Source organism: Streptomyces sp. NPDC031497 (assembly GCF_055580905.1).
Genome location: NZ_JBVIKO010000025.1, coordinates 66,506 through 124,176 on the forward strand (window position 1 = coordinate 66,506; position 57,671 = coordinate 124,176).

Here is a 57,671-nt window from a genome sequence, read left to right on the forward strand (position 1 = left end):
CGTACCCCCCCCCCCCCCCCCCCCCCCCCCCCCCCCCCCCCCCCCCCCCCCCCCCCCCCCCCCCCCCCCCCCCCCCCCCCCCCCCCCCCCCCCCCCGCTACTCCCCATATCCGAGCACCCTGAGGAACCGCGCGTGTCCATGTCCCGCATCGCCTACGAGCAGCTTCCCGCCGACGTCCGCCACGCCGTCGCCGACAAGATCGGTGCCGTGCACAGGTCGCTGACTACGCAGGGCGGCATGAACTCCGGCATCGCATCCGTCCTGGAGACGAACAGCGGCAGGGTCTTCGTGAAGGGCATCCCGTCCGACCATCCCCAGGTCGCTGCCCAACGCCGCGAGGCAGCCGTCGCCCCGTACCTGCCGGCATCTTGTCCGCGTCTGTACTGGCACCTGGAGTTCGGCGGCTGGAGCCTGCTCGGCTACGAGGTGATCGACGGCCGCCACGCCGACTACGCCCCAGGCTCACCCGACCTGCCGCTCGTGGAAGCCGCGCTTGTCGAGCTGCAGGACGTCACAGCGCCCCCAGCCATCGGTCTCAAGGACGCCGTCGACCGGTGGGCGGACTACGCACCGCCGGGCTCCCTGCACTACTTCGAGGGCAACGCTCTCCTGCACACCGATTTCGCCCCGGACAACGTTCTGATCACCGGTGACCGTGCGCGACTCATCGACTGGGCCTGGCCGACCCGAGGGGCGGCCTGGATCGACCCCTGCGCCCTTCTCCTCCAGCTTATGGACGCCGGGCACTCCGTGGACGAGGCACTTGCCTTCGCTAGTCGGTTTCCGTCCTGGCGGGACGCAAAGGCCGAGGCACTCGCGGCGTTCAGCTCGGCCACGGCGGCACTGTGGCGGGAGATCGCCGAAGTGGACCCGACTCCATGGAAGTCGGGGATGGCGGAGCGGGCGGCGACGCTCGCGAGCATCCAAAACGGGAACCTGTAGGCGCTAGGTGTATTGACCCGTCTTATCCTCCACCAGCGCCTCACCGGGCACGATGCCGAAGGGCCCACCGTTCGCGGTGTGGCCCCTCGGCGTACGTAATTGCGCCGCCTCAGCTGGCGGCAGCCGGTGCACGGTCCGAGCTACACGGCGGGCAGCCCAGCGCCGCAGAGGCGGTTACTCGGCCGTGCCGGTCGGGACGGCGAATCGAACGTGAAGCGGGGCCGCAGAGCAGCACTACCTCTGCGCATAGCGCAGGAACTGGCAGCCCAGTACAGCCAGGGCAAGTGTCTGCGCGAGGGAGACGATCACGAGTGAAGGCCGGACGGCGGGAGAGCACCAGAATGCGGCCACGGAGATCATCGGCAAGGCCAAGTACGTGAACAGATCCACAGCGATCTGTAATCGCTTGCGGGTGCTGCGGCTCGCATCGTCGCGGTGGTAGACCTCCCAGCCGACCGCTGAGATCTTCTCGTCGTTGACCAGGGAGGTCCAGCCCAGGACCAGGCAGATCACCGGGACGACGAGCAGCAGTTGAGCCTGCCTGCTCTGGACGGTGATCGCCAGGACCGCCGTGACCGCGGCGAGCGTGAAGTAGAGCAGGTTGTCACGGAAGCCTATCCGGGTTTTCTGCTCCTCCTTGATGCGGTCGTACTCGGCCAGCAGCAGTCTGCTCTCGGTGACGTGTTCTGTGGCGGCCACGGCCATTCCTGAGCTCGGGTCCCGGCTGGGCTGATGAGTGGGCGGGCAGGGATCCGGCGCTTCGGACCCTGCCCGCTCCGGAGGCCCGGAAGACTCAGCCGACAGCATGGAAGGACGGCACGTTTTTGGGGTTGTTTCGTTCGATCCAAACCTTTCCGTCCGCCGCGATTCCCTCCAGGAGGCGGAAGGTGTGGATGAAACCGGCCGCATCGAGGTTGATTTCGGCGATTTCCTCGGCGTTCTCGTCCGGCGCAAGTTGATGGGAGTCCGCGTCTTTGACGCGAATGTTCCTGGCCGGCCCGTTGGTGAGGAAGAGCTCCAGGTCATAGCCGACCTCGCTGCGTTCCGTGACCTGCACGGAGGACAACGCGTCGAACCGGTAATTGCTTCGCTGCCGGTTCCCGCGTTTTGCGTCGGTGAAATCGAATTCCGAGCTGACTTCACGAACGCCATCCTGTGTGACCAGGAAAAGACGGAAGCTGTAGCGCGAGTACCGCCAAGGACCGCCCTTCACACGCCCACGCTTGTAGGGGCGCGCGGGTGTCACCAGGATGGTGTGGGTGATCACATCGCGCCAGGTGAGCTGGTAGTGGCGGAGTGCTTCGTCGACGAACAGCGTCTTGTCGCAGGCGAGCCAGGTCTCCATTTGCAGCTCGCTGGGTCGCGTGACGTCCAGGAACGACTTCCAGTTCTGGTACGCGGCTTGCCGCGCGGCCAGCTGCTCCTGGTATTCCTTGGTTTCCTCGGCCACTCGGTGGTTCTCACCCCGGGCCTCCAGCCACGAGGACCCAGCCGCGCGTCCGGACCAGACCGCGCCGCCTACGGCCAGGACGGCCAGCAGCAGCTGCGACGCGCCGGCACCTGAGGCCACTGTTCCGAGCAGGGCCAGAGTCGTGAGGCCGAGAGCGCCGAGGGCGACCACACACAGCGCCTTCGCCCCCGCCGGCGTCTGGTTCTGGTGGTGATGATCGAACAGAGTGCCTTTGCTGTGGCGGTCCCGGGCATCCTCGGCGAGATAGCGGATCAGCCAGTTGACCCGGTCCACGCTGATTCGGCTTTCGCGGTAGAGAACCGCGATCTCGGCGGCGAGGCTGTTGCGGATGTGGACGGTATGACCGAGCCATTCGTGCGGGGCTAGTCCGTGGGGCACGCGGGTGCTGAAGTAGTGGTCGAACGAATGACGGACTTGGTTGGTGAACCCGTCCCCGGCAGAGGCGGGATCGCGCGGGTGCGGGATCTGGAACACCCGATTCTTGGTCTTCAGCCGATGTTCTTGGAACCACCATCGGCGGCCGAAGTGAGCCGCCGTCAGGCCCGCACCGAGCGCCACCAGTAACTCGATGGCTGCCGCAGCCGGGTCTGCGACCAGGGCCAAGACGCAGAGGAATGCGGTGGCGACGACGAACAGGCCAGCTCGGACCGGGAGGGCCGTCTGGGCGGCAGCAGCGGTGCTCGGACGGGGCGGCAGGGCCCGTGGCCCGATGGGGTCGGGTTCGAAATAGGCCCAGACCCGTTGGACCCGGTCGTTGCCGAAGCGAGCCGTCTCGGCGCGCTCGCGGCGCTCGGCCCACAGGCTGTCCTTCAGTCCTCCGGTGAGCACCAGGTCGAAGTGGTGGAGGATCGTGTCACGCAGGCCGGGTGACAGGGCTCGCAACCGCTCCAGTACGCGTCCTGTTTCGCCGTCCGGGGTGCTGAGCATCTCCAGCAGTTCGAAAGCGACGCGCAGAGTGTCTTTCCACTCTCCCTCGGCATAGGTCCGTACGAGCACGGAGGCGCGGTGCAGCCGCTGGAGCTCTTCGGTGCTGAGGTCGTCGTAGGCGCGTCCACTGAGCATGGCAAGCACCCAGTGGAAACGGACCTCCGCGTTGTCGTGTCCGTTGGCGATCGCGTCACTGATCAAGTCGCGAGCACGGCTGGGGACGCCATCCTCCAGGAACCGCACACCGACCTTGTACTTTTCCTGAGGCGACGCATCCTGGTGGCCGATGGAGACGTGGGCGTTGTGTACGACCCCGGCTTGCATTCCGACGGTGGAGCCGTAAGCGGCCGAATTGTGCGTGACACTGCTGCCGTCGTTCATGACAAGTCACCCGCCGCAAGAACCAGTGGTGCCAGCCTGGCCACCAGCTCGGGAAACTCCGCGATCAGACCGCGTAACCGCTTGAGTGCCATGGTCGCCCTCTTGGACGATTCGGGAGTGTTCTCCCTTGCCGCCCGGCGGGCAAAGCCCAGCTCGGCCAGTGCCTCTCGGTAGGTGTCGTCGTCGAGGGCGCCCTCGGCGCGGTGACGCTTCAAGGGCTCACGGAAACCGTCCAGTTCCGCGACCAGGTCCGCCGGACCGGTCACCTTCGGGTCCGCGTTCACGTAGACGCTGCTCTCCTTGACCGAGCCGGCCATGATGCCAACAGTGCTGTTATGGGCGGTGTTGCTGACGTGCTCTTTGAGTCTGCCGGCTGTATGGGCCCTGTCTGCCTGGGACATTGCGATCTGCTCCTGTTCTCCCACCAGTTCCACGGCAAGCCGTGTGGCGAATGCCGCCGCGTTCGCCGCGGCCCGTGGTTGCCAGTTACGGTCCTTCGCGCTGCTCTTCGTACCGTCCGCCCGGTCGCTGATTCCCCGGATGATGGCCACCGGTGCCCCGTTGAGATGGCCGGCCTGCGCCACACCGGCGGCCTCCATCTCGATCGCGAGCGCGTCGTTGTAGTGCTGCCGGATCCACTGCGCCTCGGCCGAGATCGTCGAGTTCTGTACGATTTCGCCGGCGGCGATCGCGCCGAAGCGCACCTGTGGCACGCGCCCATGACCGGGCGTGTCGTCGGCCCAGTCGTTCACGCGAGCCAGATGCGAGCCGAGCTGGCTGATACCGTGCGCCGTCTCCCATACCCGGGGACGGCTCTTGAGTCCGTCGTCCTCGCTGGTCCCGCCGTGGTAGGCGTACACGTGTGTCGCCATCACCACGTCGCCCAGCCTGGCGGTGTCCCACAGGGCGCCGGCGACGCCGACGAACAACACGGCCACCGGCGAAAACTCCTGGATCGCGCGCTCAGCGATCACCGCGGCGGAATGATTCCCCTTGTTCGTCAGACCGAGCGCGACACAGCATGAAGTGCCCTGCACGGTTCCCACCTCGAACCGCGTCCCACGCTCATGACGGTGTACCTGTGGATCGGCCAGTTTCCGGCGAACGGCCTCGTACTCGAGATTGAGGGCGGTGAGAATCACCACCACGTCTTTCGACATCTATTCCCCTTCCTCTCTCGTTTCCTCTTCCGTCCTGGACGGCACAGGTCGGATCAGTGGTGGGAACAACACCGTCTTCGGCCCGGCCCGATACAGCCGCGCGGGCCGTCCTCCCGTGGTCCTGCGTCCCGAGCCGGCGGGGATGATGAATCCCTTTACGGCCTGGACTTTCCGGTAGAAATTACGGGTGTCGAGCTCGGTGCCCCAAACCGCCTCGTACACCTGCTGCAACTCGACTATGGTGAAGCTTTCTCCGCAGAATGCCGTGGCCAGCGCCGTGAATTCGAGCTTGGTACGCGCGCGTTCGATTCCGTCGGTCGCGATCCGGCGGTGATCGAAGGCCAGTTCCACCTCACCGGACAGGACGGCTTCCGCGGGAATCCACGCAGCATCCATGGCGTCCGTTCCCGCGACCGGTTCGGGGAGTCCCGGCGCGATCGCCAAGTGGGCCACGGAAACGACTCGTCCCCGTGGATCACGGTCTGCGGCCCCGTAGATGGCCAACTGTTCAAGATGCACCGTCCCGGCAACCAGAGCGGTTTCCTCACTCAACTCACGGTGGGCGGCGTCCAGGATCTCCTCACCAGCGTGATTGAGGAATCCGCCGGGCAGAGCCGGCATTCCCTGAAAAGGATCTTCGCCCCGCTCCACGAGCAGGACACACAGTCGCCCCTCACGCAGCGTCAGGATCACGAGATCGACCGTCAGCAGCACGGGCGGGGGTGACCACACGTCAGCTTGCATGCCACTTAAGGTACTTCGGTTCCTGTCACTTTGACAAGAATGGCGACACGGAGGTCGCTGGTGCTGTATGGCGAAGACGCACCGAGCGGTCGACTCGTCGTCCGCTCCGCAGCCAGGCGTGGGCCCTCCCAGCGGCGCGGGAACGGGTACTTGCGTTCCAGGAAGGCGTGGAGGGCTGCCTGAGCTGACGGTCGGGCGGACGGGGGTGTGTCCACGTCGGTGAGGCAGAAGAAGGCGATGTCCTCGCCCGCCGCCTGGCGGGACAGGCGACGGTTGGACGTAGCTGAAGAGGAAGGCCAGCACAGGAGGCTTCGGCGCCTCCGCCAGGTCATGTCAGCCGCTCCAGCTCCCGAGCCCAGCCCAGCCCACGAGCGACAGTCCCAGGGCACATGAGCCTGGGAAACGGCGTTGACCCGTGAGAACTACCGAGAGGAGTTTTCCCAGGTCAACGCACATTCCCCTGCGAAACCCCAGGTCAGCACCCTCCCACCCCCAATCGCTGCACGAGTGGCAGGACTTCAGCCATCGGTTGCATGAGGCGGGGCATCAGCCTTATTGCCTTGTGTGGCCCTGAGCTGGGGTTTCGGGGGGTGGGCGGGGTTTTCGAACCCCGCCTTTGTCATGTGCCGGGAGGGGCCGTCAGGCGGCCAGGGCACATTGCGGCCCCGGGCGCCAAGACGCGCGTACCCCTTGCTGGAAGCGCTTCACGGCCTCGGCCGGATGGCAGCGCACGACAGCCGCGGATCCGCCCCGGCGACACCGACTCCTGGCCCTTTCCGGCTCGTCCACGAACAGTGCCGCGTGTCCCTTCCTGAGTGGCGCAGGCCGCAACGGCACCCGGCTGCCCGGCGGCGCCGCAGCCGACGGGCGGACGGGCGGACGGGCCCGGGATCCGGCAACGCGCACGGTCAGTGGACGCGAACCCCCGCACGGAAGACCGCGCGCACGTCGTGCAGCCGGTCGAGGTCCGCCAGCGGGTTGCCGCCGACCGCCAGCAGATCGGCGTCGGAGCCGACGGCGATCCTGCCCTTGCGTCCGCCGACCCCGCAGACGTCGGCGGGGGCGGACGTCATCGCCCGCAAGGCGTCGAGCGGCGAGACCCCCAGCGCGGCGACCGCCTGCGCGGCGGTGTAGGGGAAGACGCCGTGCGGCTTGTTCGGCGCGACCCCGCTGTCGCTGCCATAGACGATCCGTACCCCGGCTTCGACCATCGCCCGGAAGTGCTTGATGATGGCCTCCATCCGGGAGGCGATCGCCGGCAGGGGCAAGTCGGTCGCCGGAAGCTGGGACAGCGTCGGGTCGACCACCACGCCGCGGCGCGCGATCTCGGCCAGCAGGGCGGGGGCGTCGGCGATGCCGTCGGCGGTCATGAAGGTCGCGTGGGCCAGTTCGTCCACGCCCGCGTCGACCGCGGCGGCCACCGCCTCGGTGCCGTGCGCATGGGCCACCACGGGGAGGCCGAGGCCGTGCGCCTCGTCGACGATCGCCCGCAGCTCGGCCGGACTGAACTGCGACAGGTGGGGTGCGCTGTTGGGGGTGATGTTGCCGCCGCTGGCCATGACCTTGACGACGTCGCAGCCCCGGGCGGCGCGATCCCGTACGGCCGCCCGCAGCGCGGGAATGCCCTCGGTCACGCCACCGAGGAAGAAGCAGTGGCCGCCCGCGGTGGTCAGCGGCGGCCCGGCTACGAGGATCTCCGGCGCGCTCGTGGGCGCGGCCGCGAGCTCCTCGCGGTACCGCAGGGACAGGAAGTCCCGGTCGCCGAGATCCCGAACGGTGGTGACACCGCTGCGCAGCATCGCGGCGGACGCCTCGCGCATCACCGCCAGGAGTTCATCGTCGGTGCTGTCGACCAGCGCGGGTACCGGATCGAGGCTGCCGTCGAAGCAGAGGTGGGTGTGAAAGTCCACCAGGCCCGGCAGCAGGAAGGTGTCCGGGCCGAGATCGAGGTGGGTGACGCGGCCGCCCGCGTCGTGCCGGACAGCCGGCCCGGCGGCTCCCGCGACAGCGTCACCGGCAATGTGCTCGGCACCCGGGCCGGGCTCCGGCCGTATCTCGCGGATCACTCCGCCCCGGACCACGATGGTGGACGGTCCGTGTACCGTCTCGCCGTCAAAGAGGCTCCCGGCACCAATGGTTAGTTGGTCGGCCATCTGATCGGACATGGATTCCCCTTGAGGGTCAAGGCGGTGAGGGCGGCAGGCGAGGGAGGACCGGTTCACACCCAAGATGGTTGACACTTCAATTAACTGGGACTGTACCAGTCCGGCTCTCCGCCCGTCGGTGCGAGAGGCGATCGGCCGACAACGATTCCCTTTTGTACAAGGCGAGTTGCCCGATGCCTCGTGGCAGCGCTGTGCGAGCCTGGTGGTCCATGGGCGGGGCGTAGCCCTGGATGACCGTGCGGACGGTCGCCTCGTAGTCGTTTCCATGTCGCGGAGCCCGGCGATCTCGCGGGCTTCGAGGCCGGGGCCGTCCCGGAGCGGCGGGACGGGTTGGCGCCGATTACCCATGACGCCGTCGCTTCGGCAGGATGAGCGCCATGACCGAGATCCACACACCCCGCCTTCTCCTCCGTCGCTGGCATGACGACGACCTCGCGTCCATGGCGGACATCAACGCGGACCCTCGGGTCATGCGCTGGATCGACGACGGCTCGGTGCGCGACCTGGACCAGACGGCGGAAGCCATCGAGCAGTGGGAGGAGGAGTGGGACGAGGAGGGCTTCGGCCTCTTCGCCGTCGAGCTGCTGGCTTCGGGGGAGCTCGCCGGCTTCACGGGTCTGTCCGTGCCCGAGTTCCTGCCTGAGGTACTGCCCGCCGTGGCGATCAGCTGGCGGCTCGGCTCACAGTTCTGGGGCCAGGGATACGCCTCCGAAGCCGCCCAAGCCACGCTGGAGTTCGCGCTCCAGGACCGCGGCCTCGACCGCGTCATCAGCATCAGCCGGGCGGGGGACGACGCCTCCGAGAACGTCATCCGCAAGCTCGGCATGGTGCCGGAGCGGGAGACGACACACCCCGTGTACGGCTATCCGCTGCACGTCCACACCATCGATCTCACCGAATTCCAGGCGTGAGCCGGCCGAGCCGGCGGTCACCGCGGAAGCAGCCGACCCCTGTCGGCGGGTGAGGGAGCCGCGCGCCGGTTCAGCGGATGCGGGCCACGCCCGCGTAGATGCCGCTGCCCTCCGGTTCCGCGGCCGGGGTGGCGGCGAACCACTCCGTCGCCGTCACCAGGCCGGGCGACACGAGATCCATGCCGTCGAAGAACCGCTCCACTTCCGGGCGGGTGCGGAAGGCGAGCTGGATACCGCCCTTGGCGTACTCGGCGACGACCTGTTCGACCAGGTCCGGGAACAGGTCGGACGCGGCGTGCGACAGGATCAGATGGCTGCCCGACGGCAGCGTGTCGACCAGGGCACGGACTATGCCGTGGGCGTCCTGCTCGTCGCTTATGAAGTGCATCAGCGCGATGAGCGACAGCGCGACCGGGCGGTCGAAATCCAGGACGTGCCGGGCGTGCCGGACGATCGCCTCCGGGTCGCGCACATCCGCCTGGATGTAGTCGGTCGCCCCCTCGGGGCGGCTGATCAGCAGCGCCTCCGCGTGCCGCAGGACGATCGGGTCGTTGTCGGTGTAGACGACCTTGGCCGACGGCACGACGTTCTGCACGATCTGGTGGAGGTTCGGCTCGGTGGGAATTCCGGTGCCGATGTCCAGGAACTGATCGATGCCCTGCGTGGCCAGCCACGCGGCGGCCCGGTGCATGAACTGACGGTTCTGCCGGGCGGCGTCCCTCGCCTCGGGCGGCAGCTTCTCACCGACCGCCTCGTCGACCGGGTAGTTGTCCTTGCCGCCGAGCAGCCAGTCATAGACCCGCGCAGGGTGTGCCCTGCTGGTGTCGACCGTCGGAAACGGCTGAGGGTTGGTCGTCATGGCAACTCCATCGCGCCGAATGAGGGGTACAGAGCGAGTTCGCGGTGATCGTACTCGGACGTCTCATCTGCCGTGTACAGGGGGCGACTTGAGCGGCGCCGGGTGGACCTCGAACTCGTGGAGACCCGCGCCTTCGGTTCGCCAGGGCACGTCGGGGGGGACCGCACCGGCGGCGACTCGGCGATCGCCGGCGGTGACGTGGGCCCCTCAGACCCAGCTGTCGAGCCACATCCTGGCCTGCCAGCCGGAGTACGGGAGGGTCTGCCCGGTGTAGATCGGGAAGAAGTAGACGAAGTTCCAGACGATGAGCAGCACCAGCACGCCCGCGGCCACCGCGCCCGTCTGCCGGCGCCGCTCCGTCGCACCCGGCGGCCCCAGCACGGCTCCGATCATCATCGTCACGGCCAGGCACAGGTACGGCACGAAGACGACCGCGTAGAAGGAGAAGACCGTACGGTCCTGGTACAGGAACCACGGCAGATAGCCGGCGCCCACCGCGCACAGGACAGCGCCGGCCCGCCAGTCGCGGCGCAGTGCCCAGCGGTAGAGCAGATAGACCAGCGCGAAGCACGCGGCCCACCACAGGACCGGGGTGCCCAGGGCGAGGACCGTACGGGAGCAGCCGGATGCCGTGTGGCAGCCGTCCTCACCGGGTCGCGGCGCGTCGTAGGAGAACAGCACGGGGCGGCCGAGGACCAGCCAGCTCCAGGGATTCGACTGGTACTTGTGGGGCGTGTGCAGCCCCACGTTGAACTGGTACACCAGGTACTCGTAGTGCCACAGGCTGCGCAGCGGGGCCGGGATCCACGACCAGGTGCCGCCCCGGCCGTCCGCCCAGTGGCGTCCCCAGCCGTCGTCGGACAGGAACCAGCCGGTCCAGGTCACCAGGTACGTCACGACGGCGACCGGCGTAAGGGAGCACAGCGACGGACCGAGGTCCCTGCGCAGCACCGCCCGGTAGGGGTGCCGGGCTCCGGCCACCCGGCGCGCGCCGACATCCCACAGCAGGGTCAGGACCATGAAGAAGGCCAGGAAGTAGAGGCCGTTCCACTTGGTCGACGCGGCCAGCCCCAGGAAGAGACCCGCCGCGAGCCGCCAGGGCCGCCGTCCCGTCCGGACACGGTCGGCGGTGTCGCCGTCCGGTCGCACCCGGCCGTCCGCTCCGGCCGGCAGCGCCGCCGCGAGCCGGGCCCGCGCCCGGTCCCGGTCGACCAGCAGGCAGCCGAAGGCGGCCAGGGCGAAGACCATCACGACGAGGTCCAGCAGCGCGGTACGGCTCATCACGACATGCAGGCCGTCCACGGCCAGCAGGACGCCGGCCAGGCAGCCCAGGAAGGTGGACCGGAACAGGCGGCGCCCGATCCGGCACAGCAGGAGCACGCTCAGCGTGCCCAGCAGCGCCGTCATGAAGCGCCAGCCGAACGGGGTGAGGCCGAACAGCCCCTCGCCGAGGGCGATCACCCACTTGCCCGTCGGCGGGTGCGCGACGAAGGAACCCGCGTCGGAGAGCGGGATCACCTGCGGGTGCGCGAGGATCCCCGGGTCGGCGATCTTGCGGTCCGGCCAGGTGCCCTCGTAGCCGAGGTGCAGCAGTGACCAGGCGTCCTTGGCGTAGTAGGTCTCGTCGAAGACGACCTCCCGCGGCCGGCCGAGCCGCCAGAACCGGATCGCCCCCGCCAGCACGGCGACCAGCGCCGGCCCCAGCCACTCCATCGCCCTCGCGGCGCGGCCCGCCGACGCGGGCGCGAGCCCGACGAGCGCCCACAGCCGGGGAGACGGCTCCGGAAACGGCGGGACAAGCCGCTCCCGGACATCGGCAGGGGGACGCCCGGGAACCGCCCCCACGATCCGGCGAGCCCGGAGGCGTTTCGTTCCGTCCATTCCATCCAGCAACTGAGCCACGCCTGTTGGACGCGTTTTCCTCGGCGGAGGTTGTGGTTCCGGGGAGTCTCTCGCGTCACTCGCGCATCAGGCGGGGTGGGGCCGCGGCCGGGGGGAGCGTCGGCGCGGGCCGGGCCCGACCGCGGCGAGCACGCAGGACACGGTCACCGAACCGGCCCCGGCGGCGGGTTCGCCGGTCGTGGTGGTGACCAGGTCCACCAGGTGTGGGCGGCGGCCGCGCGGTACCGGAAGATGCCCCGGCGCGCGAAGGCGACCATGGCGCGGCCGTTCGCGGCGGCCGGACGGAAATTCGCGTGGCGACGATGGCAAGGACGGCCGACGGCGCGAAGGACCGTGGCCGGAAATGCTCCGCCGCGGTGACACGCCCCTCGTAGGTGGAGGACGGGAACGGTCAGTCCCGTCGACCATATTCGCTGTTCGCGCGCTCCGGCCGCGGCATCCCCGTGTCGCCGGGCGCCCGCGGGCCCACCGATGATTCACGGGTGCCACATCCGGTAAAGCTCCGGGATACGCACAGCCCGCGTACCGAACGCGTGCGCTTCGTACGCCGCTTCTTTCGTGGAGCTGTCCGGCTATGGCTGCATACGGGGGAAGGGACGGGACAGTGTCCAAGGGGGATGGGGCGGACGCGGCGGTCTTGGGGCAGGTGCGCATCCTGCCGGCGAGTGGGGCCGTACGGGGTGCCGGCCTTCCGGCGACGCGCGGGGCTGTGCAGACCCGCGCGCAGGTCGTGTCGTCGCACACGGAACGAGGGCGGAGCCTCGCGGGAGCGGTGCCGACGCGCACCCCGCCGGTCAGTCTGCCGGGATGTCGGGGCGGCCGGACCGGGGGAACCACCGTCGTGTCGGGCGGCGGGTTTCCGGGGCCGCCGGCCGGTGCGGCCGGCGGTGATCGCGCCGTACCGCGTACGGCGTGGTCGCCTCCCGGCGGGACGGGTGCGCCGCGGGTGGGTCCACACGGTGTTCCGGACGGCAGCGGGGACGCACCGCGCGGCGGGCCGCCCCACGTCATCCGGCGGGACCTGGTCGATGCCGTACGCCTGCTCGACGGCGAGTCCGGGGCCGCCCGGGCCGCTTCGAGACTCCTCGGGGAGTTCCGGCCGACCGTCCCGGGGAGCGAACCGTCGTGACAGAGCCTCAGGAGCCCTGGAGGCCACCCAAGATCCTTCTCGACGCACTGGACGCCATCCCGTGTTTCGAGGAACCCGCGCTGCTGCACGAGTGCGCACGCCAGGCGGGCCGGGCCCTGAGGGTCAGGATCGTGCTGCCCGAGACCAGTCGCCGACGGGTGATGCTGCTGTTTCTGCTCCGCGAGGTGATGGCACACCCGGACGGCCTTCAGGTGCTGGGCAGCGTGGTGTCGCTGCTGGAGGGGGAGACGCGGGACGTCGCCCGGCTGCGCACCGCCATCGCCCTCGCCGAGGTGCCGCTCTTCCCGGCAGGCACGTGGGAACAGCTGATGGGCCTGCTCGGCGGCCTCGAGGTGCTCGACATCGCCGGGGCGTTCCGGGAGGCCCTGGGCGACCGCCCCGATGCCCTTCCGGCGCACTGCGAGGAACCGTGGTCGGCGGTACTGCACGCCGCGACCCTCAACGCACGCCCCGGTCAGCCGCTGCCCTGCGTCCTCCTCGTCGAGCACCTCGCACGGTACGCGAAAGGGCACCGGCAACAGGAACTGCTCGGGTGGGCGGCGGAGCACCGGGGCACGCCCGAGGCCTACCACGACAGTGCGGCGACCGCCGACGCCCTGCCCGCGGCCGTCGGCGGGGAGAGCGGCCCGGTGCCCGGCCGACTCGCCCAGGAGTACGGCCCTTCGGAGATGCCCGTCCTGCCCCTCCCGTTGCCCGGAATCGGCAAGGAGACCGTGTGGGCTCCCGCCACGTGGCTGCTGATCCGGCTCCGCCCGCTGTACTACTCCGAGCACGAGGGCATGCGGCAGCTGACCTACTGGTGTCAGAACGGCAGCAGTCCGAACCCCTACCCCGTGAAGGGCGGGGATCTGACGGTCGATGTCGCCGACCTGCCCGAGCGGGTGAAGGCACTGGTGCAGGAGGCCGAGACCGGATGGGCGTATTCCTGCAAGGAGGATCTCGCCCTGGAGTTCGTCCTGCCGCGTGACCTCCTGGACCTGCCGGTCGAGACCTGGCCCAAGGAGAGGTTCGGGAACGCGGAAGCCACGCTGGGCAAGGACCACCCCGTGGTGCTGCGCAGTCTCGAACGCGTGGAGGGCAGGGCCACGCACGGAAGGTGGGCCAAGCGGTGGGACGCCCTGACGCCCGGCTGCCGGGGCCCCGTCCACTGGTTCCCGGGCGAGCACGCCGACCGTCTGCTGTCGGATCCGCATCCGGTCATGGCAGTCCTGAGCGAGCCCCCCGGTGGCCAGGGAGCCGTCGGCTCGGGAATCGACGAACTGGACGCATCGCTCAGGGCCGGGGTACCGGTCGTGGTGTGGGACCGACGCGGGGGAACCGACCCGGCTTTCCGAAGGGAACTGCAGGAACTGGCCACCGGAAAGGGCATCCACCGGTTACCTGACGAAGTCAGGTCGTTGCGCATAGCGGCCGACGGCGGGGATCCTGCTGGGGGCGACTCGTCCGCGCTCGGTCGTCACGCGGCATTGCTCTGGGACGACCCCTACCGACTTCCGGGCGGGCGGGCAGAGGCAGCGGATACGTCCGCGCAGGGGGGAGGGTAGGAAGTGATGGCTCCAGAGGACAGCGGCTCTCCGCGTCCGGCCGAGGACGCCGAGGCGAAGAGCCCCGAGACCGCTCCGGACCCGGACGGCATCTCGGCACCCGGCGGCGACGGTACGGGCCGTGACGCCCCGGACCCTCGTTGGTGGCTCTATCGCGGCACGGGGCAGCCCTGGCACGACACCGATCTCGGTGAACTGCTGCCCCCGCCGCCGCCCTGGCGCCGTTTCACCGGTGGCCCCGTCGTGCCCCCGCCCCCGTCGGACGACGAGGAGATCGAGCGTCGACTGGGGCGGATCAGCGCGTCATCCACTGGTTCCGACCAGCTCAGGCGTGAAGTGGACCTGGTGAACGCGGCCCTGGTGCTGCGCCGGCCGCTCCTGGTCACGGGACGTCCCGGGACCGGCAAGTCGTCCCTCGCCTACCGGATCAGCAGGGAGCTTCGGCTGGGCCGGGTGCTGCGCTGGCACATCACCAGCCGCACCACGCTGCGCAGCGGTCTGTACGAGTACGACGCGATCGGGCGGGTCCAGGACTCGGCGGCACTGCACACCCTGCACCGGTCGAACGGCGCCGCCGCCGGGGCAGAGCCACAGGCCGCGGACGAGGAACGCCTTCCGGGAATCGGAGACTACCTCCAACTCGGCCCGCTCGGAACGGCGTTGTTACCGCACGAGCTGCCCCGTGTGCTGCTCGTCGACGAGTTGGACAAGAGCGACCAGGATCTGGCGAACGACCTGCTGAGCGTGTTCGAGGAAGGACAGTTCCCGATCACCGAGTTGGCGCGGGCGCGGCGGCTGCACCCCAAGGTGACCGTGATGACCGACGATCCCGGCCGGAGCGCCGAGATCGTCGACGGCATCGTCAAGTGCCGCGCCTTTCCCGTCGTGGTGATCACGTCCAACGGCGAGCGGGAGTTCCCGCCGGCCTTCCTGCGCCGCTGCCTGCGGCTGCGGATGCCGGATCCCGATCGCCCGCAACTCGTCAACATGGTCCTGGCCCATCTACAGCAGGCCGGGGCCGCATCACCGAAAGCCACGGGAGCGGAGGAGCTGATCGACCGGTTCCTGCGCAGCAGCCGGGAGCGTGGGGGCCTCGCGATCGACCAACTGCTCAACGCCGTCTACGTGGCGACCTCGGGGAGCTTCCCAGGCGACGCGGACGCGCTGGAGGACCTCGTGGACGCGCTGTGGCACCGGCTGGACGGAGTGGGGGCGGAGTCGAGGGCCGGATGACGGCCACGCCTCCCCCCTCCCCCTCCCCGCCGGGGCCGCCGGACGGCGTGGAGGGTCCCGCCCCGAGCGCGCCGCTGCCGGACTGGTCGGATCTGGCGGACGCGCTGTATCTGGCGGCGTACCAGGACAGCACCCTGCCCGCGTTCGAGGGGCCGGCTGCCCGGAAGCGCGGTGAAGGGCCCCTGCAGCCCGGGCGGCCTTCCGACGGGCAGACCGGGCCCGAGGGGCAGGACAACAGCCGGACTCCGGCTCCGGCGGGGCCCGGGCAACAGGAACCGGACGCCGTTCCCGCCGCCGACGCCCTCTCTGCGGCGAGGCGGGCCCGGCTGCGTCTGCTGGGCGCCGTCGGTTCCGGGGCGGAGAGCGGCCCCGAGCAGACCGGGTGGCCCGTCTCACCACGGCTGGACGACACCTTCGCGCTCGGCAGGTCACTCCGTCCGCTGCGGCTGACCCGCGACTCGCCCCACGAGGTCGAGCTGGACGAGGAGGCGACGGCGGAGCGCGCGGCCATGGCCGGGGTGTGGACACCGGTCTGCCGTTCGCTGCCGGAGCGCCGGCTCGATCTGCTTCTCCTGGTGGACACGAGCCCCTCGATGAGGCTGTGGTCGGCCACGACCCGACAGATCGCCGAGTTGCTGGAGCAGACCGCCGCGTTCCGTACCGTGCGCTCGGCCCGCTGGAACCTGGACGACGGCGCTCCGGCCGATGCCCCGGCAGCTGTGGTCCACTCCGGCGACCACCGACTGCTGCTGGCGGTCACCGACGGCGGCCATGCCGCCTGGCGCACGGGACACGCGGCATCGCTGTTGCACCGGCTGGGCAGCTTCTCCCCGGTCGCCGTACTGAGTCTGCTGCCACAGCAGTTGTGGGACCTGACCCTGCCCACGGTCACCCGAAGCCGATTACGCGCGCGCTCCGCCGCCGTACCCAACCGCGCCTACGACGCCGACCGGAGGCGGCCGGAACCCCTCGGATCCCCGCAGGCCGATCCCGGGCCGGAGACGACGGACGCGATTCCGGTGCCCGTCGTCGAACTGCGGCCGACCGCGCTGGGCCGCTGGGCACGGCTGGTGGCCGCGGCCGACGGTGGCGAGCGGGACGAACTCGCCGTGCTGTGGACGGCGCCGGACCGGGATCTGCGCGCCACAGCGGTCGGCCCGCTGGCCGAGGAACTGGCCGATCTCGTCGCCGAACCGCAAGGGCTGGAAGCCGAGGGAGCCATGGGGTCCGCCCAGCGGGCCGCCGCTACCGTACGCCGCTTCCGTGCGACGGCTTCACCGGCCGCCTACGCTCTCGCCCAGCGGCTCGCGGCGGCACCGCTCAACCTGCCCGTCATGAGGCTGCTCCAACAGAGCATGCCAGAAGCGGAGTTCTGGAGCCTCTCTGAGATCATGCTGCTGGGCCTGGTGCACCGCATCGACGACACAGCCGACGTCGATGACGCCCATCGCGTCTCTTTCGACTTCCCGGAGGGCGTGCGGGAGGAACTCCTCGCCCTCGGCTCCCGGGCGGAGACGATTCAGGTTCTGCGTCAGATCCAGCGCCATCTCGGGCCAGGGCTCGAGGCCTTGTGGGGTGAGGGCGGCGGTGCGCTCGTGGCGCTGGAGGACGGTGCCGCGGAACCGCCGGTGACGGAGCAGACCCGGCCGTTCGTCGCGCATCTGTACACCGCGCTGTGCGCGGTGTCGGGACCTTATCTGGGCCGCGCGAACCATCTGGGCCGCCTGTTGCAACGCGGTGGGCCGGTGCCGGCCGGGCAGTTCACCGCCCACGAGCCACCCACATCCGACCATACGGGCACGCAAGATTATGAACACTCCGAAATGCGGCCAAAGTTGGATATAGCCGCCACGGACACGTTAGATTTCGGGCAGTCCCCGCCTCGGACGTCGGAAGCGGCGAACACCCCGACATCCAGGCGTACTTCACCGGCGGCGTCGGCCGCCGCCGTTCCGCCCGCACCACTTGCCCCGCGACAAGGAGGCGCCTCCGTGTCATCAGGTTCGACCCTGGCCTCGGGTCCGCGAGTTCCGCACGACCCGCCCCGCATCTTGGGGAACGTACCTCAACGCAACAGGAACTTCACGGGACGGGAGGACCTGCTCGAAAGGCTGCGGGAGCGGCTGCGCGGCGGTGTCGCCGCGGTCCTGCCGGAAGCTCTGCACGGTATGGGAGGCGTCGGCAAGTCCCAGATCGCCATCGAGTACGTCTACCGGCACAGCCGGGAATACCGGCTGGTCTGGTGGATCCCGGCGGAACAGGAAAGCCAGATCGTCCAGTCGCTGGTCGAACTGGGCGAGCAGATGGGCCTGGAAGCCGGCTCCGACATGGGGGCGGTGCCGACCGTACTGAACGCCCTGCGCGCGGGCCACCCGTATACCGAATGGCTACTGGTGTTCGACAACGCGGAAGATCCCCGCACAGTACGCAAATACTTCCCGAACAACGGACCAGGCAGCATCGTCGTGACATCTCGCAACTCCCACTGGTCCACCGACTTCAGCTCCCTGGAAGTCGATGTCTTCACCCGCGAGGAGAGCGTGGCCCTGCTGCGTCGCCGCAGCGAGAACCTGCCCGACGACGCCGTGGACCATCTGGCCGCCGCGCTCGGCGACCTGCCCCTGGCGGTGGAGCAGGCGGCGGTCTGGCTGGCCGAGACGGGCATGCCGGTGCAGCAGTACCTGGAGGCGTACGAGCGCAACTTCACGGAGCTAATGCAGTCGGACCCTCCCAGCGACTACAACCGATCGGTGGCGGCGGCCTGGAACGTGTCCCTGGAGCGGCTGCGCGAGAGCCGGCCGGACGCCCTGCAACTGCTCCAGGTCTGCGCGTTCTTCGCTCCCGAGCCCATCGACTGGGACCTCTTCTCGGCGGTGCGCGGTATCTCGGTTCCCCCGGAGTTGCAGGCCACACTGGACGACCCGGTCAGACTGGGCCGCGCCGTGCGGGAGATCGGGCGGTACGCCCTGGCCCGCATCGACCACCGCCAGAACACGGTCCTCATGCACCGGCTGGTCCAGCGGGTGCTCATCGAGCAGATGAACCCGCAGGAACAGGAGTCGATGCGGCACGCGGCGCATCAGCTACTGGCCCACGCGGATCCGCGGAATCCACAGCGATCCGTCTACTGGCCCCGGTACTCGTCGCTGCTCAGCCACCTGAGGGCGTCCGACGCGGTGCGCTGCAAAGACGGCTGGACCCGTCGGCTGATCCTGAACGAGGTGCGGTTCCTGCGGGCGCGCGGCGACCACGAGGGATCCCTCGCACTGGGTGAGCAGGCAGCGGCCATCTGGCGCGCGGACCTGAGCGAGGATCACGAGGAGATCCTCGCCATCGACCAGCAGATCGCCGAGACGCTGCGCGAGCAGGAGACCGATCTGCCGCGCGCCTTCGCACTGCAGTCCGGCCTCGTGGAACGGTGCCGCAGGGTCCTGGGCGAGGGACATGAGAACACTCTGCGCGCCCTGAGCTACCTGGCCATCAACCACCGGAACCAAGGGAAGTTCGAAGAGGCCCGGACGATGGACCAGCGGGTCTTCGAGACCAGCGCACGAGAATTCGGCAGGGACGACCCGGCCACCCTCCTCGCCGCGCACAACTACGCCGTGAGCCTCCGGCTGGCGGGCAACACCGAAGATGCCCTGGACCTCGATTACGACACGTGGCAGCGCCGGATCGAGGTACTCGGCGAGGACCACATCAACACGCTGGGCACGCGGGAGGCCTATCTCCTCGACCTGCAGGAGGTCGGTCGCTACGAGGAGGCCAACGAGGGGTACGAGGCACTGGCCGCGGAAGTCACCGCAAGTCTCGGCGAGCAGCACCGGTTCGTGGCGCTGGTGAACCGCAACCGGTGCGTCACACTGCGCAAGATGGGCAACTACGATGCCGCCTACGCCTTGTCGAGCCGGTACCTGGAACAGACCGCCGAGAGCCTGGGCACCGCCAGCCGCCAGTACCTGCTGATCGCGGTCAGCCACGCCAACGACCTACGGCAGGTCGGCAGGCTCCAGGAGTCCCGCGCGCTCAACGAACAGGTGCTGGAGATGCATCGCGAAAAGTACGGCCGCCAACATCCGCACAGCCACGCCATCGCCATGAATCTGGCGGTGACGCTGCGGCTGCTGGGTCGGCCCGAAGCCGCGCTCGCCCTGGACCAGGAGGCGGTCGATGCCCTGACCGTCAGCCAGGAACGAGGACATCCCCGCACCCTGCTCGCCCGGATGAGCCTCGCCAGCGACTACTTCTCCCTGGGCCGCTTCGAGGAGGCGCACGCTCTCGACGAAGCTGTGGCGCAGGAGTCGACACGAACGCATGAGAACAACCCGGCCAGCCTGGCCGTCCAGCTCAATCTGAGCTACGACCTGAAGGCCCTGAACAGGTCCCAGGAGAGCGAGCATCTCTACCTCCAGACCTTGCAGGGGTACCGGGACCGCCTCGGGCCCAGCCACCCGGTGACCCGCGATGCCGAGCAGGGCCTCAGGGCCAATGCCGACTTCGACCTGCTGGCGCTCTAGTCAGTACTTGGCCTCGGCGCCGCTGCACCACGCCGCGAGTTCGAGGGGAGCGGGTGAGCCGCCACCGGCGGCCATGACAGCCCTGCGGACGCCGTCCACGACCTCGGGACGGTCGAGCAGCAGGGCGGCACCCGCTCCCCGGGCATGCGCGGGGAGGGCCAGCACGGCGCCGAGCCACGCCTCGGGGTCCTCCGGATCCTCGGCGGCCCACTTCGCGTAGCCGACGGCAGCCTGTTCGGCGTCCCCCGCGACGGCCGCGTACCCGGCCCGCAGCGCCGGGTCTCCGTCCGGCCCCTGGCGGAGGCGGCGGCGGGCGAAGGCGGCGGGCGCCGCCAGCCGGAACCGGGCCAGCGGCCCGAACGTGTCGAGGCGGATCAGATCGGGCCGAGGGCGCAGCTTCGAGGGAGGCAGAGCGGGGGCGGCAGCCCCCGCCAGCCATGCGGCCACCAGCCGATCCACGGCGTGGCCGGCGATCTCCAGGTGCCGGGCCCGCCAGAGGGCACGCCGCAGCGCACAGTACTGACCGGCCAGTGCGCGCGGACCGGCCTCGACCTCCTCCTCCTGCCACGCCTCGACCATGCCGGCGATCTCGGTGACGAACATCCGGCCCGGCTCGGTCAGATCGTCGGTGAGGAGCGAGGCGACCGCATCACGCAACTGCTCCCGGAGTACGGCGAATTCGAAGTCCGCGCGATCCGCTTCCGCTCCCGCGACCTGCCTTCGGTGCGTCCGCCAGAACCGGCCGACTCCCGCGAACGCGAACACCCCGTGGAGCAGTCCGAGCACGGGCCGGGGGTCGCTGCGCCATGGCGCGTAGTGGAGGCGCCGTTCCTTTGAATCCCCCGACCCGTCGAACTCCTTGACCATGGACACGAGTGCGAGCAGCGCGTTGAGCTGCTGATGACTCGCTTCGTGGACGAGCACCGCCGCGGTCTGGGTCGCATCGTGCGGCAAGGACAGGGTGACCGCGCCGAAGGCGTCGAGCGAGGACGCGCTGGCGACCAGACCGCCCTCCGCCGCCCGGAACGACCTCGGCACAAACGCCTGTACGAGCGTTCTCAACGTCGCGGCATCCGCCGGGGCCTCCCGGTCCAACAGCGCGTACGCGTCGGCGAGACGGACCTCCCACGTAGTCAGCCGTCCGTCGCCGGACCGGCCGGGCGACCGCGGGTACCGCTCGAAGTCCCGGTAGGGGCTGACCGTGTCCAGCCACGGGCAGGGCTCCGTGCCGGAGGAGAGGCCGGGCACCGCCTTCAGCGGGCGCCACCCCGGCGCCGCGTCCGGTAAGTGACGGGGCAGGACGAACCGTGCGAGTTCCCCCTGCACGATGGCGCCTTCCCGGTCCACCCGGATCTCCGCCTCGCTCCACGAGCGACGGGACACCGGGCCCACGACGCCGGCGCCGGGCAGCCAGACCGTGCCACGCTGGGCAGGCACTCGCACCGCACAGGGCACCCCCGCCCGCAGGGCGGCCGCCGCGGCCAGCGCCTGGAACTGACCGAGGTCCGCCCACAGCGGGGCGGTGGACACGGTTCCGGCAGGGGAGTTGCCGAGGCGCCTGAGCAGACGCAGCGCCCACGCCATCACGGTCGGGTCGGCGAGTACGGCCTCCACCGCCTCCGGGGCACGCTCCTGCGCCTCGGACAGCAACCGCCAGGCGCCCTGCCCCGACGGGACACCGCCGGGACGCCGCGTACGCCCGGCGGCCTCGTCGACATGGTCCAGGAGAGCACGCAACACCAGCAGAAGCCGACTTCGCTGGGCGGAACGCAGCAGACGGAGGTCCGCCTCGCCCGCGGCGCCCACCGCCATGGCCAGGAGCGACTTCGAAGACACTCGGTGGACACCCCAGGTCCGCTCCGTCTCGGCCGCGGCCAGAGGCGTCATGGCCGACGCCGATCCGTGCGCCGACCGCGCACGAATCTCATCTCCTCGCTCTGGCTGTCACCGGCAAGGGTCCCGAAGGCCTGGGTCGCCTGGACATCCATCCGGCTCAATGCGCTGCGCAGCGCGGGATCGTCACTGGACTGAAGCTCCGTCAAAGAGGCCCCGGACAGATCGAGCAGGTCGGAACAGAAGTCCTTCGCAGGCTCTCCCATACCGTGGGTCCTCCCCCTGACGACGGTGGCTCGGCAGCGCGAGGCGCGCCCCCATGATGCTGCGGTGCGCTCCCAAGTGTAAGGGCGCCTATTGGATCATCAGCGCTACACGAAGTTTTGCGAGAGAACATGAACGCATTCAGGGCAATCCATAATGCGTTTGGTTCAGATTCGGTCAGAGAAGGACAGTCCTCTGGCTCTCAGAGAAGACATCACCCGCCGATCGCGTACAGAACCGGTCACCCGTCGCCGTGCTGGCGGCGGATTCTCGCGGCCACCTCGTTCTTCTCCGTCTCCCACCAGGGGCGGACCCGTTCGGCGGACGGGGTGGTCGTGGTGGGGACACGGGCCGGGGCGGCGGAGGCCTCGGCGGCCTGTTGCCGGTCCAGGTGGCGGTCGAGCGCCGCCGTCTGCACCCGTTCCGCCCGCGCCCACTGGAACAGGATCACCAGCAGGAACGGCAACGCGACCAGCTCGGCGATGCTCAGCATCGCGCCGCCGCCGATCTGCTGGTCGTGCCGGACGTCCGGGGACCAGGACGGGTGGTGGTGCAGATACCAGGCACCGGCGATCAGCGTGCCGTGCGTCATGACGACCACGCCCGGGATCGCGTCGATCACCCCGTCCAGGAAGACCAGGGCCGCCCGGACCGGGTGGGTGCACCAGGCGGGGAGGGTCTCCTCCCGGGTCAGCACCGGTACGACGAACAGGCAGCCCGCCGCCAGCAGGTGCAGGTACATCAGCTCGTGCAGCCAGCCCACCCGCAGCGCGGTGCCGAAGTAGGGGGTGAAGTAGATGGTCAGCTCGGTGGTGAGCACCAGCGCCGTGCTGACCAGGGGGAAGGTCAGGAGGCGGATCAGGCGGCCGGTCATCGTGCGGCGGAGCCGTGCCGCCGCGGGCTCCGGCAGTGCCTCCACCGCGAGACGGAGCGGGTCACCCAGCGCCAGGCCCAGCGGCGCGACGAGGTCGAGCAGGATGTTCTGGACGGCGGCCGGCCAGAACAGCGCGTGGTCGTAGACGGCGAGGGCCGACATCGTCGCCACCACCAGCGCGCCCAGACCCAGGACCGTGAAGGCGGCGGTGCGGGCCGGCGACCAGGGCCCGCCCTTCGCACGTACCCGCAGCACGCCCCAGCCGTACAGCGCGCCCAGGGCCACGACCAGCAGCAGCGCCGGCACATCCAGCTGCCACGACGTCAGCAGCCGGCCCACGGTCAGCTCGGCCATCCGGCTCATCCTCCTTCGGTCCGGGACGAAACGGGTCAGGTCAGGTCCACTGCGCGACGCTATACCCGGGCCGCTCGGCGTCCGCGCACGGGTTCCGTGCAGAATCGGCGGGATCACCGTCCGGTGATCGGCACGGTTCACAGGGGCGGGGATTCATGTTCGGAAAGCGGCTCATCATGAGCGGGGTTATGGCGATTCTGATCGGCACGCTCGGTGCGTGTTCCGGTGGCGGCGACGGCGGAGACGACGACGGCATCGCCTGGGAGCAGAGCGACACCGTCTCGGGCGGGGACGACAGCACCTCGGGCGGAAACGACACGACTTCCGGGTACGACAGCGCCACCTCCGGGTACGACAGCACCGCTTCCGCTCAGGACAGCACCGTCCACGGGCTGAAGGACTCCGTCCGGCACGTCCCCGTGCAGACCGCCAAAGCAACCCGGCCCCACATGGTCAGCAAGTGCTCCACCACCACCCGCCGGGTCCGGCACACCTCCAGCAGCGGGACCGGCAGCAGACGCACGACCCGTACCTGGTACACCACCGAGCGGCACCGGTCCTGCACCAAGGTCCGCAGCGGCACCGAGACCTACCGGAGGACCGTGCGCACCGAGAAGTGGTGCGTGGAGCTGGACGACGTGAACGGCGACACGACGCGGGACGACGTCTGGTACCGGGTCAGCGGTTCGGTGTACGTCGACGCCCGGACCGCGGGCGAGCACGCCCGGCTGGAGTTCGTCCCGGCCGGCGAGGGCTGCTGAGCCGCACTCCCGCCGCCGCGTCACAGTTCTGTGCCGGGCCGTGGTGATCCTTGTCCACTTCCGTCGGACCCTGCTTAAGGTGATCACCGCGGTTATGGATCTTGACCGGATCCGGCTCCGCAGGGACTGGTTTCACGCACGGGGGGACGCTTCATCATGGGGGAACGATCTGTCATGCCTCGGCGTGTGCCGGCGCGGCCCGTCGCCGCGGTTCTGGCCGCCGTCGGCATCGTCGCCGGCGTGCTGGTCGGCGGACCGGGGCTGGAGTCGGTGCCGGGGTGCGGGACAGCGGGGGACCTCTATCCGTCGCAGACCGCGCGGGACTGGGTGTCGTACGCCGATCACGTCGTCGTCGCCAGCCCTACCCGGGAGCAGGAGACCAACCGGCGGAACTACCGCAAGGGATCGGTCGCGTACGCGACGGACCGGCTGGTGAGCTTCCGGACCGGCAGCAGGGTGTGGTCCCGCAGCTCACCCCGGCACGCCCTCGGGTCGGACTTCGACCTGGTCGCCCCGGGCTGGCAGGTCTACCGGTCCAGTGGCACCCGCGTGGCGCAGCCGGCCACCGACGCGCCCCGGCTCGAGGTCGGCCACACCTACCTGCTCGCCCTGCGCTGGCGCGAAGGCGGCTGGGTGGTCCTCGGCGAGGGCGGATCCGTGCCCTTCGACGACGGCACCGGCGACCAGGGCGAGTGGTGCGGACGTGTGCTGAGCAAGGAGGACGTCGCCGAGGGGGAACGATTCTCCCGGCACGACGACCACAGCCTGGAGAAGGCGGTACTCGGCCGGAACGAGCAGGCCGTCAAGCGCATCCTCGACAACGCCGCGCACGTCGGCGCCGGCCGCGACTGAGCCGGGCCGCCGCCACCCCACGCCCGAACCGGCTCCGCCCGGCCAGCGAGTCAACCGTCCGACCAGGCCCTCCCTCGGCCGGACCGGCTTCGCCCGGCCAGCGCGTCAACCCGCTCCGCCCGGCCAGCGATCCAACCCGCTCCGCCCGGCCAGCGAGTCAACCGTCCGACCAGGCCCTCCCTCGGCCGGACCGGCTTCGCCCGGACATGGCCGAACCAGCGTGCCCGGCTCTTGGCTCATCTCCCTCCCCCGCCTCCGCCCGGGCGCCCCCACCCGGACCGCGGATCAACTCCGCTACGTGGCAAGGGACTTAACTCCCCCGTCACCCGACCGCAGCCTCGGCGCCCCGCCCCCGGCCGCGTTCGGGCCGCCGGCACGCCCCGCGCACCCCTTCACCGGCACCTTCACACCCGCCCACGCCCGCCTCCGCTCCCGCACGCCGCCCCGTCGACCCGGCCCCGCCTGACCCTCCAGTACACAGGCACCCACATCTCCCCCACCGAAATGGCATGAACGGTTCACCTGTTCTCCACATTCGACGTGCTGGTGCGCAAGGAACCGGCCATTGACTCTCCCCGCGCGGCACCCCATTTCGGGGCCGTGTGGGGAGAATCGTTTTCGTATAGGGGGGACACAGTGGTGTCCACGCTTGAGGGTTCCGCCGGGGCGGAATCCGAAAGACCCGTGCCCAGGCGGCTGTCCGCTGCCCGGGGGCTCGGGGACCGGATGTTCCGGTACCAGTTGACGGCCACGGGCGGCATCGTCCTCGCCATCATGGCCGCCGTAGGGCTGTTCCTGCTGCTCCGGGCCGGGCAGGCGCTGCGGGCGAGAGGCGTCTGGGCCTTCCTCACGACCGCCGAATGGCAGCCGGACGTGCACAGGTTCGGCATCGCGGCCGTACTCACCGGCACACTGCTCATCGCCGCCGTCGCCGTCACCATCAGCGTGCCGCTGGCCCTCGGCACCGCGCTGTTCATCTCGGACGTGGCGCCCCGGCCCCTGCGCCGCACGCTCGTCACGATGGTGGACCTGATGGCTGCCGTGCCGTCCGTGGTCTACGGCCTGTGGGGGCTGTTCTTCCTCCAGGAGCATGTGATCGGGCTGTCCCGCTGGCTGTCGGACTGGTTCGGGTGGATCCCGTTCCTGCACGTCGACGGCGTCCAGCCGGGCGAACCCCTCTCCTCCCAGAGCGTCTACACCGCCTCCACCTTCGTCGCCGGAATCGTCGTCGCCCTGATGGTCGCGCCGATCCAGTGCTCGGTGATGCGCGAGGTGTTCGCCCAGGCACCGGCCGGTGAACGCGAGGGCGCCTACGCGCTCGGCGCCACCCGCTGGGGCATGATCCGCGCGGTCGTCCTGCCGTACGGCATGGGCGGGATCATCGGCGGCACCATGCTGGGCCTTGGCCGGGCGCTCGGCGAGACCATCGCGGTCTACCTGATCATCTCCCCGGTCTTCGCGATCCAGCCGCACATCCTGCAGACCGGCTCGAACTCGGTCTCCTCCCTCATCGCCCTGCACTACGGCGATGCCTCCACCTTCGGCATGTCGGCGCTGATGGCCGCGGGCCTGGCGCTGTTCCTGCTCACCCTGGCGGTCAACTTCACCGCCTCCTCGATCGTGGCGCGGTCACGGTCCGGCGCGCAGAGCGAGGGGTGACGATGACCGTCGTAGACCTTGAGAAGAACGTTCCGCAGGACGCCCCCCGGGAGGTCCTCGCGGACGGCACCGCGGACGGCACCGCGAACGACCCGGTCGCCGGGCTCCCCGACGTGCCGCGCCGGATCGGCGGGCTCACCCGCTCCGGGGTGCTGTCGCTGTTCGGCGCCGCCGCCTCCGGGCTGTGCACCGCCATCCTCCTCTTCGGCGAACTCGCCCCGTTCTCGGGGGGACTGGGCTTCTTCGTCACCGCATACCTTTCATTCCTGGGTATCTACGCGGTGTTGACAGGCCTTGAGGAGGACGGGCAGGCGGTACGGGACCGGGTGATGACGGTCGTCCTGTGGACCGCGGGCGGGCTGATGTTCCTCGCGCTCGCGATGGTCGTCGGCTTCACCGCGTGGCGCGGCCGGGAGGCCCTGCCGCACGGCAACTTCTTCACCCAGGACATGCAGGCGGCGGGCCCGCTCGACCCGCTGACCCACGGCGGCATCGCGCACGCCATGCTCGGCACGCTCATCATGATCACCATCGCGCTGGCGATCACGGTCCCGCTGGGCCTGGCCTGCGCGGTGTACCTCAACCAGATCCGCGGCCGCTTCTCGCGGTTCGTCCGGACGATCGTCGAGGCGATGACCGCGCTGCCGTCGATCGTGGCCGGCCTGATGGTGTACGCGGTCTGGATCCTCGGTCTCGGCATGCAGAAGTCGGGTCTGGCGGCGGGCTTCGCGATCAGCGTGATGATGCTGCCGATCGTGATCCGCGCGGCGGACGTGGTGCTGCGCCTGGTGCCGGGCAACCTGACGGAGGCGTCCGAGGCCCTCGGCGCCCCGCGCTGGCGGACGGTCTGGCACGTGGTCCTGCCGACGGCCCGCTCCGGTCTCGCCACCGCCGTCATCCTCGGCACGGCCCGCGGCATCGGCGAGACCTCCCCGGTCCTGCTGACGGCGGGCTTCACGGCGGCGCTCAACGCCGACCCGACGAGCGGCCCGATGGTCTCCCTCCCCCTAGCCGTCTTCAACTTCGTCAAGTCCCCCGAGCCGACGATGATCGCCCGCGGTTTCGGCTCGGCGGCGGTCCTGATGGCACTGGTCCTGGTCCTCTTCGCGATCGCCCGGGTGATCGGCGGCCGCGGCCCCGGCCACCAGAACAAGCGCCAGGCGAGAAGAGCGGCGAGGGCGTCCCGCCGGGACACGACGAGGTTCGCCGAACTCCACACGCCGGGACTGGAGTTGTTCGAGCCCGGTGCTTCTGAGACCGACGAGCACGGCGAGCGCCCCGAAAGGGGCGCGGGGAACGGCGCCCCCAGCCCCCACACACCCGCACCCGCACCCGCCAACGGCGAGCAGGCCCCCAAAGCCGACGTGCCCGCACCCGCCAACGGCGAGCAGGCCCCCAAAGCCGACGCACCCGAGCCCGCCGACGACGAGCAGGCCCCACAGGGGCCACCCGCACCCGACGACGAAATCCGCACGGGTGGTGCGGGTGGGAACGAAGACCTCGCAACAGGAGACAGCCACTGATGTCCAGCCCTGTCATCAACGCCCTCCGACGGCTGGGCATCCTCGCCGCACTGCTCGGCATCATCGGCACCCTCGCCGGTACCCCCGCCGTCGCCGACTCGTACACCCCCATCGCCGGCGCCGGCTCCACCTGGGCCGAGAACGCCGTCGACGAATGGCGTCGCGCCGTCAACCAGTACGGCATGCGCATCAGCTACGCCGGCACCGGCTCCTCCGACGGCCGCCGCCAGTTCCTCTCCGGCACCGTCGACTTCGCCGTCTCCGACATCCCGTTCCAGACGAACCCCACCGACGGCAGCGCGGCCGAGCGCCCGGCCTCCGGGTCGTACGCCTACATGCCGATCGTGGCCGGCGGCACCGTCTTCATGTACCACCTCACCGTCAACGGCAAGCGGGTCACCAACCTCCGCCTCTCCGGAGACGTGGTCACCAAGATCTTCACCGGGGCCATCAAGACCTGGGACGACCCGGTGATCAAGGCCGACAACCCCGGCCTCCAGCTGCCGCACCGCACCATCGTCCCGGTGGTCCGCTCGGACGGCTCCGGCTCCACCGCCCAGTTCACGATGTGGATGGCGAACCAGCACAAGTCGCTGTGGAACGCGTACTGCGCGAAGGTCGGCCGGTCCGGAGCCTGCGGCCAGACCTCGTACTACCCCACCGTCTCCGGCATGATCGCCCAGTCCGGTGACCTCGGCGTCGCCGGTTACGTCGCCCAGAACTACGGCGAGGGCGCGATCGGGTACGTCAACTACTCGTACGCCATCAACGCGCGGTATCCCGTCGCGAAGGTCCTGAACCACGCGGGCTACTACACCGAGCCGACCCCCTCGAACGTGGCGGTCTCGCTCCTCAAGGCGAAGATCAACACCAACAAGAGTTCGGCGGACTACCTCACCCAGCAGCTCAACGGTGTCTACAACGACACCGACCGGCGCAACTACCCGCTGTCCAGCTACTCGTACATGATCCTGCCGCTGAAGGTCCAGGGCACCTTCACCAAGGACAAGGGCAAGACGCTCGGCGCCTTCTCCTACTACTTCATGTGCCAGGGACAGCAACAGGCGCCGAAGCTCGGCTACTCGCCGCTGCCGATCAACCTCGTCCAGGCCGGCTTCGACCAGATCCGCCGGATCCCGGGCGTGAAGACGCAGAACATCAACATCAAGAACTGCAACAACCCGACCTTCACCACCAGCGGCCAGAACAGACTGGCCCAGACCGCGCCCTACCCCGCGGCCTGTGACAAGAAGGGCGCCGCGCCCTGCAGCACGGGCACCGGCGGCACCAAGAGCAACTCCAGCAACAACGGCGGCGGCACCTCCGGCGGCTCCGGCGGCAGCACCTCCGGCGGCGCGACCGGCACCGGCGGCGACACCGGCGGCTCCGCCGGCGGAAGCAGCGCCACGCCCTCCGTCGACCCAGACACCGGCCAGACCATCTCCCCGGACGGCACCGGCTCCGACGGCACCGGATCCAGCGCCGGTACGACCGCCGGTGGCACCGTCGCCCTCGCCCAGCCGGTCGCCGTGGCCACCGCGCACGGCTGGACCGCCACCCAGACGCTGATGCTGCTGGCCGCCGTCCTGGTCTTCGGCCTGCTCCTGCTGCCCTCGCTGGTCTCCCGGCTGGTGGGCAACAAGGGCGACGGCAAGGGCAACGGCCCCTCGGGCGACGGGAGTACCCGATGAGACGACGGATCAGAAACGCGCTCGTCCGGCTGCTGGCCGGGGCCACCGTCGGCGCCCTCGCCGGTCTCGCCGTGGCCCAGGCCGCCCCGTCCGCCACCGCGGCGAGCGGCGCGGGATCCGCCGTGACAGTGTCCGGACGCGGTGAGTTCCAGGACATGAAGTTCACGGTCAGCCAGACCACGCACCTCACCAGCCAGGCCATCTCGGTGAGCTGGACCGGCGGCACGCCGACCGCCTTCGCCGGCTCGCAGTTCAACACCGACTTCGTACAGATCATGCAGTGCTGGGGCGACGACGACGGCACGGTCCCGTCCAACCCCGGCCCGTCGCGCACCCAGTGCCAGTTCGGCGCCTCCCCCACCACGGACCGAAGCGGCTGGCCGGGCAACGGGCAGGACGACACCCGGCAGATCTTCTACAGCGCCGAACCCACCAACTACGGCCAGGACGACCGGTACGGCGCCACCAACCCCAACGCGCCCGGTGAGGTCCCCTTCAAGTCGGTGGACGGCACCACGATCACCAGGAACACCCAGAACAACCCCCTCTTCAACTACAACACCACCAACGAGGTCGACTTCGCCCGCACCAGCGCCGACGGCAAGGGCCAGGAGTACTTCGAGGTCCAGACCGCCAACGAGGCCCCGCACCTCGGCTGCGGCGTACCCGTCACCACCGACGGCGTCACCAAGCCCCGCTCCTGCTGGCTGGTGATCGTCCCGCAGGGCCGCCTCGACCTGGACGGCAAGCCGTACGCGGACCAGAGCCACGTCAACGCGGGCTCCCCGGTCTCCTCGACCAACTGGAAGAACCGCGTCGCCGTCAAGCTGGACTTCAACAGCGTGGGCACCAACTGCGCCCTCGGCTCCGACGAACGCCCGACCACCGGCAGCGAGCTGGTGGCCGACGCGATGACCAGCTGGCAGGCCACGCTGTGCTCGGAGGGCAAGGTCTACAGCTACACCGAGTACGGCGAGCCCAACACCCGGGCCCGGCTCATCTCGGACGGCTCCACCGGCCTCGCCTTCACCACCCGCAAACTCGGCGTCGACCAGGGCACCACCGCGCCATCGGGTACGACGACCTACGCACCCGTCGCGCTGAGCGGGGCCGTCATCGGGTTCACGATCGAACGCAGACCCAAGTCCACGGCGCCAGACAGCGTCCAGAAGCTCGCGGGCACCAAGGTCGAGTCGATCAAGCTCAACCCTCGCCTGCTCGCCAAGCTGCTCACCGAGTCGTACCGCAACTCCACCTGGGGTTCGGTGCTCGACAGCGGCGTGGCCAAGGGGTACGGCTGGGCGAAGAACAACCCGGCGGGACTCGCCTCCGACCCCGAGTTCATCGCCCTGAACCCCGAGTTCGCCAACCTCTCGGTCGCCGAAACGCCGGCCACCGACACCGACCTGATGACCTCGCTGGGCCACACCGACACCGCCCGCGCGCTCTGGCAGTGGATCGTCGCCGACAAGGACGCCCGGCAGTTCCTCGCCGGTGTCCCCGACGACGAGGGGATGCGGGTCAACCCGTACTACAGCACCAACGCGGACCTGAACCCGTCCGGCGCCGCCTTCGACCCGTCGAACACCGACGAGTACCCGAAGAACGACCCCTGGTGCACGATCCCGCCCAACTCGGGCGCACCCGACGACAAAGAGCAGTGCATGACCGACTTCCACCCCTACGTGGACGACATGCACGCCGGCGCCCTGCACACCCGACGCGCGGACACGCTCTGGAAGTCCAGCTGGGACCAGCTGGCCAGCCCGCCGGCGTACAAGAGCGTCGGTCCGCAGACGGTCGGCTCGCGTTTCGTGATCACCGTGACGGACGCGGCCTCCGCCGCCCGCTACGGGTTGCAGACCGCCGAGCTGGAGAACAGCGCGGGCAAGTTCGTCGCCCCGACCGCGGCGAGCCTGACCGCGGCCGCGGCGGGCGCCTCCGGTTCCGGCGTCGCCGAGATCACCCCGGCGAACGCCACGGCCAAGGGTGCCTATCCGCTGGCCCAGCTGATCTACGCGGCGGTACGCCCCGGCAAGGTGACCAAGGCCGCCCGCGAGGACTACGCCGCCCTGCTGCGGTACGCGGCGGCCACCGGCCAGACCTCCGGCTCCGACCCGGGCAAGCTGCCCGTCGGCTACGCCCCGCTCTCCAAGAAACTGCGCGCCCAGACCGACAAGGCGGCCGACGCGCTGCTCCACTACACCGGGCCGAGCCCCACCGGCGACGATTCGGCCGACGGCGGCGGCACGGACACCTCCGGGGGCGGCGCGCCCGGCTCCGCCGGGGACACCGGGGGCACGGGCGCCGTCGGCGGCACGGATGCCGGGGCCGGTGGGGCCGGCGCCAGCGCCTCGCCGAGCGCGTCGGCGTCGTTCGACGGCGGCAAGGCGCTGGAGACGACCGCGGCCGGCAACACCCCGGCCGACCCGGCGAACCCGCTGCGCTATGCGGTGCCGGTCGGGGCCGCGCTCGGTGCGGTCGCCGGAGCCGGAGCACCCTTCGCGGGCGGCGGACGACTGCGGCTGCCGCTGCGCCTTCCGCTACCCGGCGGGCGGACCGTGACCGTCGTACCGGAACTACCGGAGCTGTCCAGGCGACTGCGCCGACTGCTCCCGTAACCCCCCGAGCGCCTCGCGCGCTCTCCACGGACCGGACCACCACCCGGTGTTCCCACAGACGGCCGCCCGCCCCGAAAGGCAGTCGGGGCGGACGGCCTGCACCACCCTGCCAGATCCCTCTGCAACACCCCAGCTAGCTCTCGTCAGGAGACTCTCGATGCGCAATCTGCGCTCCTCGGCGGCGCTCGTCGCCGCGGCCGTGGTGGCCGGTGGCCTGGCCCTCGCCACCCCGGCGATCGCCGACCCCACCCCCGCCGGCACCTTCCGCCAGCTGGTCGGTGTGGGCTCGGACACCACCCAGGACGTGGTCAACGCCCTGGCCGGCGACACCGTCAACGGCACCAGCTACGCCGCGACCGCCGTGAAGTCGGCGGCCGGTGCCGGCATCGCCTCGTACGACGCGATCGAGCCCGGCACCGGCTCCACCGCGTCCACCATCATCACCCGCTCCGGCGGCACGGCGTTCACCCGCCCGAACGGCTCCGGCAACGGCCAGAAGGCCCTGTCCGCGTCGCTGACCGGCGACAAGTTCCCGGCCGGCACCGGTACCGCCATCAAGGGCCAGGTCGACTTCGCCCGCTCCTCCGGCGGCCCGACCGCCACTGGAAAGGCGCTCACCTACATCCCGATGGCCCGGGACGCGATCGGTGTCGCGGTCAAGGGCTCGGCCCTGGACTCGCTGACCAAGCAGCAACTGTTCGAGATCTACTCAGGCTCGCTCAAGGAGCTGAACGGCCAGACCCTGCACCCGAAGATCCCGCAGGACAACTCGGGCACCCGCAAGTTCTTCCTCGCGGCGATCGGCATGTCCACCACGCCGCTCGGGGCGAACGTCCAGGTCGTCCAGGAGAACCAGGCCAACGCGGCCCTCACCGAGGACGGCGCGCTCGTCCCGTTCTCCGTGGGCTCCTGGATCGCCCAGAACAACGGCGTCTCCCCCGACTACAGCAAGGCCGCGGCCGCCGCCGGCGGTCACCTGGCCTCCATCACGCTGCCCGACGACACCGGTGCCACCAGCCCGGTCACCACGGTGAACGGCAAGCTGGCCCCGGTCCAGGCCTACTACGAGAACTCGACGTTCGGCCGTGACGTCTACAACGTCGTCCCGAGCCGGGCGATCGACCCGACCAGCATCTTCTTCGACAAGGACCTCTACGACGTCTTCGTCACCAGCGGCAGCCACATCGCCGCGACGGCGTCGGACAACGCCGAGAAGGTCATCGCGGCGTTCGGCTTCGTCAACGAGCCGTACAACGGCTCCATCAACCTGCAGGCCAAGCACGCCATGCAGGGCGGCCTGGAGGGCCTTTCCTCCAGCAACACGCTGCCGGCCGCGCCCGCCCTGAAGACCACCGTGGGCGACGCCAGCCTGAAGCTGTCCTGGACGGCCCCGGCCGCCACCCCGCTGCCGCTGACCGACTACCGGGTGACGCTGGAGGACGCGGACGGCGGGGTCGTCGCCACCAAGGACGTCCCGGCCACCACCAAGACGTTCTCCTTCCCCGGTCTCGCCAACGGCACCTACACCGCCACGGTCACCGGCTACAACGTCATCGGCGCCGGCGCGGACGCCACCTGGAAGGGTGCGGTCAAGTACGCCAGCACCACCAAGGCGACCACCGCCACCACCGCCTACGGCAAGACCCCGAAGGTCGCCGTCGCCGTCACCGGCACGCACGGCGTCAAGCCGACCGGCAAGGTCACCGTCAAGGACGGCACCACGGTCGTCGGCACCGGCACCCTGGACTCGTCCGGCAAGGTCAGCGTCAGCCTGTCGAACCACCTCAAGGTCGCCACGCACTCGCTGTCGGTCTCGTACCCGGGCACCTCCAAGCTCAACGCGTCCTCCACGACCGTCTCCCTGAAGATCACCAAGGCCACGCCGGCCGTCTCCACCTCGCACCCGACCTCGGTGAGCCACACCGCCAAGGGCAAGGTCACCGTCAAGGTCACCGCGACCGGCACCACCCCGGGCGGCACCGTCCGCATCTACCAGGGCTCCAAGGTCATCGCCACCGGCACCCTGAGCGGCGGCCACGTCACCATCACCCTGCCGAAGCTGGCCAAGGGCAAGCACACCCTGCACGCCTTCTACGTCGGTTCCTCGACCGTGAACTCGAAGACCGGCGCCAACTTCACCATCACCTCCAAGTAACCCCCTGACGGGCCCGCCGGGAGCCGCACGGCTCCCGGTGGCCCCGCACGCGTCTTCCGAAGGAGGCGGGCCCCGTGACCGTCGCCGTACCGACACCGAAAGCTCTGGCTGCGGCCGTGCCGCGCAGGCCCGTCCGCAGCCTCACCTTCGTCCGCCACCTCTCACGGGGCGGACTGCTCAGCCTCGCCGCCCTGCTGCTCGGCATCACCGTGCAGCTGCTGGTGGTCAGCGGAGCCCAGCAGCACTCCGCGCAGCACGCCGACTTCGACCAGCTGCGCGAGCAACTCGCCCTCGGCACCGCCCCGGTGGCCCAGACCGGCCAGGACGGCAAGCTGCTGGCACCGGGCACCCCGCTCGCGATCGTCAGGATTCCGAAGCTGGGCCTGAGCCAGGTCGTCCTCGAGGGCACCGACTCCTCCGTGCTGACCGACGGCCCCGGGCACCGCCGGGACACCCCGATGCCCGGCCAGGCCGGCACCAGCGTGCTGATGGGCCGGGCGGCGGCGTACGGCGGCCCGTTCGGCAGGCTCTCCGAGCTGACCACGGGCGACACGTTCACCGTGATCACCGGCCAGGGCAAGGCGAAGTACCTGGTCATCGACGTACGACGGGCCGGGGACCCGGCACCGACCGCGCTCGCCGCCGGCAAGAGCCGGCTGGTGCTGATCACGGCGACAGGACCGAAGTTCGTGCCCTCGGGCGTCCTGCGCGTCGACGCCGACCTGGTCTCCGACACGTTCCAGACCCCCTCGGCCGTGATCCGCGCCGGCACCCTGCCGGACTCCGAGGAACCCCTCGCCCGCCCCTCCGGGGTGCCGTGGCCGCTGGTGATGTGGCTGCAGGCGCTGCTGCTCACCGCCGTGGCCGCCGTCTGGGCCTGGCACCGCTGGGGCCGCCACCAGACATGGATCGTCTTCGCCCCGGTCGTCGCGGTGCTCGGCCTCCAGGTCGCGACGCGGACCACCGAACTGCTGCCGAATCTGCTGTGAACCAGGTGAATGAGATGACCGAGACCGCGACGACCGACACCGCCGTGACCGACACCGCGACGACCGACACCGCCGTGCTGCCCGCCGTCCCGGTGGTGGACGGCCCCGCCCCCGCCACCCTCGAAGCCCGTGCCGTCTCCGCCTGGTTCGGCTCCCACCAGGTGCTCAGCCAGGTGTCGCTGACCATGCCCGCGGGCGAGGTCACCGCGCTCATCGGGCCGTCCGGCTGCGGCAAGTCGACGTTCCTGCGCACCCTCAACCGCATGCACGAGATGATCCCCTCGGCACAGTTCGGCGGCGAGGTGCTCTTCGAGGGCGAGGACATCTACAACCCGTCCTGGCGCCTGACCGACGCCCGCCGCAGGATCGGCATGGTCTTCCAGAAGCCGAACCCGTTCCCGGCGATGTCGATCTACGACAACGTCGTGGCCGGTCTCAAGCTGACCGGCACGAAGGTGAACCGCCGGGAGCGGGACGAGCTGGTCGAGGAGTCCCTGACCCGCGCGGGCCTGTGGAAGGAGGTCCGCGACCGGCTCCGCCAGCCCGGCGGCGCCCTCTCCGGCGGCCAGCAGCAGCGCCTGTGCATCGGGCGGGCGCTGGCGGTCCGCCCCCGGGTCCTGCTGATGGACGAGCCGTGCTCGGCGCTGGACCCCACCTCCACCCGCCGCGTGGAGGAGACGATCCAGGACCTGGCCGGCCAGGTCACCATCGTGATCGTCACCCACAACATGCAGCAGGCGGCGCGTGTCTCCCAGCAGTGCGCGTTCTTCCTGGCCGAGCAGGGCACCCCGGGCGGCATCGTCGAACACGGCGCCACGGACGCCGTCTTCAACTCCCCGCAGGACCAGCGCACGGCGGACTACGTGGCGGGCCGGTTCGGCTGAGCCCGGCCGGCGGCCAGAGGGCCGATCGCCCGCCGGGTTTCCTCAGGAGACGGAGCCCGGCGGCGCCCCGCCCGGGTACGGCGGCGACCGATTCCTCCCGCGCCGTCATCCCCGCGTACGCCGCGCCGTCACCCGTGCGGACCACGACGGCGGGAAGCTGTGACCGAGAACCCCCGACAAACCCTGAGGACACCGGCCCGGGGCGCGCCGCCCCCCGTGTCCTCGCCGATGTGAATACGCACGTCCTTAGGCCTTCCGGACCCTACGTATTGTAGGTTCCCCATCGGCCACGGCGGCTCGTCAGCTCATCGGGGGTACTCATGCAGGGCACGGACACACAGGAGGCGCGGCGCGGCCTCGCCCCCACGGTGGCGGTGCTGGTGGCGAGCCTGCTGGTCGCGGCGGTCGGCGTGTACGAGCTGTCCGGCTTCGGCCTGCACAGCCTCGACCGGCGCCCGCACCTGTTCAGCGACGGGCTGGCGACGGGCGGCGTGATCGTCGCGGCGGTGGCGGCGGGGGCGGCGATCGGGAACCTGGCGTGGGTGCTGGTGGCCCGGTGGCGGGCGGAGCGGGAGTGTCCGTAAGAGGATCCTCCCCCTCTTCACACCGTATTCCGCACCGCGGGCGGTCGCTCTCCCGGCCCGCGCCGTTACCCTACAGACTGTAGGGTCAGCTCCCTCCGCCATCGTCCCCCCTCCCCGTCCCCCAAGGTGACCGGTCCCCATGCCCGCACAGCAGCCGACCCTGATCCCCGCGCGCGCGTCCGCCGACCGCCGCGCCTCCGCCGCCACACCCGGCGGCGCACTGCGCAGGAGGGCCGCCGACGCCACCGTCTGGTACCTGCGCCTGATCGCCGTCCTGAACATAGCGGCGGTCATGTCCCTGCCGTTCCGGCACGAGGTCGACGAACACAACAACGGCCGCCTCACCCTGCACCTGCACCGGCAGCACGCCCACCACTCCGGCCAGTTCTTCACCCCGTACCTGGCCACGGCCGGCCTGGTCTCGGCCGCCCTCGCCATCTTCTTCGTGCTGGTGATGCGGCGCCGCAAGCGAGCGGCGTGGGTGGTCAACGTACTCCTGTCCACCCCCCTCTTCGCCCTCTACGTCCTCGCCCTCACCCAGCACGAGTACCGCACCCACATCTTCAACTGGGTCTCCGCCGCCCTGACCGGCCTCTTCGTGGCCGCGCTGCTGATCAGCCGACGGGAGTTCCACGCGGTGGGCGACCCGTCGAACCCGAGGCTGGCACTGGCGGTGGGCGTGGGCGGCGTGACCGTCACCGGCGTCCTGGGCACGCTCCTCGTCCACGCGACGAACAAGCTCCCCGGCGCCACCCTCCCCGACGAGATCGCCTACACCCTCCTGAGGGGCGTCAGCGTCGGCCCGCTCGCCGACCGCGTCACCGCGGTCCACGCCCCGCGCTGGACCGACATCGTCATCAACGTCCTCCTCGCGGCCGCCTTCTGCCTGGTCCTCTACGCCGGCTTCCGCTCCCCGCGCGGCCGCCGCCTGCTCAGCCCCGAGGACGAGTCCCGGCTGCGCACCCTGCTGGACAGGCACGGCGCCCGCGACTCCCTCGGCTACTTCGCCCTGCGCCGCGACAAGGCGGCGATCTTCTCGCCCACCGGCAAGGCGGCGATCACCTACCGCGTCGTCGGCGGCGTCAGCCTGGCCTCCGGCGACCCGATCGGCGACCCGGAGGCGTGGCCCGGCGCGATCGACGCATGGCTGACGGAGGCCCGGCAGCACGCCTGGACGCCCGCGGTCATGGGCGCGAGCGAGGAGGCCGGCACGATCTACGCCCGCCACGGCCTGGACGCCCTGGAACTGGGCGACGAGGCCATCGTCGACATCGCCGACTTCACCCTCGAAGGCCGCGCGATGCGTGTGGTCCGCCAGGCCCACAACCGGGTCCGGCGAGCCGGCTACACGGTCCGCGTCCGCCGCCACGAGGACATCCCGGCCGACGAGATGTCCCTCCTGATCGACCGGGCGGACCACTGGCGCGACGGCACCACGGAACGCGGCTTCTCGATGGCGCTCGGCCGCCTCGGCGACCCGGCGGACGGCCGCTGCGTCATGCTGGAGTGCCGGGACGCCGACGATGTGCCCCGCGCCCTCCTCAGCTTCGTCCCCTGGGGCGAACAGGGCCTCTCCCTGGACCTGATGCGCCGCGACCGCGACGCGGAGAACGGCCTGATGGAGTTCATGGTCGTGGAACTCCTCCTCAAGGCACCCGGCCTGAAGGTGGACCGGGTCTCCCTGAACTTCGCGATGTTCCGCTCAGTCTTCGAACGCGGCTCCCGCCTCGGCGCCGGCCCGGTCCTCCGCCTCTGGCACGCGACCCTGACGTTCTTCTCCCGCTGGTGGCAGATCGAGTCCCTGTACCGAGCGAACGCGAAGTACCGCCCGATATGGGAACCGCGGTACCTGCTGTTCGCGAAGAGCGGCGACATCCCGAGGATCGGGTTGGCGAGTGCGCGGGCGGAGGGGTTCCTCACGGTTCCCTGGGGGTCGTGACCAGGGCGTTCGGGATCGGGTCCCGGCCGCCAGGGGGACGGGAGGCGGCGGTTCACCCGCGCGGCGCCCCGCCGCCCGCGAACCCCCCGCCCACCGTGAAGCCGATCACCGCGCCGCCGCCCTCCCTGCGGAAGGCGAAGGGGGCTCCGCCGTGGGCCATCGCGACCTCGCGGACGATGGAGAGGCCGAGGCCGGAGCCGGGGAGGGAGCGGGCGTCCGCGGCGCGGTAGAAGCGGTCGAAGATCCGGATCAGGTCGCCCTCGGCGATCCCGGGGCCGCGGTCGAGGACCTCGACGCGGACCGTGCCGGGCCGGGCGGGGCCGGTGACGTTGATCTCGATGGGGGCCTTGCCGTCCCGGTCGAACTTGGCCGCGTTCTCGACCAGGTTGGAGACGGCCCGCTGGAGCATGCCCGGGCGGCCGTCGGTGGTCGTGTCGCCGCTCGCGCGGAGCAGGATCTCGCGGCCGGTACGACGGCGGGCCAGCCCGGCGACGTCCTCCGCGATGTCGGCCAGGTCCACCCGCTGCGGCGGCTCCGCGTCGGACTGCCCGGCCGCGAGGTCGACCAGCTCGTTGACCAGGTCGGTCAGCTCGCGCGCCTCCTGGCCGAGGTCCGCGACGAGTTCGTCCCGGGTGGCCGGCGGGAGTTCGTCGATACGGCGGAGCAGGGAGATGTTCGTACGCAGCGAGGTCAGAGGCGTGCGGAGTTCGTGGCCGGCGTCCTGGACCAGCCGCCGCTGGTCCTCCTCCGACTGGGCCAACCGCCCCAGCATCCGGTCGAAGGCCCGGCCGAGCCGGCCCACCTCGTCCAGTCCCGTCACCGGGACCTGGATGCCGAGCTGCCGGGTGCGGGCAACGTCCTCCGCGGCCGAGGTGAGGATCACCAGCCGGCGGGTGATCCTCCGGGCCAGCCACCAGCCGAACAGCCCCGCGGCGACCACGACGGCCGCCATCAGCGCCAGCGTCCGCTGCTGGAGCGCCCGCAGCAGGTCCTCCGTGTCACTGAACTCCTGCGCCACCTGCACCGCGCCCCGGCCGTCGCCGAGCGCCACCGTGGCGATCCGGAACAGGTCGTCGCCGACCCGGACGTCCTTGCGCTGGGCCGTCGTCCCGGCCTTCGCCGCCATGGCGGCCGCCCGGTCCGCGCCGGTGACGGGCAGCACCGGACTGCCGTGGTCGACGGTCTCGCCGTGCTCGCCGAGCACCTGGACGTCGGTGCGGGGCGGCCGGACCAGGTCGTGTCCGGGCTTGGAGGAGAAGAAGTCCTCCGGGACCATCCGGTGCTGCTTGACCTCGTCCTGGACGTCGGAGACGACCTGGGTGAACACCGACTGCTCGTCCACCCGGACCAGCCGGGCGGCGGCGTTGTACGACAGGATGCCGACGACGACGGTGACGGCCGCGGTGACGGCCGCGAAGGAGACGACGAACGTGGTGCGCAGGGAGACGAGCCTGGGCCGACGCCTGACCAGCACCCGCCGGAGCCGCCTCAGGCGGCCCACTCAGTCCTCCCGCAGCACGTAACCCACGCCCCGGACGGTGTGGATCAGCTGCGGGGCGCCGGGCTCGTCGAGCTTGCGGCGCAGGTAGCCGACGTAGACGGCGAGGTTCTTGGAGCCGGGGCCGAAGTCGTAGCCCCAGATGCGGTCGTAGATCGTGGAGTGGTCCAGGACGATCCCGGAATTGCGGGCGAGCAGTTCCAGGAGCTCGAACTCGGTACGGGTCAGCTCCAGCTCGCGCCGGCCGCGCCAGGCCCGGCGGGCCTGGAGGTCCATCCGCAGGCCGGCCGCCTCGATCTGCCGGTCGGAGATCTGCGGTTCCCGGCCGGGGTCGGCGACGGAGAGGCCGGCCGAGCCGCCGGCCGAGCCGCCGCCAGAGCCGCCGCCGGTGGTCACCGGGGAGGTGCGCCGCAGCAGGGCCCGCAGCCTCGCGAAGACCTCTTCGACGTCGAAGGGCTTGACGACGTAGTCGTCGGCGCCGGCGTCCAGTCCCGCGATCCGGTCGGCGGTCTCGACCAGCGCGGTCAGCATCAGGATGGGGCTGCGGTCGCCCTCGGCGCGCAGGACGCGGCAGACCTGGAGGCCGTCGATGCCGGGCATCATCACGTCGAGCACGAGGACGTCCGGCCGCTCGCGATGGGCGTGGGCCAGGGCTTCCACACCGTCCGCGACCGCAGTCACCTCATAACCCTCCAGGGTGAGGGCCCGCTCCAGGGCGTGGCGGATGGCGCGGTCGTCTTCGGCGAGCAGCACAGTCGGGGGCACGCACCCAGTCTGCCAAGGCCTCCGGCGGTTCGGCCGGGGTGAGCGGGCCTACGATCACCCTTTTTACCTGCCTCTCACCGTCACAGAGGCAACGGGCGTCGAGTTCTGGCTGTCGCCCGGTGGGGGCTGGTCGCGCCCGCGCGGCGGTAGCCGCAAATCGATGCAGCCCCGCGCCCCTTACGGGGCGCTTCCCAACCGTGTCTCACACAGCTGCGGGCAGTCGTGCCTCCCCCAGTGCCTCAAGGGCCTGGGAGGTGCCCCCCCAGGCGGCACGGGTGTGCGCTGGGGATACCCCCTCTGGGGGAGGCACCCTGCCAGTGCCGGTAAGCGACACCCCCCGGCCGACCTCAGCTCGCCGCCAGCCTCGCCAGTTGCTCCTCGAACGGCACCACCGCCGGCGGAGCCTCCCGCTTCACGCCGCTCAGCCCCGTCATCAGCGCCGCCAGTTCCCCGGCCGCCCGCTCGATCCGGGCCTCCAGGCCCTCCGCGCCCCAGTCCTCCGACGCCGCGTAGACGCCCGTCGGTACGACCACCGCCCGCAGGTACGCGAACATCGGCCGCAGCGCGTGTTCCAGCACCAGCGAGTGCCGGGCCGTACCCCCGGTCGCCGCGATCAGCACCGGCTTGCCCACCAGCGCTTCCTTGTCCAGGACGTCGAAGAACGACTTGAACAGGCCGCTGTACGAGCCCGTGAACACCGGCGTGACCGCGATCACGCCGTCCGCCTCCGTCACCGCCTCCAGCGCGGCCGCCAGCCTGCGCCCCGGGAACCCGTTCGTGAAGTTGTGCGCGATCTCGACCGCGAGGTCGCGCAGCTCCACCACCTCGACCTCGACACCGGCGGCCTGCCGGCCCACCGCGGCCGCCAGCCGGTCGGCCAGCAGCCGGGTGGACGACGGCACGCTCAGCCCCGCCGAGACGACGACCAGCTTCATGCCCCGACCTCCTTCTTCTCCGACTCCGAGGCCTCCGAGGCGGCCGCGGCGAGCAGCGACGCGTGCGTGGGCGCCTCCGGCACGTTGGCCGGACGGCCGTTCGCGAACTCCTTGCGCAGCACCGGCACGACCTCCTCGCCCAGCATGTCGATCTGCTCCAGGACCGTCTTCAGCGGCAGCCCCGCGTGGTCTACCAGGAACAGCTGCCGCTGGTAGTCCCCGGCGTACTCCCGGAAGGCCAGCGTCTTCTCGATGACCTGCTCGGGCGTGCCGACGGTCAGCGGGGTCTGGTCGGTGAAGTCCTCCAGGGAGGGCCCGTGGCCGTAGACCGGCGCGTTGTCGAAGTACGGCCGGAACTCGCGCACCGCGTCCTGCGAGTTGTGCCGCATGAACACCTGGCCGCCCAGGCCGACGATCGCCTGCTCGGGCGTGCCGTGCCCGTAGTGGGCGTACCGGGCCCGGTACAGCTCGACCATCTGCTTGGTGTGGTCGGCGGGCCAGAAGATGTTGTTGTGGAAGAAGCCGTCGCCGTAGTAGGCGGCCTGCTCGGCTATCTCGGGCGAGCGGATCGAGCCGTGCCAGACGAACGGCGCCACCCCGTCCAGCGGCCTCGGCGTGGACGTGAAGCCCTGGAGCGGCGTCCGGAACTTCCCCTCCCAGTTCACGACGTCCTCGCGCCACAGCCGGTGCAGCAGGGCGTAGTTCTCGATGGCGAGGTTGATGCCCTGCCGGATGTCCTGGCCGAACCAGGGGTAGACCGGGCCGGTGTTGCCGCGGCCCATCATCAGGTCCACCCGGCCGTCGGCCAGGTGCTGGAGCATCGCGAAGTCCTCGGCGATCTTCACCGGGTCGTTGGTGGTGATCAGGGTGGTGGAGGTGGAGAGGATCAGCTTCTCCGTGCGCGCGGCGACGTAACCGAGCATGGTGGTCGGCGACGACGGCACGAACGGCGGGTTGTGGTGCTCACCGGTCGCGAAGACGTCCAGCCCGACCTCCTCGGCCTTCAGCGCGATCGCGACCATCGCCTTGATGCGCTCCCGCTCGCTCGGCGTCCGACCCGTCGTGGGGTCCGGCGTGACATCGCCGACCGTGAAGATCCCGAACTGCATGCTCGCTCACCCTCCAGGTTGTTTACGGTTCAACTATACCTGGAGAACGAGACCCCACCCACCGGTATTCCCCACGCCCCACGCACCGGCGTCGCGCGCGCCTCTTCCGTACGCCGCCGCCCTACGCCTTCCAGGCCGGGTCCCGCCCGGTCACCCCCAGCAGCCGCTCGAACTCCGGCGCCCCCTCCGCCACCGCCACCGGCTCCCCGAACATCCCCATCGCCCGCGCGGTCGGCGCCAGCCCCGCGACCTGCCCCGTCAGCTCCGCGACCACCGCCGGGTCGGCCGACGGCTCCCGCTGCCCGGTGGCCCGCGCCAGCTCCCACCCGTGCACGGTCACATCGAGCAGCGCCATCGAGCCCAGCGTCCGCGCGGGCATGTCCATCGTCCCCGCCGTGCCCTCCTCCGCGCCGGGCACCGACCAGGCCGCCACCAGCGCCTGTGCCGCCTGCGCGAACCGCTCCCGCCAGTCCGCGCCCTCCCCGACCCGGTCGGGGGTCCGGGTGAAGTCCACCGACCCCTTCGCGGCCAGCTTCCGGAACTCCACGACCACGTGGAAGAGGTGATTGACCAGGTCCTTCACGTCGTACTCGGCACAGGGCGTGGGCCCCGCGAGCGCTCCGTCCGGGATCTCCCGCACCACCGGCAGGGCCCCGTCCACCGCCCTCCCCAGCAGCTCACCGATGCCGTACTCCCGCGCACTGTCCGTGTTCGTCTCCATGCCGACGACCGTACGAACGCGCACCCGCGCCCCTCTTGAACAAACGCGACGCGCGGCACCGGACGTACGATCCGGCCATGGCCGCCGCCTCCGTCCACGACACCCGCGGGATCGTCGACCCCGCCGGGCTGCTGTCCCGCGTACGGTTCCGCCGCCACCGGCCCGCCGAGCCGCTGCGCCGGCACGTCGAGACGTACTGGTTCATCGACTGGGACCTGCCCGAGCCGTACGTCTCCCACGTGGTCCCGCATCCGTCCGTCAACCTCACCTTCCAGTGGGACGAGGAGGAAGGGCCGCCCTACGCGGAACTGACCGGCGTCGCGCTCGGCCTCTACGCCCGCAAGCTGACCGGCCGCGGCCGGGTGTGCGGTGCCAAGTTCCGTCCGGGCGGCTTCCGGCCGTACGCCCCGGCCCACCCGGTCTCCCACTGGACGGGCCGGGCACTCCGGGCCGACGAGGTGTTCCCGAGGGCCACGGCGGACACGGCCCGGGACATCGTCACCCCGGCCGACGACCGCGACCGGGTGGCCGCCCTGGACGCCTTCCTCCTGTCCCTCGCCCCCGCCCCCGACCCCCAGGCCGACCGGGCCATGGCCCTGGTCCGGGAGATCCGCGTCGACCGCACGGTCCGCCGGGTGGCCGACTTCGCGCAGGCGCGGGGCATCTCGACCCGCACCCTGCAACGCATCTTCGCCGCGTACGTGGGCATCACCCCGAAGTGGGCCATCCTGCGCTACCGGATCCACGAGGCCGTGGAGCGGGCGGGCGGGGAGAAGGCCGTGGACTGGGCGACCCTGGCAGCCGAACTCGGCTACGCCGACCAGGCCCACCTGATCCGCGCCTTCAAGGCGACGGTGGGGGTTTCGCCGACCGCGTACGCAGCCGGCATCTGAAGCGGACCCCGTGATCGAAGCGCCCCTTCAGGGGCGCGGGGCTGTATTCGACTTGCGGCTACCGCCGCGTGGACGCGACCGGCCCCCACCGGCCCGTACCGGCCCCCACCGGCCCATATCGGCCCGTATCGGCCCGTACCCACGGTCCACCCGCACCAGCCACCCCGTTTCCGTTGTCCCACCACCCCCGTCCGGGTCTCCCCTACGTAAGCCCACGCCCGTGGGAACGGACAGGAGCCCCGTGCCATGCGCCACCACCGCCGCCGCCACCGACCCCGCCGGTACTCCGGCCTCGCCGCCACCACCGCCGTAGTCCTCACCTGCCTCGCCCTGGTGACCGGCGTGGTGCTGGCCCGTATGCAGACGGGCCCGGCCCCGGACCGGCGGACCACCACCGCCGACCCGGCGGCGACGCCCCGCACGACAGCCGCCGCCACCCCCCTCGCGAGCCCCTCCCCGAAACCGTCGCCGACACCCTCGGCCTCGGCCTCGTCGGCTCCGCACGCCGGCACCCAGCCCTCGGCCAAGGCCTCCTCGCCCTCCCGCACGGCACAGCAGCCGACGGCCGCCGCCAAGACCCCGGGCAAGCGCACCATCACCCTCGTCAACCGGCTCGACCAGACCATCTGGCCGGCCATCGCCGCCGACCCCAAACACCCGGTCGAGGCGACCGGCTGGGTCCTGCGCCCCGGCGCCAGCCTGACCTTCCGCATCCCCGACCACTGGGACGTCCGCCTCTGGGCCCGCACCGGCTGCTCCTTCGACGCCGCCGGCCACGGCCACTGCCTCACCGGGGACTGCGGCCGCTTCCAGTGCGGCTCGACGTGGGGCGAATTCCCCTCCACGCTCGCCGAGTTCAACCTGAACGCCTGGAACGGCATGGACTTCTACGACGTCAGCCTGGTCGAGGGCAACAACCTGCCGATGTGGATCAACAGTTACGGCGGCACGTCGAAGGACAAGATCGACGCGAACGGGTGCTCCGCGGCCGGCTGCACCCGGGACGCCAACGCCTCCTGCCCCGCCAAGCTCCAGCGCGTCCGCGACGGCCATGTCGTCGCGTGCCTCAGCGCCTGCCTGGTGTTCAAGACCGACCAGACCTGCTGCACCGGCGCCTACGCGGCCCGCCCCCAGTGCGTCCCGTCCTCGTGGCCCGTCGACTCCGCGGCCGTGTTCAAGGCCGCCGAGCCCAACGCCTACTCCTACGTCAACGACGACGCGACCAGCGTGCTCACCTGCTCCGGAGAGTGCGGCTACCGCGTCACCTGGGGCGTGAGCCCATGACCCCGAGGGGGCCGGCGCCCACCGCCGTACGGCGGTCGCACCGGCCCCCTCCGCTCAGCGCGCCGCCTGGAAGGCCCGGCCCGCCGCCGTGGCCGCCGTACCGTTCGTGAACAGCCCGCTGCTCGGCTTCGCCGGATCGGCACCGAGCCCGAACCACGCGTAACGCTGGAGGTACGGCAGCGCGTCCAGCGCCTTCGCGGACGCGGTGACGAAGTCCGCCTGCTGCTGCGCGGACGGGAAACGCGTCCCCTGCGAGAAGTCGATCAGCGCGTACTCGGTGAGCCAGATCGGCTTGTGGTACCGCTCGTACACCGAGGCCAGATACGAGGTCAGCTGCTGCACGGCCTGCGGGGTACGGAAGTCGCCGCCGTACCAGTGCAGCGTGATGAAGTCGACCCGGTACCCCTTCGCCTTCGCCCCGGACATGAACCGGTCCAGCCAGCCACCGGCCGTGTCCGCGCCGTACGCCACCGCCGGGCTGCCCAGCACCTTGCCGGCCCCCATCAGCCTGGGCCACAGCTCCAGCGCCTGCTCGACCGTCATGTTCGACTGCTGCGCCATGTCGGGCTCGTTGAACCCCAGCAGGTACGGCCCCTGCGCGCGGGCCTGCGCGAGCGACGCGTCGGTGACGGAGGCGGCGCCCCAGACCATGGGCACGAAGGAGGCCGAACCCGGGGTCGTCACGCCCTGGTGCTGGGTGTTCCAGGTGTAGTACCAGCTCGCCCCGCTCGCGGCCAGCGCCTGACTCACGCCGTTGAACGACCACACGCCGACACCCTTGCGGGCGCTGGAGGCGACCTGCACGGGGGCCACCGTGCGCGGGGACGGAGTGGGCTTCACGGACCGGCTCGGGGACGCGCTCGGTCTGGCGGACCGGGAAGGCGACGGGGAGGGCGAGTGCGTGGGGGTCGGGGAGGCTACCGCCACCGGCGCCGACGGACGCGGAGCCGCCTGGGCCACCGGAGCCGACGGGCCCGCCGTCAGCCGGGCCGCGACCAGCGCGGCCACCGCGACGACCGCGACCGCCGCCGAACCACCGACCAGGACCTGCCTGCTCACCGTCTGCCGGGCACGCCGGGCGCGCCGGCCCGCATGCCCGTGCCGCCCGCGAGAAGCACCGGACGTACCGGACGTACCGGGTGTGCTGGAGGTACTGGAAGTACCGGGAGTACCGGGAGTACCGGAACTCGCTGTGATGTGGGCGAGCACCCGCGCCGGATCGAGACCGGCCGGCACCGCCACCAGCGGCAGACCGCCCAGCAGCCGGTCCATCGGCAACAGCCCCCGCTCCAGGCCCGCGCACTCCCCACAGTCACGTATGTGACGGGCGAACCGCTTACGCCACAGGGAACCCGGCGTGCCGTCCCACGGCGCGGCGATCTCGTCCAGCCGGGCACAGCGCGGCTCGGCGCCCAGCCCGCGCACCACACACCGCGCGACCTCCATCTGCTTCTTCATCCGCTGCACCCGCACGGCGGCATGCCGGTCGGACAGCCCCAGCGCACCGGCGAGGTCGGCGCGCTCCAGCTCACCGGTCTCCTCCAGCCACCACAGGGACAGCAGCTCCTGATCGTCCGGATCGAGCCAGCGCGTCGCCTCGGCGATCTCCCGGCGCTGCTCGGTCAGGCCCAGCCGCAGGATGGTCAGCCCGGCGAAGTCCAGGTCGGGGTCGGCCAGCACCTCCGCGTCCTCCAGCCGCGCCCTGCGGTCCCGGTCGGTGGCCCGCAGACTCTCCCGGTTGCGCACCTGCCTGATCGTGATCGCGACCAGCCAGGACCGGAACGCCGACGGATCCCGCAGCTTCGGCAGCCCCCGCACCATGCGCAACAGCGTCTCCTGTACGACGTCGTCGACATCGGCATGACCGTTCAGGGCCCGGCCGACGATGTTGTAGACCAGCGGCAGGCAGTCGCTCACCAGCTGCTCCAGGGCCCGCCCGTCACCCGCGCGAGCGGCCGTCACCAGGCCGGGATCGGGCCCCCTCCGGTGGTTCTCGATCATGTGGGTCTGTTCCTCCGCGCAGGGATCCGGCCCTTGGACCGGACTCGGTACCGGCTGTCGGACCGGCTTGTGATGTGGAGACCCCCCGAGGCACCCGAGGACAACAGAAAAACCGGCGGCCCGACGTCGAAACCTGTTCGAGTCCGCAATTTATGTTGTCCGGCCGCCACGCACGAGGTCACCGAGAGGCAGGCACACATCCGGCACCGCCCGAGGAAGGCCCGAGGATGGCACGAGGACGCAGAAGACACGGCGCGAGACCACCGCGACGCCGCTGGTGGTACGCCTCCGCGGCGGCCGCCCTCGCGACGGCGGCCACGGTACTGATCACCTACGGCGCGTGGACACCGTCACCCGGAACCGACACCGCGAGCACACCGGACCGCCGGCCGGCCGCGGCCGCCCCGTCCGCACCGCCGGCCACCTCGCCCGCGCCTTCCGCCCGCCACAGCGCGTCCCCCTCCCCCTCCACGTCCCCCTCGGCGTCCCCGTCCCGCTCGGCCGGGCCGTCGGCCACGACCACCCGGAAACCGGCCGCCGCGCCGGAGCAGCGGGCCCCGGCGTCGGCCCCGGCCGGCAAGCGTCTGATCACGGTCGTCAACCGGACCGCGCAGCCGGTCTGGGCGGTCGTCACCAACACCGCCGTCTACCCGGCGGGCCGCCGGCTCGCCCCCGGCCAGAGCCTCTCGCTGACCGTGGCCAACAACTGGGGCGGCCGCATCTGGGGCCGTACCGGATGCACCGGCACCGCCGCGGGCCCCTGCGCCTCCGGCGACTGCACCAGCGTCTGCACCGGCCCCAACCCGCCCACCACCCTGGGCGAGTTCACCTTCGACGCGTACGCGGGCATGGACTTCTACGACGTCAGCATGGTCGACGGCGCCAACCTGCCCATGTACATCAACATCTCCCACACCACGACCACCGACCCGGTCAGCTCCACGGGCTGCTACCACGGCACCTGCACCACGGAGATCGACTGCCCCAAGGCGATGCAGGCCCTCTCCGGCGGCCAGGAGATCGGCTGCAAACCGCCGTGCGCGGCGTTCGGCGGCGACACGTACTGCTGCCGCGGCGCCTGGGCGGGCCGCGACAACTGCGTCCCCGCCAAATGGCCCGTCGACTACACCCAGGTCTTCAAACGGGCCGCGCCGTACGCCTACTCGTACGCCTTCGACGACGCGGCGACCATGCCCTGCAAGGGCGCCTGCTATTACCGGGTGACCTTCGGCACGACCTAGCGTTCCGGTCGGAATTCCGGTCAGAATTCCGGTCAGAATTCCGGTTCAGAAGGCGTACGGGTCCCCGGTCGCCAGCACCAGCACCCGCTGCCTGTCGTTCGTACGGTCGTGGTCCACCGCGCCTCCGCCCCACGCCACGTCGACCTCCAGCGTCACCTCCGCCGGCTCCCCCCGCAGCCGTACCGGAACCACCAGCTGCTCGCCGGGCAGGTCGACGGCGAGCGGCCCCGTACCGCACACCACCTCCCGGTCGCCGGAGCGGGCACAGGCGGCCGGCAGCTGCTGCATGTCCGCCAGCGCCGCCGACCAGCTCAACCGCACGGTGGTGTCGGACACGGTGTCCGGCCCGAGGTTGCGCGGAGTCACCCGGACCTCCACCAGGTCCCCGCTCATCACCACCGACCCGTGCACCTCGAGGTCGGCGTCCCCGGCCCACGCGGTACCGCCCGCCCCGGCCACCAGCGCGCCCACCGTCACCGCCCCGACCACCGCAAGCCCGCAACGACGCATCGCCATGCCACCCGTCCCGTCCATCCGTCCGTCCCGTCCGTCTCCGGCGTTCATACGGATGTATGCCACCCCTACCCCGCCGCAGGCGCCCTCCAACAGGTGACAGCCGGACGGGACGGGTGGCATGGCAGGCTGCGGGCATGCTGATCCTCCGCTCCGCCGCCCTCTTCGTCGTCGCCGCGTTCTTCGAGATCGGCGGTGCCTGGCTGGTCTGGCAGGGCGTACGGGAGCACCGGGGCTGGCTCTGGGTCGCCGGCGGGATCCTGTCCCTCGGCGCCTACGGCTTCGTCGCCACGTTCCAGCCGGACGCCCACTTCGGCCGCATCCTGGCGGCGTACGGCGGAATCTTCGTCGCGGGCTCGATCCTGTGGGGCGTCGTCGCCGACGGCTACCGCCCGGACCGCTGGGACCTCACGGGGGCGGCGGTCTGCCTGGCGGGCATGGCAGTGATCATGTGGGCGCCGAGGAACGGCGGCTGATCCTCACCTACGCTGGAAGGTGCCGACCGCCCACCGAGCATCAGGAGCACCGCATGGCCACCGCACCGTCCGCCGCCTCCCGCATCGCCGTCGTCACCGGTGCGAGCAGCGGAATCGGCGCCGCGACCGCCCGAAAGCTCGCCGCCGCCGGTTACCGCGTGGTCCTCACCGCCCGCCGCGAGGACCGTATCGAGGCGCTGGCCAAGGAGATCAACGAGGCCGGCCACCAGGCGACCGCCTATCCGCTGGACGTGACGGACCGCGCGGCCGTGGACGAGTTCGCGACCGCCTTCAAGACGATCGCCGTCCTCGTGAACAACGCCGGCGGAGCCCTCGGCGCCGACCCGGTGGCCACCGGCGACCCGGCGGACTGGCGCACGATGTACGAGACGAACGTCATCGGCACCCTCAACCTCACCCAGGCCCTGCTGCCCAGGCTGGAGGCGAGCGGCGACGGCACGGTGGTCGTCGTCTCCTCCACCGCCGGCCACGGCACCTACGAGGGCGGCGGCGGCTATGTCGCCGCCAAGCACGGCGCCCACGTCCTCGCCGAGACACTGCGCCTGGAGATCGTCGGCAAGCCGGTCCGGGTCATCGAGATCGCCCCCGGCATGGTCAAGACGGACGAGTTCGCGCTGACCCGCTTCGGCGGCGACGAGGAGAAGGCGGCGAAGGTCTACCAGGGCGTCGCCGAGCCCCTGACGGCCGAGGACGTGGCGGACACGATCGCCTGGACGGTGACCCGCCCCAGCCACGTCAACATCGACCTCCTGGTGGTACGCCCCCGCGCCCAGGCCTCCAACTCCAAGGTCCACCGGGACCTGTGATGCAGGACCGCCCGGACGCCGACCCCGCGGCGGCCCTGGAGAGGCAACTGGAGGAAGTCCGCCTGAAGCAGGAGACCAGAAACGAACGCCAGGTCTGGTACTTCCTGGCCTACTTCCTCTTCGGCATCCACTTCCTCGCCTTCGTGATGATCTACGCGGTCCATCACGCGAAGTGAGCGCCGGATAACCCACACGGGCGAACCTCATCGATCACCCGATCGCCACACGAACATCCACCCTAGGCTCGCGCCACACGATCATCCGACGGCCCTCGGCAGGGATGGCACTCCCGGCCGAGGGCCTGACCAGCATGGAAGTGGAGCCTTCCTGTGGCTGAATGCGAGCCTAGCGTCAAGCCTTTCATGGACCTCACGGTCCCGGAGTACGCGTACATGTTCGGGTTCTTGCAGGCGGATGGACATCTGGCTCAGCGCGTTGGAAAGAAGGGGCGTCTGACCGTCGAGATCAACGCCAAGGACATCGAACTCCTACGCACATTCCAGGAGTTAACGCCTTACTACACCAGCATCACCGAGCGCACCCGGTCCACGAACTTCTCCGAAATCCACAGTTCGGCCGTCTGGAGCCTGTGCTCCCTCGAAGCCAGGACCGCACTGAACGACCTCGGCCTGCCCTACGGCCGCAAGTCCAAGACCATCGCCCCGCCCACCGTGGAGTTCTCGCGTGGCGACTATCTACGTGGCGTCATCGACGCCGACGGCTCCGTGGGCTACACGAGCGAGGGCTTCCCCTTCCTCTCGCTGACCACCGCCAGCACGGCCATCGCAGCCTACCTGTGCTTTTACGCAGGAAAAGTGACCGGAGCCGAACGCAGTCTCAAGCGCAATGCGCGCGACGGCATCTACAACATCCTCTACACGAAGGAGAACGCCCAGCTTCTGGCGGCCGATCTCTACTACAAGGGCTGCTTGTCCCTGGAGCGCAAACAGACCGCTGCCGACTCGCTCGGTGCTTGGGTCCGGCCGGCCGGCATGCGGATCGCACCTGATCGACGCCGCTGGACAGCACACGAGGACCGCCTACTACTGCGCCTGAACAATGACGCCGAGGCCGCCGCGGAACTGGGGCGGACCGAGAAAAGCTGCTACATCCGCCTGTGGCGCCTGCGGACCGGCCAGGTCCCCATGCCTGCCGCGCGGTAACCGCTCAGGTGAGGCCCCCGGTTCCAGCCGGGGGCCTCACCTGTCAGCCCTTCACACAGATGAACTGCTTCAGCTTCGCCACGACCTCAACGAGGTCGCGCTGCTGCTCCATCACCTGGTCGATGTTCTTGTAGGCGCCCGGAATCTCGTCCAGCACTCCGGAGTCCTTACGACACTCCACACCGCGGGTCTGCTCCTCCAGGTCCTTGGTCGTGAAGCGGCGCTTTGCCGCGTTGCGACTCATACGCCGACCGGCCCCGTGCGACGCCGAGTTGAAGGCCTTCTCGTTCCCGAGACCCTTCACGATGTACGAGCTGGTGCCCATCGAGCCGGGGATGATCCCGAACTCACCGGAGCCGGCTCGGATCGCCCCCTTGCGGGTGACGAGCAGGTCCATGCCCTCGTACCGCTCTTCCGAGATGTAGTTGTGATGGCACGAGATCTCCTGCTCGAAGGTCGGCTTCGCCTTCTTGAATTCCTTGCGGACCACGTCCTTCAGGAGCGCCATCATGAGCGCACGGTTGTACTGGGCGTACTCCTGCGCCCAGTAGAGATCGTTCCTGTAGGCCGCCATCTGCGGGGTGTCCGAGACGAAGACAGCGAGATCACGGTCGACCAGGCCCTGGTTGTGCGGAAGCTTCTGGGCCACGCCGATGTGATGCTCGGCGAGTTCCTTGCCGATGTTCCGGGAACCGGAGTGCAGCATGAGCCAGACCGAATCCGACTGATCGAGGCACAATTCGATCATGTGATTTCCGGATCCAAGCGTTCCCATCTGCTGATGCGCCCGCTGCTGACGGAACTTGACCGCGTCGGCAACCCCGTCGAACCGCCCCCAGAACTCCCCCCACCCGGCCGTCGCCAGCCCGTGGAAGTCCCCCGGCTCCACCGGATCCGCGTGCATCCCCCGCCCCACCGGAATCGCCTGCTCGATCTTCGACCGCAGTCGCGACAGGTCCCCCGGCAGGTCGTTGGCGGTGAGTGACGTCTTCACCGCCGACATGCCGCAGCCGATGTCGACGCCGACCGCCGCCGGGCACACGGCCCCCTGCATGGCGATGACCGACCCGACCGTGGCGCCCTTCCCGTAGTGGACGTCCGGCATGACCGCGAGGCCCTTGATCCACGGCAGGGTCGCGACATTGCGCAGCTGCTGGAGCGCCACCTCCTCGACGGCGGCAGGGTCGGCCCACATCCGGATCGGCACCTTCGCGCCCGGCATCTCCACGTACGACATGGCTTCCCCATTCCCCCGCGGGCAATCAAATAAAAAGGACAAAAGACCTAATGAAGTCATAACGCAAATGCGTCGCCAAGGCCACCGAAATCAGACTTGGGACCGGCGTTCACCGCAGTGCGTGCGATACACATTGTCTCCAGGGGACGCCCCGCTGCGGCAAGCGATTAACCAGCGGGGACACTGGAGCAGGACCGAGCGACCCAGTGAACGGAAAGGAGCCTGACCGTGCAGCGGAAGGCGTACGTAACCGGCACCGCCGCCCTCCTCGCGGCCCTGCTGGCCGGCTGCACGAGCGGTTCCAGCGGTGGCGACGACATCAGCGACAAGAACGCGGACGCCGGCACCTCCACCGTCGCCGCCCAGCCCGGCAAGTACCGCACCCTCCCCGAGCCCTGCGGCGCGGTCAGCCAGGACACCCTCGACTCGCTGCTCCCGGGCATCGCCCAGATCACCGACGAGGAGCAGCGCGACAAGGCGTACGCGGGCGCGGCCACGCTCACCTACGACACGGACCGCAAGGTCGGCTGCCACTGGAAGGTCGAGTCCACCGACGCCACGGACCGGCTGTCCGTCGACTTCGAGCGCGTGGTGTCCTACGACAACGCGGTCAGCGACGACAACGAGGCGCAGACGATCTACACGCAGCGGGAGTCGGCGGCCGGCATCCCCGAGTCCGCGCCCCCGAGCCCCACCGAGTCGGAGTCGCCGTCCGGGTCGCCGTCCGGATCGGCGTCCGGGGCGCCGTCCCCGTCCCCGTCGTCCTCCACGTCCACGTCCCCCTCGGGATCCGCCGGCACCTCCGCCTCGACGTCCGCCACGGCGTCCACCTCGGCCTCCTCCTCGACCACCCCGACCGACCTCCAGCCCCGCACCCTCGCCGACCTCGGCGACGAGGCCTATCTCGACGACCAGCTCAGCGGCTCCGGTTCGACGGCCGAACAGCGCACGGTGACTGTGGTGTTCCGCACGTCCAACGTCGTGGTGACCATCGAGTACGAGGAGCAGCCGATGGCCACCGGGACCGTCCCGGACAGCAAGGAACTGCAGGACAGGGCCCATCATCTGGCCGCCCAGCTGGCCGAGGACCTCAACAGCTGAGCGCCCGGGCACGCCCTGCGCACTCCGCCCGCAAAGCCCGCGAACCGAAACCGCACAGCTTCCTCACCGCGTACCGTGGCCCCTCGGACCCGATCCGACCGCAGGAACCCCGAACGTATGAGTGAAGGAACCATGCAGCGAGTAGCAGTCCAGCGAGACGACCAGCGCGACCGGAACGAGCGGAACGCACAGCGACGGGCAGGGCGCCTGCGCCGCGGCGTCGTCTGTGCGGTCGCCGTCCCCGCCGTGGCGCTGTGCGCGGCGGCCTGCTCCTCGGACTCCGACAACGCGGCGAAGGAGACGGGCGGCGGCTCCAACCCGGCCACCGCCCCCGCCGGCTCGGACTCCGGCACCGGCACCGCCGCTTCACCGACCGTCCAGGCGGCCAAGTACCAGAAGCTGCCGGAGCCGTGTGCGGTGCTGTCGAAGAAGACGCTCACCGCACTCGTACCGAAGGGTGCGAAGTCGGGCAAGGAGGGCGCTTCGGACGACGTGGCCACGCGGGGCAGTTGCTCCTGGAACAGCCTGGACAACAACGGCGTCAAGGGCTCGCAGTTCCGCTGGCTCAACGTCTCCTTCCTCCGCTTCGAGTCGGACGCCGGCCGCGGCTCCGGCGAGAAGCAGGCCGAGGCGTACTACACGAACCAGGTGCAGGAGGCGCAGTCCGTGACCGGCGCCAAGAACACCAAGTCGGAGCCGGTGACCGGGACCGGTGACCAGGCGACCCTCGTGCGCTACGACCTGAAGAAGAAGGAAGGTGCCTTCCGGCAGCAGACGGTCGTGGCCCGGGTCGCGAACGTGGTCGTCACCGTCGACTACAACGGCGCGGGTCTGGCCGGCGAGAAGACCCCCGACGCGGGCACTCTCGCGAAGTCCGCGGAGAAGGCCGCCAAGGAGGCGGTGGCCTCGGTCGCGACGGCCAACGGCTCCGCCACGTCTCCGAGTTCACCTGCGGCGACGCCCTCGAAGTCGGCCTCCAAGTCACCCTCCGCCAGTGCATCGCCCTCCAAGTCGTCAACCAAGAAGGGCTGACCGGCAACACGCGCGCCGCACTGATGTGCCACCCTGTTGCGCGCAACAACACGCAAGGGGAGGGGAGTACGGGTGGCCGAGCGAATACAGCTGACTCGGATGCACCGCGTTCTCATCGGTGTGGTCGTGACCGGCGCGATGATCATCGCCGGCATCGGCTTCGCCGGCTCGTACGCGGCCGTCCGAGAGCTGGCCATCAAGAAGGGCTTCGGGAACTTCGCCTATGTCTTCCCGATCGGCATCGACGCGGGCATCTGCGTCCTGCTCGCCCTGGACCTGCTGCTGACCTGGATCCGCATCCCCTTCCCGCTGCTGCGGCAGACGGCCTGGCTGCTGACCGTCGCGACGATCGCCTTCAACGGCGCGGCGGCCTGGCCGGACCCGCTGGGCGTGGGCATGCACGCGGTGATCCCGATCCTGTTCGTGGTCGCGGTCGAGGCCGCCCGCCACGCGATCGGCCGGATCGCCGACATCACGGCGGACAAGCACATGGAGGGGGTCCGCCTCACCCGCTGGCTGCTCTCCCCGGTGCCCACGTTCCTGCTCTGGCGCCGGATGAAGCTGTGGGAGCTGCGCTCCTACGACCAGGTCATCAAGCTGGAGCAGGAACGTCTCGTCTACCAGGCCAGGCTGCGCTCCCGCTTCGGCCGGGCCTGGCGCCGCAAGGCCCCGGTGGAGTCCCTGATGCCGCTGAGGCTGGCCCGCTACGGCGTCCCCCTGGCCCAGACGGCCCCGGAGGGTCTGGCGGCGGCGGGCATAGACCTGCCGGCGCTCCTGCCGGCCCCCGCCCCCGCTCCGGTCGCCGCCGCGACGCCCGCTCCCGCTGCCGTACCGCAGCAGGCGGCGCCTTCCGGCGCGCAGCGCCCCGAGCTGGTCCCCAGCCCCAACGCCGGGCAGCCCGCATACGCACCGGAGCCGGAGCCGGAACCCGACCCACAGCTGAACCCCTGGCTGCACGCGAGGGACCCTCAGCAGATCGAGTACCACGGCGACTACGACCCGACGTTCGAGCCGCAGTACACCGAGGAGCAGTACGCGGCCTGGCAGGCGCAGCAGCAGTACGAGCAGGAGCAGTACCAGCGGGAGCAGTACCAGCGGGACCAGTACGAGCAGCAACTGGCCCGGCAGCAGCAGTTCCCGCCCGCCCAGTTCGCGGAGGAGCAGTTCCCGCCGGAGCAGCAGCCGCTCCCCGAGGAGTCCCCGTCGGAGACGACCGGCAGCTTTCCCATCCCCTCCGGCCCCGGCCGCACCCGTGAACTCGGTGAGGGCGGTGGCCCCCCGGAGCCGACCGAGGAAGACTTCTACCTGGTCTTCAAGAAGTCGATAGACGGGGGCTACCCCAGTTCGAGCCAGTTCAGGGGCGACGTGGAGGCGACGTACGGCACGACCCTCCCGCAGCGCGAGGCGGAGCGCATGGTCAACCGCTTCACCAACCGCCACACGGCGGAACTGCAGGAAGACCACATCGCGTAGGACGCGCACGGCATGACGAACATGAAGAAGGGGCCCTCCGCCGAAGAGGGCCCCTTCCTCGTGCTCATGCCGGTGCCGGCTTACTCGCCGAGCAGGTCCCGCACCCGCTCCTGCCCCACGGCAAGCAGCAGCGTGGGCAGCCGGGGCCCGGTGTCGCGCCCCACCAGCAGGTGGTAGAGCAGCGCGAAGAACGTCCGCTGGGCCGTCTTGATCTCGGCCGGCAGTTCCTTGGGCGTCGCGTCGGCGGGGAACCCGGCCTGCACCTTGGGCACGCCGTACACGAGGTGCGTCAGCCCGTCCAGCGACCAGTGCTCGGCGAGTCCGTCGAGCAGCAGCCGTACCGACTGCCGGGACGCCTCGTCGAGGGACTTCAGCAGCTCGGCGTCCGGCTCGTCCCGCACGATGGTGCGCTGGTCGGCCGGTACCTGGGTGTTGATCCAGGCCTCGGCCTTGTCGTACCGGGGCCGTGCCTCGTCCACCGATCCCAGCGGGTTGGCCGGGTCCAGCTCGCT

Annotated in this window: 44 protein-coding genes (1 of these 44 cut by a window edge); 26 read left to right on the plus strand and 18 right to left on the minus strand. The window is 70.7% G+C overall.

The window, feature by feature from the left end; translation table 11 throughout:
* Positions 1–139: 139 nt before the first annotated feature.
* Positions 140–943, plus strand: a complete 804-nt coding sequence (locus ACZ5K7_RS37745; protein WP_468921203.1) for a phosphotransferase family protein — start codon at positions 140–142, stop codon at positions 941–943.
* Between the two features lie 234 nt (positions 944–1,177).
* Here the strand turns inward: ACZ5K7_RS37745 and ACZ5K7_RS37750 are convergent, their stop codons facing one another.
* The 5 genes from ACZ5K7_RS37750 to ACZ5K7_RS37770 all read right to left on the minus strand — a co-directional run bounded on the left by ACZ5K7_RS37750 (position 1,178) and on the right by ACZ5K7_RS37770 (position 7,791).
* The gene (locus tag ACZ5K7_RS37750; RefSeq protein ID WP_468921070.1) at positions 1,178–1,648 is read right to left on the minus strand and encodes a hypothetical protein; all 471 of its coding nucleotides are present in this window, start codon (positions 1,646–1,648) and stop codon (positions 1,178–1,180) included.
* An 88-nt stretch (positions 1,649–1,736) separates the two neighbouring features.
* Positions 1,737–3,722 carry a hypothetical protein gene (locus ACZ5K7_RS37755; protein ID WP_468921073.1) on the minus strand — a complete coding sequence of 662 codons (1,986 nt, stop codon included), beginning with the start codon at positions 3,720–3,722 and terminating at the stop codon, positions 1,737–1,739.
* The gene (locus tag ACZ5K7_RS37760) at positions 3,719–4,882 is read right to left on the minus strand and encodes a 5'-methylthioadenosine/S-adenosylhomocysteine nucleosidase family protein (RefSeq protein ID WP_468921076.1); all 1,164 of its coding nucleotides are present in this window, start codon (positions 4,880–4,882) and stop codon (positions 3,719–3,721) included. The genes ACZ5K7_RS37755 and ACZ5K7_RS37760 overlap by 4 nt, the downstream gene beginning before the upstream one ends.
* Entirely contained in the window at positions 4,883–5,626 is a 744-nt protein-coding gene (locus tag ACZ5K7_RS37765) for an NUDIX hydrolase (protein ID WP_468921079.1), read from the minus strand. It lies immediately after the preceding gene.
* Positions 5,627–6,534: 908 nt separating this feature from the next.
* The gene (locus ACZ5K7_RS37770; protein ID WP_468921083.1) at positions 6,535–7,791 is read right to left on the minus strand and encodes an amidohydrolase family protein; all 1,257 of its coding nucleotides are present in this window, start codon (positions 7,789–7,791) and stop codon (positions 6,535–6,537) included.
* A gap of 377 nt (positions 7,792–8,168) precedes the next feature.
* Between ACZ5K7_RS37770 and ACZ5K7_RS37775 the strand changes: the two genes are divergently transcribed.
* A complete protein-coding gene (locus ACZ5K7_RS37775; protein ID WP_351694314.1) occupies positions 8,169–8,702 on the plus strand; it encodes a GNAT family N-acetyltransferase in 534 nt (177 codons plus the stop codon).
* A 70-nt stretch (positions 8,703–8,772) separates the two neighbouring features.
* Here ACZ5K7_RS37775 and ACZ5K7_RS37780 read toward each other — a convergent pair whose 3' ends face one another.
* Together ACZ5K7_RS37780 and ACZ5K7_RS37785 are read right to left on the minus strand one after the other, a co-directional pair.
* The gene (locus tag ACZ5K7_RS37780) at positions 8,773–9,561 is read right to left on the minus strand and encodes an SAM-dependent methyltransferase (protein ID WP_450973459.1); all 789 of its coding nucleotides are present in this window, start codon (positions 9,559–9,561) and stop codon (positions 8,773–8,775) included.
* 207 nt (positions 9,562–9,768) lie between these two features.
* Complete coding sequence (locus tag ACZ5K7_RS37785; RefSeq protein ID WP_468921086.1) at positions 9,769–11,442, minus strand: dolichyl-phosphate-mannose--protein mannosyltransferase; 1,674 nt, start codon at positions 11,440–11,442, stop codon at positions 9,769–9,771.
* 1,146 nt (positions 11,443–12,588) lie between these two features.
* On the opposite strand from ACZ5K7_RS37785, the gene ACZ5K7_RS37790 reads away from it, so the two are divergent.
* From ACZ5K7_RS37790 to fxsT, 3 genes are read left to right on the plus strand one after another with little or no spacing between them, the layout of a single operon-like run.
* Positions 12,589–14,157 carry a VMAP-C domain-containing protein gene (locus ACZ5K7_RS37790; RefSeq protein WP_468921089.1) on the plus strand — a complete coding sequence of 523 codons (1,569 nt, stop codon included), beginning with the start codon at positions 12,589–12,591 and terminating at the stop codon, positions 14,155–14,157.
* A 6-nt stretch (positions 14,158–14,163) separates the two neighbouring features.
* Positions 14,164–15,390 carry an AAA family ATPase gene (locus ACZ5K7_RS37795; protein ID WP_468921092.1) on the plus strand — a complete coding sequence of 409 codons (1,227 nt, stop codon included), beginning with the start codon at positions 14,164–14,166 and terminating at the stop codon, positions 15,388–15,390.
* The gene (gene fxsT / locus ACZ5K7_RS37800) at positions 15,387–19,907 is read left to right on the plus strand and encodes an FxSxx-COOH system tetratricopeptide repeat protein (RefSeq protein ID WP_468921095.1); all 4,521 of its coding nucleotides are present in this window, start codon (positions 15,387–15,389) and stop codon (positions 19,905–19,907) included. Before ACZ5K7_RS37795 ends, fxsT begins: the two co-directional genes overlap by 4 nt.
* On the opposite strand, the gene ACZ5K7_RS37805 is transcribed toward fxsT, so the two are convergent.
* The gene (locus tag ACZ5K7_RS37805; RefSeq protein WP_468921098.1) at positions 19,908–21,794 is read right to left on the minus strand and encodes an aKG-HExxH-type peptide beta-hydroxylase; all 1,887 of its coding nucleotides are present in this window, start codon (positions 21,792–21,794) and stop codon (positions 19,908–19,910) included.
* 451 nt (positions 21,795–22,245) lie between these two features.
* Positions 22,246–23,241, minus strand: coding sequence for a cytochrome c oxidase assembly protein (locus ACZ5K7_RS37810; RefSeq protein WP_468921101.1), 996 nt, complete (start codon positions 23,239–23,241; stop codon positions 22,246–22,248).
* 179 nt (positions 23,242–23,420) lie between these two features.
* On the opposite strand from ACZ5K7_RS37810, the gene ACZ5K7_RS37815 reads away from it, so the two are divergent.
* The 11 genes from ACZ5K7_RS37815 (at position 23,421) to ACZ5K7_RS37865 (ending at position 38,890) form a co-directional block, all read left to right on the plus strand.
* Positions 23,421–23,993, plus strand: coding sequence for a hypothetical protein (locus ACZ5K7_RS37815; RefSeq protein ID WP_468921104.1), 573 nt, complete (start codon positions 23,421–23,423; stop codon positions 23,991–23,993).
* Between the two features lie 174 nt (positions 23,994–24,167).
* Positions 24,168–24,845, plus strand: a complete 678-nt coding sequence (locus ACZ5K7_RS37820) for a hypothetical protein (protein WP_468921107.1) — start codon at positions 24,168–24,170, stop codon at positions 24,843–24,845.
* Positions 24,846–25,529: 684 nt separating this feature from the next.
* Positions 25,530–26,504, plus strand: coding sequence for a phosphate ABC transporter permease subunit PstC (gene pstC, locus ACZ5K7_RS37825; RefSeq protein WP_468921110.1), 975 nt, complete (start codon positions 25,530–25,532; stop codon positions 26,502–26,504).
* A 2-nt stretch (positions 26,505–26,506) separates the two neighbouring features.
* Entirely contained in the window at positions 26,507–28,027 is a 1,521-nt protein-coding gene (pstA, locus tag ACZ5K7_RS37830) for a phosphate ABC transporter permease PstA (protein WP_468921113.1), read from the plus strand.
* On the plus strand, positions 28,027–29,718 hold the full coding sequence (locus ACZ5K7_RS37835) for a phosphate ABC transporter substrate-binding protein PstS (protein WP_468921116.1): 1,692 nt from the start codon (positions 28,027–28,029) through the stop codon (positions 29,716–29,718). Before pstA ends, ACZ5K7_RS37835 begins: the two co-directional genes overlap by 1 nt.
* Positions 29,715–32,339, plus strand: coding sequence for a hypothetical protein (locus ACZ5K7_RS37840; RefSeq protein ID WP_468921119.1), 2,625 nt, complete (start codon positions 29,715–29,717; stop codon positions 32,337–32,339). Before ACZ5K7_RS37835 ends, ACZ5K7_RS37840 begins: the two co-directional genes overlap by 4 nt.
* A 157-nt stretch (positions 32,340–32,496) precedes the next feature.
* Positions 32,497–34,494, plus strand: coding sequence for an Ig-like domain repeat protein (locus ACZ5K7_RS37845; RefSeq protein ID WP_468921121.1), 1,998 nt, complete (start codon positions 32,497–32,499; stop codon positions 34,492–34,494).
* Positions 34,495–34,568: 74 nt separating this feature from the next.
* Positions 34,569–35,483, plus strand: coding sequence for a sortase (locus ACZ5K7_RS37850; RefSeq protein WP_468921124.1), 915 nt, complete (start codon positions 34,569–34,571; stop codon positions 35,481–35,483).
* Positions 35,484–35,497: 14 nt separating this feature from the next.
* Positions 35,498–36,367, plus strand: coding sequence for a phosphate ABC transporter ATP-binding protein PstB (gene pstB / locus ACZ5K7_RS37855; protein WP_351741197.1), 870 nt, complete (start codon positions 35,498–35,500; stop codon positions 36,365–36,367).
* A 320-nt stretch (positions 36,368–36,687) separates the two neighbouring features.
* Entirely contained in the window at positions 36,688–36,951 is a 264-nt protein-coding gene (locus tag ACZ5K7_RS37860) for a hypothetical protein (protein ID WP_351694364.1), read from the plus strand.
* A gap of 139 nt (positions 36,952–37,090) precedes the next feature.
* The gene (locus ACZ5K7_RS37865) at positions 37,091–38,890 is read left to right on the plus strand and encodes a phosphatidylglycerol lysyltransferase domain-containing protein (protein ID WP_468921127.1); all 1,800 of its coding nucleotides are present in this window, start codon (positions 37,091–37,093) and stop codon (positions 38,888–38,890) included.
* Positions 38,891–38,942: 52 nt separating this feature from the next.
* Here ACZ5K7_RS37865 and ACZ5K7_RS37870 read toward each other — a convergent pair whose 3' ends face one another.
* The 5 genes from ACZ5K7_RS37870 to ACZ5K7_RS37890 form a co-directional block, all read right to left on the minus strand.
* Positions 38,943–40,382: a HAMP domain-containing sensor histidine kinase gene (locus ACZ5K7_RS37870; RefSeq protein ID WP_468921206.1), complete on the minus strand. Its 1,440-nt coding sequence runs from the start codon at positions 40,380–40,382 to the stop codon at positions 38,943–38,945.
* Positions 40,383–40,391: 9 nt separating this feature from the next.
* Entirely contained in the window at positions 40,392–41,153 is a 762-nt protein-coding gene (locus tag ACZ5K7_RS37875) for a response regulator transcription factor (RefSeq protein WP_351694376.1), read from the minus strand.
* 347 nt (positions 41,154–41,500) lie between these two features.
* Positions 41,501–42,088, minus strand: a complete 588-nt coding sequence (locus tag ACZ5K7_RS37880; protein WP_351694379.1) for an FMN reductase — start codon at positions 42,086–42,088, stop codon at positions 41,501–41,503.
* Positions 42,085–43,197 carry an LLM class flavin-dependent oxidoreductase gene (locus ACZ5K7_RS37885; protein ID WP_351694382.1) on the minus strand — a complete coding sequence of 371 codons (1,113 nt, stop codon included), beginning with the start codon at positions 43,195–43,197 and terminating at the stop codon, positions 42,085–42,087. The genes ACZ5K7_RS37880 and ACZ5K7_RS37885 overlap by 4 nt, the downstream gene beginning before the upstream one ends.
* 121 nt (positions 43,198–43,318) lie before the next feature.
* Positions 43,319–43,918 carry a TIGR03086 family metal-binding protein gene (locus ACZ5K7_RS37890; RefSeq protein ID WP_468921131.1) on the minus strand — a complete coding sequence of 200 codons (600 nt, stop codon included), beginning with the start codon at positions 43,916–43,918 and terminating at the stop codon, positions 43,319–43,321.
* A 77-nt stretch (positions 43,919–43,995) separates the two neighbouring features.
* Between ACZ5K7_RS37890 and ACZ5K7_RS37895 the strand changes: the two genes are divergently transcribed.
* Entirely contained in the window at positions 43,996–44,811 is an 816-nt protein-coding gene (locus ACZ5K7_RS37895) for a DUF6597 domain-containing transcriptional factor (RefSeq protein ID WP_468921134.1), read from the plus strand.
* Between the two features lie 246 nt (positions 44,812–45,057).
* Positions 45,058–46,095, plus strand: coding sequence for a thaumatin family protein (locus ACZ5K7_RS37900; RefSeq protein ID WP_468921137.1), 1,038 nt, complete (start codon positions 45,058–45,060; stop codon positions 46,093–46,095).
* A gap of 54 nt (positions 46,096–46,149) precedes the next feature.
* Here the strand turns inward: ACZ5K7_RS37900 and ACZ5K7_RS37905 are convergent, their stop codons facing one another.
* Positions 46,150–48,096: a sigma-70 family RNA polymerase sigma factor gene (locus tag ACZ5K7_RS37905; RefSeq protein WP_468921140.1), complete on the minus strand. Its 1,947-nt coding sequence runs from the start codon at positions 48,094–48,096 to the stop codon at positions 46,150–46,152.
* 227 nt (positions 48,097–48,323) lie between these two features.
* Here ACZ5K7_RS37905 and ACZ5K7_RS37910 point away from each other — a divergent pair, with 227 nt between their 5' ends.
* Complete coding sequence (locus ACZ5K7_RS37910; protein WP_468921143.1) at positions 48,324–49,337, plus strand: thaumatin family protein; 1,014 nt, start codon at positions 48,324–48,326, stop codon at positions 49,335–49,337.
* A 45-nt stretch (positions 49,338–49,382) separates the two neighbouring features.
* Here ACZ5K7_RS37910 and ACZ5K7_RS37915 read toward each other — a convergent pair whose 3' ends face one another.
* Positions 49,383–49,853 (minus strand): hypothetical protein, encoded by a 471-nt coding sequence (locus tag ACZ5K7_RS37915; protein WP_468921145.1) that lies wholly within the window; start codon positions 49,851–49,853, stop codon positions 49,383–49,385.
* A 134-nt stretch (positions 49,854–49,987) separates the two neighbouring features.
* Here ACZ5K7_RS37915 and ACZ5K7_RS37920 point away from each other — a divergent pair, with 134 nt between their 5' ends.
* The 4 genes from ACZ5K7_RS37920 to ACZ5K7_RS37935 all read left to right on the plus strand — a co-directional run bounded on the left by ACZ5K7_RS37920 (position 49,988) and on the right by ACZ5K7_RS37935 (position 52,316).
* Complete coding sequence (locus ACZ5K7_RS37920; protein ID WP_351694399.1) at positions 49,988–50,326, plus strand: YnfA family protein; 339 nt, start codon at positions 49,988–49,990, stop codon at positions 50,324–50,326.
* Between the two features lie 53 nt (positions 50,327–50,379).
* Entirely contained in the window at positions 50,380–51,153 is a 774-nt protein-coding gene (locus tag ACZ5K7_RS37925; protein WP_351694402.1) for an SDR family NAD(P)-dependent oxidoreductase, read from the plus strand.
* Entirely contained in the window at positions 51,153–51,329 is a 177-nt protein-coding gene (locus tag ACZ5K7_RS37930) for a hypothetical protein (RefSeq protein WP_351694405.1), read from the plus strand. Before ACZ5K7_RS37925 ends, ACZ5K7_RS37930 begins: the two co-directional genes overlap by 1 nt.
* A 186-nt stretch (positions 51,330–51,515) precedes the next feature.
* Positions 51,516–52,316 (plus strand): hypothetical protein, encoded by an 801-nt coding sequence (locus ACZ5K7_RS37935; protein ID WP_468921150.1) that lies wholly within the window; start codon positions 51,516–51,518, stop codon positions 52,314–52,316.
* Between the two features lie 43 nt (positions 52,317–52,359).
* Here ACZ5K7_RS37935 and ACZ5K7_RS37940 read toward each other — a convergent pair whose 3' ends face one another.
* Complete coding sequence (locus ACZ5K7_RS37940; protein WP_468921151.1) at positions 52,360–53,553, minus strand: RtcB family protein; 1,194 nt, start codon at positions 53,551–53,553, stop codon at positions 52,360–52,362.
* A 228-nt stretch (positions 53,554–53,781) separates the two neighbouring features.
* Here ACZ5K7_RS37940 and ACZ5K7_RS37945 point away from each other — a divergent pair, with 228 nt between their 5' ends.
* The 3 genes from ACZ5K7_RS37945 (at position 53,782) to ACZ5K7_RS37955 (ending at position 57,159) form a co-directional block, all read left to right on the plus strand.
* Entirely contained in the window at positions 53,782–54,654 is an 873-nt protein-coding gene (locus ACZ5K7_RS37945; RefSeq protein WP_468921154.1) for a DUF3558 domain-containing protein, read from the plus strand.
* A 132-nt stretch (positions 54,655–54,786) separates the two neighbouring features.
* On the plus strand, positions 54,787–55,686 hold the full coding sequence (locus ACZ5K7_RS37950) for a DUF3558 domain-containing protein (RefSeq protein ID WP_468921157.1): 900 nt from the start codon (positions 54,787–54,789) through the stop codon (positions 55,684–55,686).
* Positions 55,687–55,785: 99 nt separating this feature from the next.
* On the plus strand, positions 55,786–57,159 hold the full coding sequence (locus ACZ5K7_RS37955) for a DUF2637 domain-containing protein (protein ID WP_468921208.1): 1,374 nt from the start codon (positions 55,786–55,788) through the stop codon (positions 57,157–57,159).
* Between the two features lie 80 nt (positions 57,160–57,239).
* Here the strand turns inward: ACZ5K7_RS37955 and lysS are convergent, their stop codons facing one another.
* Positions 57,240–57,671, minus strand: partial view of a lysine--tRNA ligase gene (lysS, locus tag ACZ5K7_RS37960; RefSeq protein ID WP_468921159.1) — the 3' end only. Its footprint extends 1,311 nt past the window's final position; only the last 432 of its 1,743 coding nucleotides appear in the window; the start codon falls outside the window, past its right edge; its stop codon occupies positions 57,240–57,242.

Coding starts and splice junctions, on each gene's coding strand:
- ACZ5K7_RS37745 (WP_468921203.1), top strand. CDS start 140: ATGTCCCGCATCGCCTACGAGCAGCTTCCCGCCGACGTCCGCCACGCC.
- ACZ5K7_RS37750 (WP_468921070.1), bottom strand. CDS start 1,648: ATGGCCGTGGCCGCCACAGAACACGTCACCGAGAGCAGACTGCTGCTG.
- ACZ5K7_RS37755 (WP_468921073.1), bottom strand. CDS start 3,722: ATGAACGACGGCAGCAGTGTCACGCACAATTCGGCCGCTTACGGCTCC.
- ACZ5K7_RS37760 (WP_468921076.1), bottom strand. CDS start 4,882: ATGTCGAAAGACGTGGTGGTGATTCTCACCGCCCTCAATCTCGAGTAC.
- ACZ5K7_RS37765 (WP_468921079.1), bottom strand. CDS start 5,626: ATGCAAGCTGACGTGTGGTCACCCCCGCCCGTGCTGCTGACGGTCGAT.
- ACZ5K7_RS37770 (WP_468921083.1), bottom strand. CDS start 7,791: ATGTCCGATCAGATGGCCGACCAACTAACCATTGGTGCCGGGAGCCTC.
- ACZ5K7_RS37775 (WP_351694314.1), top strand. CDS start 8,169: ATGACCGAGATCCACACACCCCGCCTTCTCCTCCGTCGCTGGCATGAC.
- ACZ5K7_RS37780 (WP_450973459.1), bottom strand. CDS start 9,561: ATGACGACCAACCCTCAGCCGTTTCCGACGGTCGACACCAGCAGGGCA.
- ACZ5K7_RS37785 (WP_468921086.1), bottom strand. CDS start 11,442: ATGGACGGAACGAAACGCCTCCGGGCTCGCCGGATCGTGGGGGCGGTT.
- ACZ5K7_RS37795 (WP_468921092.1), top strand. CDS start 14,164: ATGGCTCCAGAGGACAGCGGCTCTCCGCGTCCGGCCGAGGACGCCGAG.
- fxsT (WP_468921095.1), top strand. CDS start 15,387: ATGACGGCCACGCCTCCCCCCTCCCCCTCCCCGCCGGGGCCGCCGGAC.
- ACZ5K7_RS37805 (WP_468921098.1), bottom strand. CDS start 21,794: ATGACGCCTCTGGCCGCGGCCGAGACGGAGCGGACCTGGGGTGTCCAC.
- ACZ5K7_RS37810 (WP_468921101.1), bottom strand. CDS start 23,241: ATGAGCCGGATGGCCGAGCTGACCGTGGGCCGGCTGCTGACGTCGTGG.
- ACZ5K7_RS37815 (WP_468921104.1), top strand. CDS start 23,421: ATGGCGATTCTGATCGGCACGCTCGGTGCGTGTTCCGGTGGCGGCGAC.
- ACZ5K7_RS37820 (WP_468921107.1), top strand. CDS start 24,168: ATGCCTCGGCGTGTGCCGGCGCGGCCCGTCGCCGCGGTTCTGGCCGCC.
- pstA (WP_468921113.1), top strand. CDS start 26,507: ATGACCGTCGTAGACCTTGAGAAGAACGTTCCGCAGGACGCCCCCCGG.
- ACZ5K7_RS37835 (WP_468921116.1), top strand. CDS start 28,027: ATGTCCAGCCCTGTCATCAACGCCCTCCGACGGCTGGGCATCCTCGCC.
- ACZ5K7_RS37840 (WP_468921119.1), top strand. CDS start 29,715: ATGAGACGACGGATCAGAAACGCGCTCGTCCGGCTGCTGGCCGGGGCC.
- ACZ5K7_RS37845 (WP_468921121.1), top strand. CDS start 32,497: ATGCGCAATCTGCGCTCCTCGGCGGCGCTCGTCGCCGCGGCCGTGGTG.
- pstB (WP_351741197.1), top strand. CDS start 35,498: ATGACCGAGACCGCGACGACCGACACCGCCGTGACCGACACCGCGACG.
- ACZ5K7_RS37860 (WP_351694364.1), top strand. CDS start 36,688: ATGCAGGGCACGGACACACAGGAGGCGCGGCGCGGCCTCGCCCCCACG.
- ACZ5K7_RS37865 (WP_468921127.1), top strand. CDS start 37,091: ATGCCCGCACAGCAGCCGACCCTGATCCCCGCGCGCGCGTCCGCCGAC.
- ACZ5K7_RS37880 (WP_351694379.1), bottom strand. CDS start 42,088: ATGAAGCTGGTCGTCGTCTCGGCGGGGCTGAGCGTGCCGTCGTCCACC.
- ACZ5K7_RS37885 (WP_351694382.1), bottom strand. CDS start 43,197: ATGCAGTTCGGGATCTTCACGGTCGGCGATGTCACGCCGGACCCCACG.
- ACZ5K7_RS37890 (WP_468921131.1), bottom strand. CDS start 43,918: ATGGAGACGAACACGGACAGTGCGCGGGAGTACGGCATCGGTGAGCTG.
- ACZ5K7_RS37895 (WP_468921134.1), top strand. CDS start 43,996: ATGGCCGCCGCCTCCGTCCACGACACCCGCGGGATCGTCGACCCCGCC.
- ACZ5K7_RS37900 (WP_468921137.1), top strand. CDS start 45,058: ATGCGCCACCACCGCCGCCGCCACCGACCCCGCCGGTACTCCGGCCTC.
- ACZ5K7_RS37905 (WP_468921140.1), bottom strand. CDS start 48,096: ATGATCGAGAACCACCGGAGGGGGCCCGATCCCGGCCTGGTGACGGCC.
- ACZ5K7_RS37910 (WP_468921143.1), top strand. CDS start 48,324: ATGGCACGAGGACGCAGAAGACACGGCGCGAGACCACCGCGACGCCGC.
- ACZ5K7_RS37915 (WP_468921145.1), bottom strand. CDS start 49,853: ATGGCGATGCGTCGTTGCGGGCTTGCGGTGGTCGGGGCGGTGACGGTG.
- ACZ5K7_RS37920 (WP_351694399.1), top strand. CDS start 49,988: ATGCTGATCCTCCGCTCCGCCGCCCTCTTCGTCGTCGCCGCGTTCTTC.
- ACZ5K7_RS37925 (WP_351694402.1), top strand. CDS start 50,380: ATGGCCACCGCACCGTCCGCCGCCTCCCGCATCGCCGTCGTCACCGGT.
- ACZ5K7_RS37930 (WP_351694405.1), top strand. CDS start 51,153: ATGCAGGACCGCCCGGACGCCGACCCCGCGGCGGCCCTGGAGAGGCAA.
- ACZ5K7_RS37935 (WP_468921150.1), top strand. CDS start 51,516: ATGGACCTCACGGTCCCGGAGTACGCGTACATGTTCGGGTTCTTGCAG.
- ACZ5K7_RS37940 (WP_468921151.1), bottom strand. CDS start 53,553: ATGTCGTACGTGGAGATGCCGGGCGCGAAGGTGCCGATCCGGATGTGG.
- ACZ5K7_RS37950 (WP_468921157.1), top strand. CDS start 54,787: ATGCAGCGAGTAGCAGTCCAGCGAGACGACCAGCGCGACCGGAACGAG.
- ACZ5K7_RS37955 (WP_468921208.1), top strand. CDS start 55,786: ATGCACCGCGTTCTCATCGGTGTGGTCGTGACCGGCGCGATGATCATC.